Origin of the sequence: Oceanimonas marisflavi (genome assembly GCF_003049725.1) — a bacterium.
GTDB classification, from domain to species: Bacteria; Pseudomonadota; Gammaproteobacteria; order Enterobacterales; family Aeromonadaceae; genus Oceanimonas; species Oceanimonas marisflavi.
Genome location: NZ_QAGM01000005.1, coordinates 110,210 through 167,732, shown reverse-complemented (window position 1 = coordinate 167,732; position 57,523 = coordinate 110,210). Strand labels below are relative to the sequence as shown.

Sequence of the window (57,523 nt, the reverse complement as noted above, 5' to 3'; positions counted from 1 at the left end):
CTACCTGCCCACCGGGAGAAGAGGTGTGGCAACTGAAGGCCAGCACGGTACGCGTAGAGCAGGACGAGATCTTTGGCGAGGCCTGGAATGCGGTGTTGTGGCTGGGTGACATGCCGGTGTTTTATTTCCCTTATATCAAGTTCCCGGTCAAGAATGAGCGCCAGAGTGGCCTGCTCTACCCGACCCTCGACATCAGCAGCGACAACGGCACCGATATTCGCCTGCCCTACTACTGGAACATTGCTCCCAATTACGATGCCACCATCACCCCCCGCTACATGGAAAAGCGCGGCACCATGGCTCAGCTGGAATTCCGCTATCTGCCGGTGGCCGGTCAGAGCGGTGTGCTCTACGGCGAATACCTGTCCAGCGATGACAGCCTGAGCGACAACCCTCAGGCCAGCGAAGAATGGCGGGAGGATCCCCGCTGGCTGTTTAACTGGCGGCACAGTGCCCGCTTTGATGACGATGGTCACTGGCGCGGAAATGTCAACTACACCCAGGTGGCGAGCTGGGATTACAACTATCTGGAAGACTTTGATCCCCCTGTCGGCACCCTGGTCGACAACCAGCTGCTGCAGTCACTTCAGGGCGGCTATTACAACCGGCACTGGCAGCTCACCACAGAAGTGCGCGACTACCAGATACTGCAACCAAACCTGCCCACCCAGCCGTTTCAGCTGATGCCGGCGCTGGTGCTGAACAGCTACCAGGGGCTGGGTGATTTTGATCTGGCCCTGGACTCGGAGCTGACCCGCTTTGGCAACAAGGATGAAAATACTTATCAGGCCACCCGGTTTCATGCCGAGCCCAGGTTAATCTATTCCATCGTCGATCAGCCCGGCGTTCAGCTCAAGGCAGATGTGGGCGCCTACTACACCCATTACGAGCAGGATATACCCGCCACCCTGGCACCTTTTTATCGTGATGAATGGGGCTTTGATAGCGACACCCTGGACACCAGTGTGGATCGGCTGCTGCCCCGGCTCAGGGTTAACGGCGGCCTGGTATTTGACCGGAAAGCCCGCTGGTTTGAACAGGACTTTACTCAGACCTTGGAGCCCCAGCTGCAGTATCTGTACGTGCCCTTTGAAGAGCAGGACAATATTGGCCTGTACGACACCACCACCATGCGCCAAGACTATTACAGCCTGTTCAGCGATCGTCGTTTCGCCGGTCTGGATCGCATCAGCGACGCCAATCAGCTGACCGCCGGCTTTACCAGTCGTATCTACGACGAGTCCGGAACCGAACGGCTGCGCCTGGCCCTGGCCCAGACCTTTAACTTCACGCCCCCCAGGGTCAAACTCTACCCCGGTGAACAGCTGGACGAAACCAAGCGCTCCTTCCTGACCTTTGAAGGGGATCTCAACCTCGATAACAACTGGTTTATACACGGTGAGGCTCAGCAGGACACCCGCAATCACCGTCTGGCGGCGGGTAATATCACCCTGGAATACAACGAGCAGGGCCGGCTGGCCCAGCTTGGCTTTCGCCACCTGAACCGCAACTACTTTGCCGACAGCCTGAACGACGATCTCAACCAGGCAGGCGGCACCGTCTTCTGGCCGGTCGCCCCCCAGTGGAGCCTGGTAGGCGGCCATTACCGGGATATTGAACTCCATCGCAATATCGATACTCTGATAGGACTGCGCTACGACTCCTGCTGCTGGGCGGTGAGCCTGGTATGGGAGCAGTGGCAGAAGGAAGACAAGTTGTTCAACCCCACTGGCACCAATCAGGAGACCAGCATAGGGCTGCGCTTTGAGCTGAAGGGGTTCAGCTCCCTGGGTACCGGCAGCGGCGAGTTCAAGCCAGGCACTCAATTGTTACCCTACTATCGCCCGTTCAACCTCAATAACTGATTATTCATTGTGCACAGGATTTGTCATGAACCAAAGATGTAAACAACTGCTGATGGCCACCGCACTGGGCCTGCTGTCGGCCATCAGCCAGGCCGCCGAAGTGCTGGACAGAACCGTGGCCCAGGTTAATAACGACGTGGTACTGGAAAGTCAGCTCAACGCGCTGGTGGCTCAGGTACGCCAAAGCGCGAAAGCCGCCGGCCAGCCCCTGCCTGATGATCAGCGCCTGCGCAAACAGGCGCTGGAGCGGCTGATCCTGGAGAGCCTGCAGCTGCAGCAGGCAGAGCGACTGGGCCTGCGTATTACCGACACCCAGCTGGAGCAGGCACTGGCCAATATTGCCCGCAGCGAAGGCAAAACCCTGGATCAGCTGCGGGCCAGCGTGACCGCCAACGGCCAGAGCTGGGCCGCCTTTCGCGAGCAGGTTCGCAATGAAATTCTGATGAGTGAACTGGCCCGCAATCAGGTGCGCCGGCGCATCAATATCTCCGATCAGGAAGTGAAGCAGGTGGTGCAGATGATTCGGGAGCAGGGCCGAAGCAACGCCCGTTACCAGGTGGGCAACATACTGCTGCCCCTGCCCGCCAATCCCAGCAGTGAGCAACTGCGCCAGGCCAACCGTCAGGCCGAGCAACTGCTTGCCGAACTGAAAAATGGCGCCGACTTCCGCAAGCTGGCCATCGCTCACAGCGGCGGTCCCAAGGCGCTGGAAGGCGGCGACTGGGGCATGATGAGCATGGGAGAAATGCCGTCCCTGTTCAGCGAGGCGGTGAGAAATCATGCAAAAGGTGATATTATCGGCCCCATTCGCTCCGGCGCCGGTCTGCATATTCTTACCATTTTCGACATGAAAGGCGGTAAAAAGCAGTCCGTGCAGGCACTGGAAGTCCGGGCCCGTCATATTCTGATCAAGCCTTCCGTCATTCTCAGTGAAGACAAGGCCAGAGCCATGCTGGAAGGGTTCGCCCGCTCCATTCGCAGTGGTGAAGCCACCATGGCGGAGCTGGCCGGACAGTTTTCCGATGATACCGGCTCTGCCGTTAATGGCGGTGACCTGGGCTGGGCCTCACCCGAGCTGTATGTCAGCAGTTTCCGTGATACCGTCAGCCGGCTGCAGCCGGGGGAACTGAGCGAACCGTTCCGTTCCGAGCACGGCTGGCACCTGGTGCGGCTGGAAGACAAACGCGTGCTGGACGCGACCGAGCAGGCCACCGAACAACGGGCCTATCAACTGATTTTCAACCGTCGCTTTACCGAAGAAGTGCAGACCTGGCTGGATGAGCTCAAGGATCAGGCCTATATCCGTATTGTCGACGCTCAATTATCCGATGGTGATTCGTGAGTTGTAAACGCATAGCCATAACCCCGGGCGAGCCCGCCGGCATCGGCCCCGAGCTGATGCTGGCACTGGCCGATCTCGACTGGCCGGCCGAGCTGGTGGTGATCGCCGACCCGGAACTGATCCAGTCCCGGGCCGAAGCCCTGGGCCGTGACATTACCCTGCTGCCCTATCAGCAACAGGCCGAGCCGAAGCCCCAGATGGCCGGCACCCTGACCATAGAGCCGGTAAAACTGGCCAAACCGGCGGTGCCCGGCGTGCTCGATGAAGCCAATGGTCTTTATGTGCTGGAAACCCTCAAACGGGCTTCAGACGGCAACATGAGTGGTGAATTCGACGCCGTGGTCACAGGACCGGTCAACAAGGGCATTATCAACAAGGCCGGAGTGTCCTTCAGTGGCCACACCGAGTTCTTTGCCCAGCAGGCCAATGTGCCCGACGTGGTCATGCTGCTGGCCACTCCCGGCCTGCGCGTGGCCCAGGTCACCACCCACATTCCCCTGGCCTATGTGGCCCGGGCCATTACTGCGGAGCGACTGACCAGGATCACCCGCATTCTTCACGCCGAGCTGAAAAGCAAGTTCGGCCTGGCCAGCCCGCGCATTTATGTGTGCGGCCTCAATCCCCACGCCGGGGAAGACGGTCATCTGGGCCGGGAAGAGATCGATGTGATCATTCCCACCCTGAACGAGCTGCGTGAAGAAGGCATGGATCTGGTAGGACCGCTGTCGTCCGATACCGTGTTCAACGAGAAGAACATGAAGGACGCCGACGCCTTCCTGGCCATGTATCACGACCAGGGGCTGCCGGTGCTGAAATACATCGGCTTCGGCAAGGCCGTCAATATTACTCTGGGGTTACCCTTTATTCGTACTTCGGTGGATCACGGCACTGCTCTGGAGCTGGCCGGCACCGATCAGATAGACGCAGGCAGCATGCTCTGCGCCCTTAATCAAGCCATTGAGATGATAGAAAAACGCGATGAATAGCAAGGTCCACCAGGGGCACAAGGCCCGCAAACGTTTTGGCCAGAACTTTCTGCACGATGACTACACCATCGATCAGATCGTCAATGCCATTCATCCGTCCGATGATTACACCATGGTGGAAATCGGCCCTGGCCTGGGGGCCCTCACCGGCCCGGTGTGCGATCGCATTGAGCGCCTTAACGTGGTGGAGCTGGACCGGGATCTGGCCGCACGGCTGGAAACCCACCCGTTTCTGAAAGACAAGCTCAGCATTCACCAGGCCGACGCCATGAAGTTCGACTTCGCCAGCCTGTGCGAGCCGGGCAAGAAGCTGAAGATCTTCGGCAACCTGCCCTACAACATCTCCACCCAGCTGATGTTTCATCTGTTTGAGTTCTCGGCGCTGGTGGCCGATATGCACTTTATGCTGCAAAAGGAAGTGGTCAACCGCCTTGCCGCCGGCCCCGGCAGCAAGGCCTATGGCCGTCTGAGCGTGATGGCCCAGTATTACTGTGAGGTGGTACCGGTGCTGGAAGTAGGTCCGGAAGCCTTCAGGCCCGCTCCCAAGGTGGACTCGGCGGTAGTACGCTTGCTGCCTTATGAGACCCCGCCCCATCCGGTGAAAAACCTGAAGGATCTTTCCCGGGTGACCGCCGATGCCTTTGGCCAGCGCCGCAAAACCATTCGCAACAGCCTGAGCCATTTGTTCAGCGCCGACGAAATCTCGGCCCTGGGCCTGGATCCGTCCGCCCGCCCCGAGCAACTGACCCTGGCCCAGTACGCTACCCTGGCCAACGCCCTGGCTCAAAAAAAGGAGTCCTGATGTCCGCCGCTGTCATTCACATTTCCCCGGTTCCCCGCTATCTGGCCGAGCGCTCATCACCGGAAGACGATCACTATGTGTTCGCCTATACCATCACCATCACCAATAGGGGCGATGAGCGGGTGACCCTGATCAGCCGGCGGTGGCTGATCACCGATGCCAACGGAAAACGGGTGGAAGTGGAAGGCAGCGGTGTGGTAGGCGAGCAACCCACCATTGATGCAGGCAGCGACTATACCTATACCAGCGGTGTCAGCCTGGAAACCCCGGTGGGGGTGATGGAAGGCTTTTACACCCTGCGCCGGGACGACGGCAGCGAGTTTGAAGCCCCCATTCCCGCCTTTCGGCTGGCCCTGCCCAACCTGATCAACTGATGGCCACCTATATTGTCGGCGATCTCCAGGGTTGCCTGAACGAGCTGAACCGGCTGCTGGCGGAGGTGGGCTTTACTCCGTCCCGGGACCAGCTCTGGCTGACCGGCGATCTGGTGGCCCGGGGGCCGGACTCCCTGGGCTGCCTGCGCCGGGTCATGGCTTTGGGCAATGCCGCCACCACCGTGCTGGGCAATCATGATCTGCACCTGCTGGCAGTGGCCGCCGGTCTGCGGCCACCGAAAAAGGCCGATCGCATTCACGACATTCTCCATGCCGCCGACAAGCCCGATCTGCTCTACTGGCTGCGACAGCAACCACTGCTGGCCCGCCATGAGCAGCACGGCTTTGTGATGACCCACGCCGGTATTCCGCCCCAGTGGAGCCTGGAGCAGGCCGAAAACGCCGCTCGTATGGCAGAGGCCGAGCTGCGCTCTGCCCATTACCGGGATCGGTTGAGTGACATGTATGGCAACCAGCCCGATGCCTGGCGCGAGGATCTTGGCGATTCCGAACGGCTGCGCTTTACCATCAATGCCTTTACCCGTATGCGCCTTTGCCATAACGACGGCCGGCTGGATTTTGACTTCAAGGAAGGCCTGAAAAGCGCTCCGATGGAGCTGAAACCCTGGTTTGAGTTGCGGGATCAGCATGAGGATCCGCCCCTGGTGTTTGGTCACTGGGCGGCACTGGAAGGTCATTGTGAAAAGCCCGACATCCATGCGCTGGATACGGGTTGTGTGTGGGGGGGCAGCCTCACCCTGCTTTGCTGGGAAACCGGCGAGCGCATCAGCACGCCCTGCCCGGCGCATGCATAATTTGTAGGCCCCAATTTATTGGGGCAACAAAACGACCTGTTGCACAATTTGCCCGGCTGAAGCCGGGCCTACAACTAAACCCGATCCCATACCTGAAACCGGCAGTCATATTCGTTACGCTCGTCGGCGGCGCGGACTTCTTCGCTGACCAGCCGCCACTCATTCTCGTTGATGGCCGGAAAATGTGTGTCGCCGTCAATGCTGGCGTCGATGCGGGTGATATAAAGCCGCGAGGCCTTTGGCAACAGGGCTGCGTATAACTGCCCGCCGCCCATTACCATGACTTCTTCCGCATTCGCCAGCAGGGTCAGGGCCGCCTCGGGGGACGACACCAGCTCGGTACCGGCCGGGGCCTCGGCGAGAGAGCGGCTGACAATCACATTACGCCGCCCCGGCAGCGGCCGGCCAATGGACTCATGGGTATTGCGCCCCATCACCACCGGCTTGCCCAGAGTAGTCTGCTTGAAATAAGCCAGATCCGCCGGCAAATGCCAGGGCATGTCATTGTCACGGCCAATCACCCCATCCCGGGTCATGGCCACGATCATCGACAGCGTCATACCAGCCCTCTTATTCCTTGGTGTAGATGACATGGCCGTCGTCTTCTTCATCATCCCAGTCATCATCGTCGTCTTCCGCTTCGGTCAGGGCGGCCTGATGGTACTCATCCCACTTGAAGCTGACCGGCTCCCGGGCCGCTTCCAGCTCTTCCTGGCTCCGCGGGTGCTCTTCCAGGAACGCCATCAGCGCCTGGGTCAGCTCACGGGTACCTTCCTTGCTGATGGCGGTCATGCGGTGCACCGGTCCCTGCCAGTCCAGCAGCTCGGTCACCCGGCCGATAATCTCCTCGGCCTGCTCGTCGTCCACCAGATCCAGCTTGTTGAATACCAGCCAGCGCGGCTTGTTGGCCAGCTCTTCGCTGTACTGGTTCAGCTCATTGACGATGATGTCGGCGTTGTCGGCGGGATCGGTGCCATCGACAGGCAGCACATCGATAATATGCAGCAGCACGCGGCAACGCTCCAGGTGCTTGAGGAAGCGGATGCCCAGACCGGCGCCATCGGCGGCCCCTTCAATCAGCCCGGGAATGTCCGCCACCACAAAGCTCTTCTGGCCGTCACAGCGCACCACGCCCAGATTGGGCACCAGGGTGGTAAAGGGGTAATCCGCTACCTTGGGCTTGGCCGCCGAGACCGAGCGGATAAAGGTGGACTTGCCGGCATTGGGCAGGCCCAGCAGGCCCACATCCGCCAGCAGCAGCAGCTCCAGCAGCACGTTGCGGATCTCGCCCGGCGTGCCGTTGGTCTTTTGCCGCGGCGCCCGGTTGACCGAGCTCTTGAAACGGGTGTTGCCCAGACCGTGAAAGCCGCCCTTGGCCACCAGCAGTTTCTGACCATGACGGGTCAGATCCCCGAGGATCTCGCCGGTCATCTCGTCCTTGGCGCGGGTGCCCACCGGCACTGTCAGCACCAGATCCTTGCCCCGCTTGCCGGTACAGTTGCCACCCCGGCCGTTTTCGCCCCGCTCGGCCCGGTGGAAGCGCTCAAAGTGATAGTCGATCAGGGTGTTGAGGTTTTCATCGGCCAGCATATAGACATCGCCGCCATCACCGCCGTCACCACCGTCGGGGCCGCCCTTGGGAATGTATTTCTCCCGGCGAAAGCTCACACAGCCATTGCCGCCGTCTCCCGCCTCGATGCGGATTTCCGCTTCATCGACAAATTTCATTTCACTGCTCTCCCATTCGTTTTCTGAGCCTGTCTATCCGGCTCGTGCCGAACGTGCCTTCAATAAAGCAAAAAGCCCCGCCGGTTGGCGGGGCTTTTATAAAGTTCTGATTGAACCTTACTCGGTTACAATGCTGACGAACTTGCGGTTCTGAGGACCTTTAACTTCAAACTTCACCTTGCCGTCGGCTTTGGCGAACAGAGTGTGGTCCTTGCCCAGGCCAACGTTGTCGCCGGCGTGGAATTTGGTGCCGCGCTGACGAACGATGATGTTGCCCGCCAGGACAGATTCACCACCGTAACGCTTTACACCAAGACGTTTGCTTTCTGAATCGCGACCGTTACGAGTAGAGCCGCCTGCTTTTTTGTGTGCCATGGAACTTAACTCCTCTCTTAGGCGCTGATACCAGTGATCTTCACTTCAGTGAACCACTGACGGTGACCCTGCTGTTTGCGAGAGTGCTTACGACGACGGAACTTGACGATCTTGACCTTTTTGCCACGACCGTGAGCAACTACTTCTGCAGTTACCTTGCCGCCGTCTACATAGGGAACACCGACTTTAACGTCTTCACCTTGGGCCACCATCAGCACTTTGTCGAACTCGACAGCAGCGCCGGTTTCTACGTCCAGCTTTTCCAGACGAACAACCTGGCCTTCGGCTACACGGTGCTGTTTTCCGCCGCTTTGGATTACCGCGTACATGATTTTAACTCCGAATATGGCACTTTTGCCCATCGAGGGGCCGTGCACTAAAACTGTTTTACAATGGTCGCGCATTGTACGCAAATTGATCCCCCGAGACAAGGGGAGAGAGCGCAAAAAAATGACACCCGTCCGCATTGCAGGCGGTGCCTGCCCGGACAGGTTTATCCCTTTGACGAATCGTGTAAAATCCTATCATCAATGAATTCACACTGCATCGTCCGGCTTATAACTTTATGGTAGATATCAACAGGATCAAACAACTGACCGAGCAGGACATGCAAGCGGTCAACGAACTCATCATGACCCGGCTGCAATCGGATGTTTCCCTGATTAACCAGCTGGGTTTTTATATCGTCAGCGCCGGCGGCAAGCGCATGCGTCCCATGCTGACCGTGCTGGCGGCCCGGGCCCTGGGCTACGAAGGTGAAGCTCACCGGAAACTCGCCGCCATTATCGAATTCATTCACACCGCCACCCTGCTGCACGACGATGTGGTGGACGAGTCGGATCTGCGCCGGGGCCGGGATACCGCCAACGCCCTGTTTGGCAATGCCGCCAGCGTACTGGTGGGGGACTTCCTCTATACCCGCGCCTTTCAGATGATGACCGAGCTCGACAATATGCGCATCATGCACATTCTGAGCGACGCCACCAATATCATCGCCGAAGGGGAAGTGCTGCAGCTGATGAACTGCAACGATCCCGACACCACCGAAGCCAGCTACATGCAGGTGATCTACTGCAAGACCGCCAAGCTGTTTGAAGCCGCCACCCGGCTGGCGGCGGTGCTGACCCATCAGCCCGAGGCTACCGAGCAGGCCATGCTCGACTACGGCAAGTATCTGGGCACCGCCTTTCAGCTGATGGACGATGTGATGGACTACAGCTCGGACGCCAGCGACATGGGCAAGAACGTGGGTGACGATCTGGCCGAAGGCAAACCCACCCTGCCCCTGCTGCGGGCCATGGAGAAAGGCACAGCGGAACAGCGTGAGCGCATTCGCGATGCCATTGCCAACCGCACCGGCATGGATCACCTGGACGAGATCATGGCCATTCTGGCCGAGACCGAGGCGCTGGAATACAGCCGCCAGCGCGCCCGGGAAGAGGCACAGAAAGCGATTGACGCCCTCAATGTGCTGCCGGAGTCCGACCACAAGGCGGCCCTGGTGGATCTGGCCCATATGGCGGTAGAGCGCACCAGCTGATGGCTACCGTGCTTCAGCCTGGAGCCTTGTAGGCGCCGCTTTAGCCGGCGCAAATCTGCAGGCGGCACAGGATTAAAGGTGTGCTGCGCACACCCTGCCGGCTGAAGCGGCAGCTACGAAAAATATCGTTTACCCGAAAACAAAAACGCCGGCTCAGTGAGCCGGCGTTTTTTATGCGGACCGTTCAGGCATTAAGCCTCAAACGGATGGCGCAGTATCATGGTCTCGGCGCGATCCGGACCGGTGGAGATGATGTCTACCGGTACACCGGTCAGCTCTTCAATGCGCTTGATGTAATCGCGCGCCGCCTGAGGCAGACCTTCAACTGTGGTCACACCAAAGGTGTTGTCGCTCCAGCCGGGCATGGACTCGTATACCGGGGTCACTGTCTCGTAACCTTCGGCGGCCATCGGCGGTACGTCCTGCACGGAGCCATCAGGCATGCGGTAACCGGTACAGATCTTGATTTCTTCCAGACCGTCGAGCACGTCGAGCTTGGTCAGGCAGAAGCCGGTGATGGAGTTGACCTGAATGGCGCGCTTCATGGCAACCACGTCGAGCCAGCCGGTACGGCGCTTGCGGCCGGTGGTGGCACCGAACTCGTGACCTTTCACACCCAGGTGCTGACCCACATCATCAAACAGCTCGGTGGGGAACGGACCTGAGCCCACGCGAGTAGTGTAGGCCTTGATGATGCCCAGCACATAGTCCACGTAGCAGGGACCAAAACCGGAGCCGGTGGCCACGCCGCCAGCGGTGGTGTTGGAAGACGTCACATAGGGGTAGGTACCGTGATCGATGTCCAGCAGGGTGCCCTGGGCGCCCTCAAACATGATGCGGTCACCGTTACGGCGGGCCTTGTCGAGCATGTCGGTGACATCCACCACCATGCTGGTCAGCAGCTCTGCGTAGCCCTTGGCCTGCTCCAGTACGGCGTCGTAAGAAACTTCTTCTTCGCCGTAGAAGCCTTTCAGCTGGAAGTTGTAGTAGGCCACAATTTCCTTCAGCTTGTCGGCAAAGGTGTTCATGTCGAACAGATCCCCCACGCGCAGACCGCGACGGGCCACCTTGTCTTCGTAGGCCGGACCGATACCACGACCGGTGGTGCCGATGGCCTTGGCGCCACGGGCCTTTTCCCGGGCCTGATCCATGGCAACATGGTAGGGCAGGATCAGCGGGCAGGCTTCGCTCAGCTTGAGGCGTTCACGTACCGGTACACCGCTTTCTTCCAGGCCGGCCATTTCCTTGAGCAAAGCGTCGGGAGACAGCACCACGCCGTTGGCGATGATACAGGTGCAATTGTCGCGCAGGATACCGGAGGGGATGAGATGGAGGACGGTCTTCTTGCCGTCGATGACCAGGGTATGTCCGGCGTTGTGGCCGCCCTGATAACGTACAACATAACGAGCCTTGTCGGTCAGCAGATCGACAACTTTGCCCTTGCCTTCGTCACCCCACTGGGTGCCAAGTACAACAACGTTTTGTCCCATTTTCACTAACTGTCGAGTTGTTAAAAATGGAGTCTAACAAATTTTGACCAAGGCCGGAACTGCCAGACGGCCGGATTGCCGAAAATATTATCGCAAAATGAAAAAAGCCCGGTTGCCCGGGCTTGTTATCATGCATGGTGATCAGTTGGATCCGGCAGGATCCTTGAGATAGCGGAAGAAGTCTCCGTCGGGTTTGAGGATCATCATGTCACCGCCCTGCTCAAAACTCTTGCGATAGGCTTCGAGGCTGCGGATAAAGGTGAAAAACTCCGGATCGGCGGCATAGGCCTCGGCGTAGATCTTCGCCGCCTCGGCGTCCCCCTCACCACGCAGGGTACGGGAGTTGCGCTGGGCATCGGCGATCATGATGGTCACCCGGCGATCGGCCTCGGCCTTGATGATCTCGGCCTGCTCACGACCTTCGGAGCGGTGCTCCCGGGCCACAGCGGTCCGCTCGGCACGCATGCGCTGGTAGATGGAGTTGGACACCTCGGTAGGCAGGTTGATCTGCTTGATCCGTACATCCAGCACCTTGATACCCAGCTCGGACGACGACTCCAGCAGTCCCTTGAGGGCACTTTCCATCACGTCGCCCCGCTCGCCGGAGACGATATCGCGAATGGTGCGGCTACCGATTTCCGAACGCAGGCTGTTGTTGATGCGCCGGCGCAGCAGGCTTTCGGCCTGCAGACGGTTACCGCCGCCGGTGGCCAGATAGTAGGCTGCGAAGTTGTCTATGCGCCATTTCACGTAGGAGTCGATGATCAAGTCCTTTTTCTCGGAGGTCACAAAGCGATCCACCTGATCATCCAGGGTCTGAATGCGGGCATCGAGTTTGCGTACCTGATCGATCATCGGCACCTTGAAGTGCAGGCCCGGCTGATACACCACCGGCAGCTCGGAGTCCTGCTCACGCTTGACCTTGCCGAACTGCAGCACGATGCCGCGCTCGCCCTCGGCCACCACAAATACCGAAGAAAACAGCAGTATGACCAGCAGGGCCAGCACCACGAGTAACAGTCTTTTCATCGTTTAGTTTCTCCCTGACGTCGGACGAATGCTGGTTCTGTCGGAGCCCGGCCGAAGCTGGCCGCTGTCCTGACCGGAAGACGCATTGTTGTTGTTCAGGTAGTCGGAGGTGATCACATTGGGATCCACCTTGGCCTCACGCCTGGCCTGCTGCTCCATGAGCTTGTCCAGCGGCAGGTACATCAGGCTGTTGTTGCCCTCGGGTGTATCCACCACCACCTTGTTGACCTTGCTGTAGATCTCTTCCATCGTTTCCAGATAGATACGCTGGCGGGTCAGATCGGGCTGCAGCTCATACTGAGGCAGCAGCTCGCGGAAACGGGCCACCTCACCCTCGGCGCGCAGGGCCACCTGCTGCTTGTAGGCTTCGGCTTCCTGCAACAGACGCTGAGCCTGACCACGGGCCTTGGGTTCAATTTCCCGGGCGTAGGCCTCGGCTTCACGAATAAAGCGCTGCTCGTCTTCTTGGGCGGCGATGGCGTCGTCAAACGCATCCTTCACTTCTTCCGGCGGACGGGCCGGCAGGAAGTTGAGATCCAGGATCATCAGACCCAGCTGATAGGGCTCGATGATCTGCTCCAGCAGTTCGCGGGTTTCCTGTCGCACCCGTTCACGACCCACGGTGAGTACGTCATCCATGGTGCTGTGACCGACCACATAACGCAGGGCGCTGTCGAGGGCCTGATGCAGACTGTCGTCGGCATTGGTCACGTTGAACAGGTAGTCACGGGGCTCAATGACCCGGTACTGTACGTCCATCTCCACCCGCACCAGGTTTTCGTCCCGGGTCAGCATAAAGCCGGACGCCGGCAGTGAGCGCACGGTTTCCACGTCCACCGGATACACCCGGTCGATAAAGGTGGCTTTCCAGCTCAGGCCGGGTTCTACCGTCTGGTAAAACTTGCCAAAACGCAGTACCACGCCACGTTGGGCTTCGCCAATGGTATAGAAACCGCTGACCACCCACACCGCCAGGGCGATAACCAGCACCACGGTCACACCAAAAGAGCCGAGACCACCGCCGCCGCTGCCGGAGCCGCGACCACCCAGTAATCCCCCCAGTTTTCCGCTCAGGTTGCGAATCACCTTGTCCAGATCCGGCGGGCCCTGATGCTTGCCGTTATTCCCCCAGGGATCACGGTCTTTGCCACCATTTCCAGGCTCATTCCAAGCCATTTGTATCTCCGTCTTTCTGGTTTATGAAAATAACTCTATCAAGCAATTGATCATTCAGGCAATCAATCGCTTATAAAGTGTTCCAGCTGCTCGCCTTCCTGCTTGAGCAACCGGTGCCAGTCGGCCTGCTGCAAACGTATATCCACCACAAACTCGCCCTGCTCACCAAAGGACTCGGCCACGATGCCGTTAAGGGCATACAGCCGGCTGCGCAGGCGCGAGGCTGACGGCGGCAGGGTCAACCGGTGCTCGACCAGGGTACCGGCCAGCAATTCATTCAGCGAATCCAGCAGACCGTCTATACCCAGTCCTTGTTGCGCCGAGACCCATACCGCCCGGGGGCGGCCTTCGTCGTCCCGCTCAATGCGGGGCTCGGGCGGGTCCAGCTTATCGATCTTGTTGAACACCATCAGCACCGGAATCTCGTCGGCCTCAATCTGCTCGAGCACCGAGTTGACCTCGTCGATATTGTCCCGCATCTGCTCATCGGCACAGTCCACCACATGCAGCAGCAGATCCGCGTCCCGGGTTTCCTGCAGGGTGGCCTTGAACGCCGCCACCAGATCATGAGGAAGATGGCGAATAAAGCCTACCGTGTCGGCCAGAATGGCCGGACCGGCATCGGGCAGCTCGATTTTGCGCAGCGTGGGATCCAGGGTCGCAAACAGCTGATCCGCCGCATACACATCAGACTCGGTAAGACGGTTGAACAGGGTCGACTTGCCGGCGTTGGTATAGCCCACCAGTGACAGGGTGGGAATCTCGTTACGCTGACGTGCCCGCCGTCCCTGCTCCCGCTGCCGGGACACCTTTTCCAGCCGCTTCTGAATGTACTTGATGCGTTCGCGCAGCAGCCGGCGGTCGGTTTCCAGCTGGGTTTCACCCGGGCCACGCAGGCCGATACCGCCCTTTTGCCGCTCCAGGTGGGTCCAGCCCCGCACCAGCCGGGTAGACAGATGGCGCAGCTGGGCCAGTTCCACCTGCAGCTTGCCTTCGTGAGTACGGGCGCGCTGGGCGAAAATATCGAGAATAAGGCCGGTGCGGTCAAGCACCCGGCATTTGACTTCCCGCTCCAGGTTACGCTCCTGGGCCGGCGACAGGCTGTGATTGAAGATAACCACGTCGGCCTGATGCATTTGCACCAGGGCCGCCAGCTCTTCTACCTTGCCGGTGCCGATAAAGAACTTGGACTGGGGCGCAGCCCGGCTGGAGGTCACCACGGCACAGGTAGTCACACCGGCGGAATCCGCCAGCAGCTCCAGCTCTTCGAGGTCTTCCCGCTCGCTGTCGTCGGTAAAATTGATATGAACCAAAATGGCGGACTCGCCACCCTGATAGCGCTCAAACAAGGTGTGTCCTCCGTCGTCTGGCCGGTGAAAATACAGCGTGACTGCTGCTGGTATCGAATAAAATCAGACTCAACCCTGATCCTGCTCGCTGTCGGCCTGCTCCTGACCACCGCTTGAAGGCGTCAGATGATGCACCGGACGAGCCGGCACCACGGTGGAAATGGCATGCTTGTAGACCATCTGGCTGACGGTGTTTTTCAGCAGAATAACAAACTGGTCAAAAGACTCTATCTGGCCCTGAAGCTTGATGCCATTCACCAGATAAATGGAGACGGGAACCCGCTCGCGACGCAGCGCATTCAGAAACGGATCCTGCAGTGATTGCCCCTTAGCCATTTTATTGTCCTTATCTTTTGTAATAGTGGAAACTTATTATTGTTTTGTCAGATGAGCCAGTCTCACCTGTTCAACCAGCTGCCGGCCTGCATCCTTGTCGCCGGTTTCAAGCCAGTTCAGCCCGGACCAGCCCCGTAACCAGGTTAACTGCCGTTTGGCCAGCTGGCGGGTCGCGGCTATGCCCCGTTGCACCATTTCATCATAGCCAACATTGCCGGCCAGGTAATCCCACATTTGCCGGTAGCCCACACAACGAATGGACGGCAAATCCGGGTGCAGATCTCCCCGTTCATACAATGCCCGGACTTCCTGCTCAAACCCCTGCTCCAGCATAAGATGGAATCGCTCGGCAATGCGCAGGTGCAGTTCGGCGCGCTCAGCCGGCGCAATCGCAAACTGTAACACTTTGTAAGGCAGAGGATCACCCTTGCTTGCGGTCAATTCTGTGAGCGTTTTACCGGAAATCCGAAAAACTTCCAGTGCCCGGGAAAGGCGCTGGGGATCGTTGGGGTGAATGCGTGCCGCCGACACCGGGTCGATGCGTGCCAGCTCGGCATGCAGCGCCTGCCAGCCATGTTCGGTGGCTTCGCGCTCAATGCCGGCGCGAATGCCCGGATCGGCCGGTGGCAAGGGCGACAAGCCTTCCAGCAAGGCCTTGAAATAGAGCATGGTGCCGCCCACCAGCAGCGGAATACGCCCGGCAGAGGTGATCTCGGCCATGGCGGCCAGGGCGTCTTTGCGAAAATCGGCAGCAGAATAGGCATCGGCCGGATCGATAAGATCAATCAGCCGGTGTGGCGTGACGGCCTGCTCTTCGGCCGTTGGCTTGGCGGTGCCGATATTCATGCCTTTGTAGACCAGCGCCGAGTCGACACTGATAACCTCGCAGGGAAGCTGACGGCACAATTCCGTGGCCAGACCGGTTTTGCCCGAGGCGGTTGGCCCCATCAGGAATATTGCCAGGGGCTTAGTCCCCATATGTCCACCTGTTCAGTTGCGGTTCCAGATCCACCGGACACATAAAGTCCGGCAGCTCGTCGTTCAGTTCAGGCACCAGCTGCCGCCACAGTGCCGTGGCCTCCTGCCAGCTCCATTCGTTGTTCTCAATGGCCTGCTGCGCCAGCCACTGGCACAGGGCATCGGGCCGGCGCGCCGCTTCCTGCTCCAGCCGTATCAGTAACTCGGGAAACAGCCGGGCCAGATCCGCATGGCGAAGCGGTTGTGGCACCCGGGTCAGAATAATGGTGTCGCCGGCACCGGTTTTCAACTCCAGCCCCAGCTTTTGCAACAGTGCTTCATGGGTTTGCAGCAGCGCTTGCTGCTCTGCCGGCAACGACAGCCGGATTGGCAACAGCAGCGGCTGGGGTGTCAGTCCCTGCTGCCAGGCCGCCAGCAGCGCCCGGCCATTCAGCCAGGCGCTGGCCTGCTGAAGGTCGCACAACCACAGCCGTTGCTGCCACAGCACCACCAGAAAACGCGCCCGCTCCAGCAGCAGCGGCCCACCGGTGATGTCTGCTTCGGCGGGCGACGATGTGTCGGCCGGTGCGGCGCGCACGCTGCCGGGCAGCGTGGTCATCAGGCCGTCAAGCGCCTGCCACTCGCCGCGGCTGATGCCGCTGCCCCGGCCATGAGCAGCCGTCGCCTGGCCGTAACCGTGGCCGGCGGGCGCGTAGCGGGGCGATGATGAAGCAGGTGCCGGCGGATCATAGTCATCGGTCTCGTAGCCGGCATCCGGCTCGGCAGCCGACGCTGGCGGCGCCAGAGCCGCTTCGGCCAGGGCCTGGTGCAGCACCTGATAGATAAAGTCGTGTACCAGCCGGCTCTGATGAAAACGTACCTCGTGTTTGGCCGGATGTACGTTGACATCCACTTCATGAGCGTCCAGCTCAAGATAAAGCACAAAGGCGGCATGGCCTTCGGCCGGCAGACGCTCGCCATAGGCCTGGCGCACCGCATGGTTGAGCAGCTTGTCGCGCATCATGCGGCCATTGACATAGGTATATTGCAAATCCGGCTGGGCCCGGGCCGCCGAGGGCGGCGCCAGCCAGCCCCATAAGCGCAGGCCGTGATGCTCGCTGTCGAATTTCAGCGCCGAGCTCACAAAGGCCGGTCCGCATACCGCCGCCAGCCGCTTGTCATGCTGGGACGGCAGCTTGCCGGCGCGGTACTGACGCACCGGCTTGCCGTTGTGGCGCAGGGTGATGTTCACATCAAAGCGGCTGAGAGCAATCCGGCGCAATACTTCATCGATATGGCCGAATTCGGTTTTTTCGGTACGCAGAAAGCGCCGCCGGGCCGGGGTGTTGAAGAACAGATCGCTCACCTCCACCGTGGTGCCCTGAGGATGCGATGCCGGCTGCAGCTGCACTGCCATGTCCCGGCCTTCGGCCACCGCCTGCCAGGCCTGCTCCTGTTCCGCCGGCCGGGAAGTCAGCAGCAGCCGGGACACCGAACTGATGGACGCCAGCGCCTCACCGCGAAACCCGAGGCTGAGAATGGCTTCCAGATCCGCCAGAGTGCTGACCTTGGAGGTGGCATGACGGGACAGTGCCAGGGTCAGTTCATCCTTGCCGATACCGCCGCCATTGTCGCGAATGCGGATCAGCTTGGCGCCGCCTTTTTCAATGTCCACCTCAATGCGGGTGGCACCGGCGTCCAGGCTGTTTTCCACCAGCTCCTTGACCACGGACGCAGGCCGCTCCACCACTTCGCCGGCGGCGATCTGGTTGGCCAGACGGGCTGGCAGTATCTGTATGGCCATATCAGCTTCCCGGAATATTCAGTACCTGCCCCACCCGTACCACGTCTGACTGCAGGTCGTTGTGGCCCTTGATGCGGCTGACGGTGATTCCATAACGACGGGCGATCACCGACAGACTTTCACCGCTTTTTACCGTGTGACGAATGGACGAACCAGGGGCCACCTTGGCCGCCATCATGGTGCCATTGGGCGGGTTCTGGCGGTAATAGGACTTGATGCCATTCAGCAGCGCCTGAGCAATTTTTTGCTGATGGGACGAGGTCAGCAACAGCTGCTCTTCATGGGGGTTGGAGATAAAACCCGCTTCAATCAGCAGCGAAGGAATATCGGGAGATTTCAGCACCGCCAGGCTGGCGTGCTCGGGCTTGCGTTTGTGCAGCCGCACCACCTTGGCCATTTCCGCCAGAATATGCTCGCTGATGGCGTAACTGTCGGCCCGGGACTTGTCCATGGACAGGTCGAGAAAGGTACGGGTGAGATAGGGGTTGCCATCTGTCTGGGAAATCACCTCGCCCACTCCTCCCAGCAACTCCGACTGACGCTCCTGCTTTTCCAGCCAGCCGGCCATTTCCCGGTTGGCCCGGTTGGATGACAGCAGCCATACAGAGGCACCGCGCGGGCCCTGATTGGCCACGCTGTCGGCATGAATGGACAGCAGAAGATCGGCCCTGGCCTTGCGGGCAATTTCCGAGCGCTGGTTAAGGTTGACGTAATAATCACCGCTGCGGGTCAGCACGGCACGCATGCCCGGCTCCTTGTTGATAAGATCTGCAAGCCGGCGGGAAATGGCCAGGGTGACGTGCTTTTCCCGGTTCTTTTTCGGGCCTATCGCCCCCGGGTCTTCCCCGCCATGACCGGCATCCACGGCAATGACCAGCTCCCGCAGTCCCGCCGGCGCCAGCTTGCGTACCGAAGGCGCTGGCTTGCGGCTCTGATCCTGGTAGGGCAGATCGATCACCAGGCGGTGGCCGTACTCCCCGGCCGGCGCCAGCGGAAATACCACGGGTTTCACCGAGGCCTTGAGTTCAAATACCAGCCGGTAGCTGCCGGCACGAGAGGGCTTGCTGCTGCGAATGCGGGTGATCAGCTCACTGCTGTTTTTTATGGTGGAAAAGTTGAACCGGTTTTGAGTCTGCTCCAGATCCACCACCAGGCGGTGGGGGTCATTCAGCATAAAATGATCGAAACGGGGTGATGCCTGCATGTCGAGCACAATGCGGGTATTGTCAGGCGAGGGCCAGATACGAATGCCTTCCAGCTGATTGGCCCAGGCACTGAGGGAGCACAGTAAACAGACAAGGGTCAGCAGGACTCTCATGCTTGCACCGCCTTCAGCATATGGCGACCAGTGCTGGTATGAGCTTCAAGCAGCACCTTTCTGGCCTCGCCATCGTAACTGAGGGTAATGTCCAGATCGGGAGCCGGCAACATGCCTTGCCCCTTTTCCGGCCATTCCACCAGACACAGGCTGTTGCCGGTGAAATAATCGCGAATGCCCATATACTCGAGCTCTTCCGGATCGGCCAGCCGGTAAAGGTCAAAATGATAGATGGCGCGCTCACCGCACTGATAGGGCTCCACCAGGGTGTAGGTGGGGCTTTTCACCTTGCCCTTATGACCCAGGGCCTGAATTACGCCCCTGCTGAAAGTGGTTTTTCCGGCCCCCAGGGCTCCGTGCAGAAAAATTACACAGGCGTTATCACTGCTGTTTGCCAGGGCATCGCCCAGTGCCAGGGTAGCGGCCTCATCGGCCAGGGTCAGAGTCAGGCTCGTTGTTGTCATGTTCATCCGTTAAATTGATAAGGCTTCTTATGGGTGTCAGCAGATCCGATGCCAGCATGCCGACCATGCCATGAGCGGCAGCCATATCACCGGCACAGGCATGCAGGCACACAGCCAGTCGGGCGGCGGCTTCGGGTTCCAGCCCCTGGGCCAGAAAAGCGCCGATTATACCAGATAACAAATCCCCCATGCCTCCCGACGCCATGCCCGGATTGCCATGATGACACAGGGCCAGGCCAGACTCGCCGGCCACCAGAGTTCCGGCCCCTTTCAGGACCACTACGGCACCGGTTTGTTCCCGCAATTGTCGCACCGCAGCGAGCCGGTTCCGTTCCACCTCGGCGGCGGTGCAGCCCAGCAGGGCCGCCGCTTCCCCGGAATGGGGCGTGAGTACCGCATTGGCCGGCACCCTGCCTTGCAGCAGGTGCAGGGCATCGGCGTCGATCACCATGGGCTTGCCGGCGTTCAGGGCGGCGCCCAGCAGCGTCCGGCTCCAGTCGTCCCGGCCCAGCCCCGGGCCCAGCACCAGGGCATGGGCCCAGCCCCACTGGTCAAAACCGGGAAAGACGGCGGTCATCAGCTCGGGCCGGGTCAGGTTAAGCAGTTGCACATGATCGCCATGGCTCACCAGCCGCACCAGACCGGTGCCGCAACGCAACGCCGCTTCCCCCGCCAGCCGAATGGCGCCGCTCATGCCCCGGTTGCCCCCCACCACCAGCAACCGGCCCGCCTCGCCCTTGTGGGCCCCGCGCCGTCGCCGGGGCAAGCGCCCGCGCTCGTCGAGCCAGTGCAGCGACTGCAGCGCCGGCGCCCTCCCCAACCTATGCTGTATACCCAGATCCGCCAGTAATACGCGACCACATACGTCCGGCCCGCGGCCGGTGAGCAGGCCGGGCTTGAGCCCGACAAAACTGAGGGTGGTATCGGCCACCACCGCTTCGGCGGGAATGCGGCCGGTATCGGCACACAGGCCTGATGGCAGATCCACCGCCAGCACCGGTACGCCCAAGCGATTGATGGCGGCAATATGCTGCCGTGCCGGCTCTCTGGGCTCGCCACTGAGACCGGTGCCGAGCAGGGCGTCGATCACCAGCTCCGGCTCGCCCTGCAGCGCCCCCAGGGTTTCGATGGCGCCACCGTCGGCCCGGTAGTGATCCCGGGCGGTGGCGGCATCCCCGGTCAGTGTGTCGGCATCGCCCATCTGCACCAGCTGCACATGAATGCCGGCCGCCCGGGCCAGGCGGGCCACCACATAGCCGTCGCCACCGTTGTTCCCGCCACCACAGAACACCCACCAGTGCCGGGCCAGGGGCCACTGCCGGCGGGCCAGCTCAAAGGCCGCCAGCCCCGCCCTGCTCATCAGCTCAAACATGGCCATGCCCATGGCGGCGGCCGCCTGCCGCTCACCCAGCTTGATCTGCTCCGGCAGCCAGAGTCCTTGTGTTAGAATGTGGGGCTTTTCCAGACCGGTAATGCTCATGACCACTCCCGATTTTGCTGCGTTGGCTCACGATATCAAGCTCTGGGCGGCAGAGCTAGGCTTTGACCAGGCCGGCATTACCGGCACCGACTTGAGTGACCATGAGCCCTTGCTGGCCGACTGGCTGAACAAGGGCTACCACGGCGAAATGGACTACATGGCCCGCCACGGCATGATGCGCGCCCGCCCTCATGAGCTGCTGCCGGGCACCCTGCGGGTCATTTCGGTGCGCATGAACTACCTGCCCGAACACGCCGCCATCGCCCATGTGCTGAGCGATCCGGACAAGGGCTATATCAGCCGCTATGCCCTGGGGCGGGATTATCACAAGGTGCTGCGCAACCGGCTGAAAAAACTGGCGGACAAAATCACCGAGCGGGCCGCACAGCTAGTGGCCCGCCCCTTTGTGGACTCGGCGCCGGTGCTGGAGCGGCCCCTGGCGGTGAACGCCGGCCTGGGCTGGACCGGCAAGCACTCTCTGGTTATCAGCAAGGAGCAGGGCTCCTTTTTCTTTCTGGGGGAATTGCTGGTCAACCTGCCGCTGCCGGTGGACACACCGGAAACCGAAGAAGGCTGCGGCAAGTGCGTGGCCTGCCTCACCATCTGCCCGACCCAGGCCATTGTCGAGCCCTATGTGGTGGATGCCCGCCGCTGCATTTCCTACCTCACCATCGAGCTGGACGGCCCCATTCCGGAAGAATTCCGCCCATTGATGGGCAACCGCATTTACGGCTGCGACGACTGTCAGCTGATCTGTCCCTGGAACCGCTTTGCCAATGCCAGCAAGGAGCCGGACTTTGCCCCCCGGGATCGGCTGCACGCGCCCCGCTTGCTTGAACTGTTTGACTGGAGTGAGGCTCAGTTTCTGAAAATGACCGAAGGCAGCCCCATTCGCCGCATCGGCCACCGCCGCTGGCTGCGCAATATTGCAGTGGCCCTGGGCAATGCGCCCGCCAGCCCGACGGTGGTGTTTGCCCTGGAGCAGAAACGGGACCAGGTGGATGACATGGTGCGGGAGCATATCGACTGGGCACTGGCCCGGCAGGCCGGCAAGCTGGCGCAGCAGGATCGCAAGACCGCCCGGCTGATCCGCGCCGTGGACAAGGGCATGCCCGGCCACGCCCGCTGAACGCCGACGGCGTGACCAGGCCCGTATTACCGTTATTCAAACCCCTGTAGACTAATAAGGCACATTTTATGTGCCAGACTGTTCATTATGGCTACGAGTGAGGCGAATCATGGGACAACTGGACAGAGCCGATCAGCAGATCATCAAGGAACTTCAGGAAAACGCCCGCATGACGCTGACCGAGCTGGCGTCCCGGGTGGGGCTGTCAAAGACCCCCTGCCAGCTGAGAATGCGCCGGCTGGAAGAGCAGGGCTACATCAAGGGCTATACCGCCCTGGTGGATCAGAGCAAGCTCGGCATGAGCCATATCGCCTTTGTGCAGATCACCCTGAACGACACCAGCAGCAAGGCTCTCTCGGCCTTTAACAAGGCGGCGCTCAAGATCAGTGAAGTGGAGCAGTGCCACATGATCGCCGGTGGCTTTGACTACCTGCTGAAGGTGCGCACCAGTGACATGGCGTCCTACCGCATGGTGCTGGGAGAAAAGATATCCGCCCTGCCCCATGTGCTGCAGACCAGTACCTTTGTGGTGATGGAAAACGTGCGGGATATCGGTCCCGTCAGCATCTGACGCTGCCGGCCTGCGCCGGTCACAGCACGGCCGTGTCCCGCTGAACCGGGACACGGCCGTTTTTCTGGTTACTCCGATGCCGCAATCAGGCTGGCGTTACCACCGGCGGCGGTGGTGTCCACGCACAGGTGACGCTCCAGCACAAAACGCTCGGGCAGGGCCTGCTCGGTGATCAGCGGCAACAGGGCGCCGTCACGACGGGCCAGGGCCACCCGGTACTGACGCAGGGTGTCGATGTCGGCGACACTGACCACCGCTTCGAAACCGGTGAGGGTCTCCAGGGCCTCGGGCCGCAGCAGGCCGTCCAGGCCAATGGCCGGAATGCCTGCTGCCACCGCGCCTTCCAGCGCGGCCTGCGCCCCCGGCGCCACCACCACCACGGCGTTGCCCTGAGACAGGGCGGTGCCGGCCTGGGTCATGGCCGAGGCCAGATCCGGCCCCAGGCAGAGGATGGTGCCACGGGCAAAACAGCGCAGCCGGTTCAGCTCACCGGTCGGGCCCGGCATCTCTTCCGCATGGGCGTCCAGGGCCGCGGGCACACTGCCAAACAGGGTGGCCAGTCGCTCGGCCCGGTTCCGGGTCTGAGCCCAGTCCTTGCCATCCAGCTGCACAATGGCCGCCTGCACCTGGGCCGCGGTGACCGCCGCCGCTGGTGCTGGCTGCACCCCGGTGCCATCGGCGCTGGCCATAAAGCGGCGCACATACTGGGGACCACCCGCCTTGGGGCCGGTGCCCGACAGGCCTTCACCGCCAAAGGGCTGGGAACCAACGATGGCGCCAATCTGGTTACGGTTGACGTAGATATTGCCCACCTTGACCCGGCTGGTGATGCGTTCCACCCGCTTGTCGACCCGGGTGTGCAGGCCAAAGGTCAGGCCAAAGCCCTGAGCATTGATTTGATCCACCACGCGATCGAGCTCATGTGCCTCAAAGGTGGCCACATGCAGTACCGGGCCGAAGATTTCTTCTTCCAGCTCGTGAATGCCTTCCAGCTTGATCACGGTCGGCGCCACGAACAGACCTTCGGCAGGCACCGGCAGCTGCTTGAGCACCCGTCCCATGCGCGCAAATTTCTCACAGTGTGCCTCAATACCGCGTTTGGCGCTTTCGTCGATCACCGGCCCCACATCGGTGGAGAGATCCCAGGGGTTGCCCAGACGCAGCTCGTCCATGGCGCCGAACAGCATGGCCAGCAGGTGGTCGGCGATGTCCTTCTGCACATAGAGCATGCGCAGGGCGGAGCAGCGCTGGCCGGCACTCTGGAAGGAAGATGCCAGCACATCGCGCACCACCTGCTCCGGCAGGGCGGTGGAGTCCACGATCATGGCGTTCAGACCACCGGTTTCCGCCACCAGGGGCGCATTCGGCTTCATCGACTCGGCCATGACCTTGTTGATGCGCTGGGCGGTGGCGGTGGAGCCGGTAAAGCAGACGCCGTCGATGCGCGGATCCGAGGTCAGTGCCGCCCCCACCGTGCTGCCACTGCCGGGCAGCAGCTGAATGGCTTCGCGAGGAATGCCGGCCTCATGCATCAGCTCGACCGCCCGGGTGGCGAGCAGCGCGGTCTGGCCCGCGGGCTTGGCGATCACCACGTTACCGGCCGCCAGCCCCGCCAGCACCTGACCAGCAAAGATGGCCAGGGGGAAGTTCCAGGGCGAAATACAGGAGATCACGCCACGGCCGGTGCCGAAGTCCTGGTTGCGCTCGGCTTCGTTCGCATAGTAACGGGCGAAGTCCACGGCCTCGCGAATTTCCGCCACTCCATCCGCCATGGTCTTGCCCGCTTCCCGGGTAGCCAGGGCGAACAGCTCGGGGGCGTGCTCTTCAAACAGATCCGCCACTCTGCGAATGCGCGCGCTGCGCTCGGCCACCGGCAGGGCGGACCAGATATCCACGCCGCTGCGGGCGGCAGCGATGGCGGTTTCAATATCATCGGCATTAGCCTGTACCACCTTTCCGACCACATCACTCGGCACCGCCGGGTTGCGCACCTCTTCGGCTTCTGTGCTGGTCACCGCCCCGGCAATCACCGGGCCGCCCTGCCACTGATGCGCCTTGAAGGCGCCACGAGCCGCATCGACTTCGGCCATTTCCACCGGGTTGGTGATATCCCAGCCTTTGGCATTGCGGCGACCGGCACCGTAAAGATCGGCGGGGCGCGCAATGATCCTGCTTGATACCTCGCTGCCCATGGCCGCCACCGTGTCGAACGGATCCCTGGCGATGTCTTCGGGCTGAATGCGGGTGTCGACAATCTGGTTAACGAAGGAGCTGTTGGCGCCGTTCTCCAGCAGGCGACGCACCAGATAGGCCAGCAGATCCTGGTGGGCACCCACGGGAGCATAGATACGGCAGCGGGTGCCCTGGCTGGTGAGCACGGTATCGTGCAGGGATTCGCCCATGCCATGCAGGCGCTGGAATTCAAAGCAGTCCTTGTCCTGAGCCAGCTCCAGAATGGCCGACACCGAGTGGGCATTGTGGGTAGCGAACTGCGGGTAAATGCGATCGGTCATACCCAGCAGTTTTTTGGCACAGGACATATAGGACAGATCGCTGTTGACCTTGCGGGTGAACACCGGAAAGCCTTCCAGGCCCATCACCTGGGCGCGCTTGATTTCCGCATCCCAGTAGGCGCCTTTGACCAGCCGCACCATGATGCGGCGATCCAGCTTTTCGGACAGCGCGTACAGCCAGTCAAGCACGGGGGCGGCCCGCTTGCTGAAGGCCTGCACCACAATGCCGAAACCGTCCCAGCCCGCCAGCGATGGATCGGACAGCACGGCTTCGATCACGTCCAGGGACAGATCCAGGCGATCCGCCTCTTCCGCATCGATGTTAAAGCCCATGTTGGCCGCCTTGGCCTGCTGCGCCAGCTCCAGGGTGCGGGGCACCAGCTCTTCCATCACCCGCGCTTTCTGACCGAACTCGTAACGGGCGTGCAGGGCCGACAGCTTGACCGAAATGCCGGGGTTCTTGCGAATGTCCTGATGCAGACAGTTCGGCGCCAGAGAAGTAATGGCGGAAGAATAGGCCTTGTGGTAGCGCAGGGCGTCGGCATCGGTGCGGGCCGCTTCACCCAGCATGTCGTAGGAATAGGTATAGCCACGGGCTTCGTATTTCTGGGCGCGCTTGAGCGCCTCCTCGATATTGCGGCCCAGCACAAACTGGCGGCCCATCTCTTTCATGGCCTGCCCCACGGCGGCGCGTACCACCGGCTCGCCCAGACGCTTGACCATGCCGCGCAGAGTGGAGGACAAGCCCTGACGGTCTACCGGCGACAGCAGCTTGCCGGTGATCAGCAGCGCCCAGGTGGAGCTGTTGATCAGTGAGGAGCTGGAGCGGCCACGGTGATCACCCCAGTTGCCGGAGGAAATCTTGTCTTCGATCAGCTCGTCAATGGTGCTGCTGTCCGGCACCCGCAGCAGCGCCTCTGCCAGGCACATCAGGGCCACGCCTTCCTTGGTGGTCAGGCCGTACTGGGCCAGGAATTTTTCCATCATGGTCGGGGTGGAGCCGGCCCGCACCTGACGTACCAGCTCGGCGGCCCGGGCGGAAATCCGCTGCCGCACCTCGGCGGAAATGGCGGCTTCGGTGGCCAGCTCCCCAATCACCCTGGCTTCATCCGCCAGATAATGACTCCGGATCTGCTCCCGGCAAGCCACCAGCGACAGTGAATTAGCTTTCATCCGACCTTACTCCCTCGGTATACATGAACAATATGGTTACATCATGCTAACCGAAAGGAGGAATGCATTTTTCCCATACATTCAAACACGACAATCCAAATGAACTTTTTGAAAGCCCCTATTTTTTCTTTTTTACCACCAAAAACCCAAGAACAGGTCATTTATACCAGAGCAAAAAGTAAGACTCTAAAGAAGCCAAGCTGACCACTCCCGCCCTGCCAGCACAATCCTGTCACCGCCGAACAAAGCACGGACAACGGCGCCTGAAAAAGGCCAGCTCAAGAAGAGTGAATGCGGCAACGAGGAGGGATGACAAGACCGAACGCAGTAAAACGCCAATTCCGAAAAGCAAAAAGCCGACCCTGAGGTCGGCTTTTTAAATTGGAGCGGGAAACGAGATTCGAACTCGCGACCCCAACCTTGGCAAGGTTGTGCTCTACCAGCTGAGCTATTCCCGCAAAACTTTTTAGATACCGTTCTGGTGAAACGTTATCGTTGTAATTTGGAGCGGGAAACGAGATTCGAACTCGCGACCCCAACCTTGGCAAGGTTGTGCTCTACCAGCTGAGCTATTCCCGCAAAACTTTTTAGATAGCGCTCTGGTGAAACGTTATCGTTGTAATTTGGAGCGGGAAACGAGATTCGAACTCGCGACCCCAACCTTGGCAAGGTTGTGCTCTACCAGCTGAGCTATTCCCGCAGATTTTAACTTTTTCAAACACCGGCCTGGTGACCCATGTTTTTTAATTTGGAGCGGGAAACGAGATTCGAACTCGCGACCCCAACCTTGGCAAGGTTGTGCTCTACCAGCTGAGCTATTCCCGCACTGACTGTCATCAGTCTATCGTAACCAGTGGCTTGCTTCGCATTTCCCCTTGGCTACGGGAGGCGTAGTATAAGCACGCGCCGATCGAATGCAAGCCTTTTTTTAACGGTGATTTTCAACTGCCGAAAATGTCACCAAACGCTCAAAAAGCGCCGGATTCCGGGTCAGATGGTAAACACATGCTGGCGATAGAACTGCAGCTCGGCAATGGACTCGCGAATATCGTCCAGGGCCTGGTGGCTGCCCTTCTTGGTAAACTGCTCCAGCAACGCCGGTTGCCAGCGACGCACCAGCTCCTTGATGGTGCTCACGTCCACATTGCGGTAATGGAAAAAGGCTTCCAGCTCCGGCATGTGACGGGCCAGAAAACGCCGGTCCTGACCGATGGAGTTGCCGCACAGGGGGGAGCTGCCTTCCGGCACCCACTGGCGCAAAAACGCCAGGGTCTGCGCCACCGCCTCGTCTTCGGTAACGGTGCTGGCCTGCACCCGGGCCACCAGGCCGGAGCCGGTATGGGTGCGCACGTTCCAGTCGTCCATCTTGCCAAGCTCCGCCTCGCTCTGGTGAATGGCCAGTACCGGGCCTTCCGCCAGAATATTGAGCTCCTTGTCGGTAACGATGCTGGCAATCTCGATAATGCGGTGTTCGTCGGGCTCCAGACCGGTCATTTCCAGATCGATCCACACCAGGTTTTCGGTACTTTGGCTCATGGGTTGCTTTCCTGCGGCTTGGCAAATAAGGACAAGGTTGAACGGGAAAGTGTATCATAGCCGGCAGTGAAAACAGGTTCGAGGACAGCGTGACCAAGAAGAGACGCCTGAGCAAAGGCCAGAAACGCCGCGTAAGCGACAACCAAAGCCGCCGGCTGAAAAAACAGAAGGCCGAGGTGATCGACGACACCCTGCTGGGCCCGCCCCAGGAAGGCGTGGTGATCAGCCGTTTTGGCCAGCATGCCGATATTGAAGACAGCGAAGGCGAAATCCATCGCTGTAACCTGCGCCGCACCATTGGCTCGCTGGTGACCGGCGACCGTGTGGTCTGGCGACCGGGCACCGATGCCCTGCAGGGCATCAGCGGCGTGGTGGAGGCCGTGCACCCGCGCACCACCGTATTGACCCGCCCCGATTATTACGACGGCATCAAGCCGGTGGCCGCCAATATCGACCAGATTGTGGTGGTGTCTGCGGTGCTGCCGGAGCTGAGCTGCCACATCATCGACCGCTACCTGGTGGCCGCCGAAGACGTGGAAATGCCCCCCATGCTGGTGCTCAACAAGGTGGATCTGCTGAGCGACGAGCTGCGCCATGACGCCGAGCGCGATCTGCAGCGCTACCGCGACATCGGCTACCGGGTACTGCTGGTGAGCTGCGACACCGGCGAGGGCCTGAATGAACTGCAACAGGCACTGAGCAGTCACACCAGCATTTTTGTGGGCCAGTCCGGGGTGGGCAAATCGTCTCTGGTCAACGCCATCATGCCCGATGTCGAGGCCCAGACCGGCGCCGTGTCCGACAACTCGGGCCTGGGTCAGCACACCACCACCACCGCCCGTCTGTATCATTTTGCCACCGGCGGCTCATTAATCGACTCCCCCGGCATTCGCGAGTTTTCCCTCTGGCATCTGGAGCCCGAGCGAGTGGCCTGGTGTTTTCGCGAGTTTCGCGACTACCTGGGCGGCTGCCGCTTTCGCGACTGCAAGCACGGTACCGATCCCGGTTGCCTGCTGCAGGAGGCCGCCGCCGACGGCCGCATTCACCCGGAGCGACTCGAGAGTTACCACCGCATTATGAACGCCATGGCGGACAAGCCTGACCGCTATCATCCCAACTCCTGACTGTGTGAATTCAGAATGAAAGACCATTTCAAGATTTTGCTGCAATATCTGCTGCCCAAGCATTTGCTGTCCCGCCTGGTGGGCAAGCTCGCCGCCGCCGAGGCCGGCGCCCTTACTCAGTGGCTGATTAAACAGTTTATTCGTCGCTACCAGGTAGACATGAGCGAGGCCGCTCATTCGAATCCGGGCCACTACAAAAGCTTCAACGAATTCTTTACCCGCCCGTTAAAGGAGGGCGTGCGTCCGCTGGTGAAAGGCGATGACCTGCTGGCCATGCCGGTGGACGGCGCCATCAGCCAGCTCGCCCCCATTGAGCAGGGCCGCATCATTCAGGCCAAGGGCCACGATTTCAGCGCCCGCGCCCTGCTGGGCGGCGACAAGGCTCTGGCAGCGCCCTTTATCGGCGGCGACTTTGCTACCATCTATCTGGCCCCCCGGGACTATCACCGCATTCACATGCCCCTGGACGGCGTGCTCAGAACCATGATCTACGTGCCCGGCGAGCTGTTCTCGGTGAACCCGCTCACCGCTTCACGGGTGCCCGAGCTGTTTGCCCGCAACGAGCGGGTGGTGTGTATTTTCGATACCCAGGCCGGCCCCATGGCCATGGTGCTGGTGGGCGCCACCATCGTCGCCAGCATTGAAACCGTCTGGGCCGGCACCGTTACCCCGCCCCCGGGTAAGCGGGTGCAGCGCTGGGACTACGACACCGACACCGCACCGCGCCTGGCCAAGGGCGAGGAAATGGGCCGGTTCAAGCTGGGCAGTACTGTGGTGTGCCTGTTTGGCCCCGGCCAGGTAGCCCTGAGCGAGCAGCTTGTACCCGGCACGCCCACCCGCATGGGCACCGAGTTCGGCCGCCTTGTGAAACCATAACGTAAACCAGCTCCACAGAGAGAAGCCGCCGTGTTTGCCCCCATTCTGCTGTTTTTCATGCTGTTGTTGCTGCCGGCCCCGGTGCCGGCGGATCAGAGCGTGGCCGATATTGAAGCCCTGCTGAAGGAAATTCCGGAAGGGGACAAACCCGAGCTGCAAAAGCTGCGCGACAGCTACAATCAGGCGCTGCAACTGGTGCGCGAAGGAGATCGCTACCGCCAGCAGACCGACAGCCTGCGCAAGTTCATGGACGAATATCCGGCGGCGCTGAAAAAACTGGAGCAGCAAAAGGCCAACCTCAAAAGCACCTCTACCGAAAGTGTACCTCTGCTCGACGGCCCGGATCTCGACCAGGCGCTGGTGGATGCCCAGGCCCGGCGGCTGGAGCTGAGGCGCCAGCGGGAAGAGCTGACCAACACCCTGAACCTGCAGGAGCTCAGCAACAGTGGCCTGCACAACCAGCTCGATGAGCTGCGCCAGCAGCTGCGCCAGACCCAGCAAAGCCTGGATCAGATGCAGTTCACCGATAACCAGAGCCGGCAACAGAACGCCAACCGCATGCTGGCCATGGTGCGGGAGCAGACCCTGCAGCGGCGCATTCAGATGCTGGAGCTGGAGCAGTTGTCGTCGGGCAACCGGGACGCACTCAACAAGCTGCGGCTGGAAATACTGCAAAGCCGGCTGGCCGATCTCGACCAGTACATCGACGCCTTGCAAAACCGGCAGAATGAGCTGCGCCGGGCCACCACCGAGGCAGCCATTGCCGAAAGCGAACGGCTGCTCGACGAGGTGGAAACCGACTCTCCCCTGCTTGCCCGGGAGCAGGAGCGCAATCAGCAACTGTCAGCCACCCTGGCCGAGCGCAGCCGTACCATAGAGTCGTTGCAGCTGGAAAATCAGGCGGTGGAAAGCGCCGTGGCCGAGCTGAACACCCTTAAAAACAACCTGAAGGAGCAACTGGAGTGGCTGGAGGTCAGCCGGGGCTTTGGCGAGAACCTGCGCAACCGGCTGAGTGAACTGCCTCCCCCCTACCCGCTGCCCCAGCTGGAAGCCCGTATCGTGCAGAGCCGGGTGGATCGCTACGGCTATCAGGAAAGTCTGGATGACATTGCCAACAACAGCTACCGCAACCGGCTGCTGACCCTGGAGCAGGATCTGAGTGAAGAACAGCAACTGCTGCTCGAAGAGCTGCTCACCACCCGGGGGCGGCTGCTGGAGCGGCTGCTGGCAGTAACCGACAACCAGATCCACGAACAGACCCGGCTCAAGGTGGCCTACAGCCGGCAAAACGGTCAGCTGGAAGAAATTCGCGCACTGACCGAAGAGCGGCTGTTCTGGCTGCCGGATCTGCGTCCCATTGGCAGCAATTTTCCCGCTGCCATGCTGGAAACCCTGGACTGGCTGACCCGCACCGCCACCTGGACCGCGCTGCCCCGGGCCCTGCAGCAACAGGGTTGGGCCAGCCTGACCCTGTATGGCATCAGCACCATGGTGGTGCTCTATCTCTGGCTGCTGAGCCGGCGCAGCCTGCGGGATTATCTGACCCGCATCAGCCCGCGCATCGGCAATGTCACCCAGGACAAATACAACTATACCTTCAATACCCTGCTGCTCAGCCTGCTTACCGCTCTGCCACTGCCGGCGCTGCTGTCGCTGCTGTCTCACGCCATCGACTCGCCCCTGGCCCCGCCCATCGTCGTGTCACTGGCGGCGGCACTGCGCGAGCTGATGATGCCGGTCTTTATTCTGCTGCTGGTGGGTAACCTCACCCTGCCCAGGGGCCTGCTGGTGATGCATTTCAACCTGCCCGCCGAGCAGGCGCGGCGGGTGTGGCGACAGTTCCGTACCCTGATGCTGAGCCTGTTGCCCATGCTGTTGCTGCTTTATACCTCACGGGAATTCAGGGAATTTTCTCTCTATGAGACCCTGGGGCGACTGGCCTTTATGTATACCTGCCTGCTGATGAGCCTGTTTTCCTGGCGGCTTTATCGCCAGGACATGCCGCTGCTGGTGTCAGCACCGCGTCAGGAACACCTGACCCTGGCCAATCACCTGCTGTGGGGTCTGCTGATCACCGCCCCCTTGCTGGCTCTGGCCGCCGCTGTCATGGGCTATCTGTTTACCGCTCATACCTTGTTGCGCCAGCTGGAGTTTTCGGTGCTGGCGGGGCTGGGTTTTGTCATGGCCTACCTGTCGGTACGGCGCTGGATGCTGCTGCAACGCCGCCGACTGGCCTTTGAGCGGGCCAAGGCCCGCCGCGCCGAGATCCTGGCCCAGCGCAAGGAAAAAGAGCGGGACGAGCCTCAGGAAACACCGCCCAGTCCGGAAGCCGAGGCCGCTGCCGTGGCCGAGCTGGATCTGGATACCATCAGCGCTCAGTCGCTGGGGCTGCTGCGATCTGTGCTGATGCTGGGCTACATTCTCACCCTGATGCTGCTGTGGTCGGAGATCAACACCGCCTTCAGTTTTCTCGACAGCATCGAAGTCTGGCATGTGTCCAGCAGCCTGGCCGGGGAAGACAGCCTGGTACCGATCTCGCTCAAGGATCTGGTGATCGCCCTGTTTCTGGTGGTGTTAACGCTGATCACCGCCCGCAACCTGCCGGGGCTGATGGAGCTGAGTGTACTGCAGCATCTGGATCTGTCTCCCGGCACCGGTTTTGCCATTACCACCATATCCAAATACCTGGTGCTGGTCTTCGGCGCCTTTGCCACCTTCGCCATGCTGGGCATCGACTGGTCCAAGCTGCAGTGGCTGGTGGCGGCGCTGTCGGTGGGCCTGGGCTTTGGCCTGCAGGAGATCTTTGCCAACTTCGTGTCGGGCCTGATTATTTTGTTTGAAAAGCCCATTCGCATCGGCGACACCGTCACCATTCGGGATCTCACCGGCACCATCTCCAAAATCAAGACCCGGGCCACCACCATAGTGGACTGGGACAGACGGGAGATTATCGTGCCCAACAAGGCCTTTATTACCGAGCAGTTCGTCAACTGGTCGCTGTCGGATGCCATTACACGGGTCAAACTCTATGTGCGGGTGAGGCTGGACGCGAATGTGGAGCTGGTGCAGCAACTGCTGCAGGAAGCCATTGATGAATGCAGTCTTATTCTCGACAACCCGGTGCCCGAGGCCTTTCTGGTGGAGCTGACCGACTCGGCGCTGGTATACGAGGTGCGGGTCTATGTGAACGACATGGGCCACCGCATGCCCATGACTCACGAGCTGCACAACCTGCTGCTGGAGCGGCTGCGCCGTCACGATATCCGCATTCCGCATCAGCAGGTGGATATTCGGCTGGTGGGCGAGCAGGGCCTGTCTCTGAAACCGGCAGGATCCCGGGGGTAGCGCCGGGCTGACTTGCACAGGGCAGCAAGCCGGGCCACACTTGGGTGTTGGCCCCAAGCTACCTGAAGGCTGCCATGTTAAGGATCCTTGCCCTTGTTCTGCTGCTGGGCGGCTGTGCCGCCCCCTACGATTACGCGGAAGATACCGACTTCAGCCGCTTTGATACGGTGGCACTGGCACCGGACATGGATACCACCTCACTGGACGGCGCCCGCATTGCCGATGCCGCACGAGACCTGCTGCCCACCCGTGGTCTTACCCTCACCGAGCCGAAGCAGGCTTCGCTGTGGCTGAATTACCGGCTGGATGAGAATGTACGGCTGCTGACCACCATGCCCAGCATGTTCGGCCGCCATGGCTTCTGGGACGAAGAACGGGTCTATGGCGCCCGGCGCGAGCTGCATCTGGTGCTGTGGCTGGAGCAGCCCGGCTCGGGGCGAGTGCTGTGGCAAAGCCGCCATCCCAACGCCTTTCCTGGTGACGGCGTGCATGGCACCGCCCGCCGCGACAAGATCAGCCAACAGGTGGCCGAGCTGCTGGAAAATTACCCCCCTGAACAGTGAGGAGTAAGAGGTAAGGAGTGAGGAGAAACACCGCTAGCCCCTCACTCCTGTCTCCTCACGGCAGCCTCTGCTGCCCAGTGTCACGCTCGGGTGACAGGAAAGGCAACCACCTGCTCCAGCCGTTCGGCTCCCAGCGCCAGCATGATCAGCCGGTCGATGCCCAGCGCCACCCCGGCGCAGTCGGGCAGGCCCGCCGCCAGCGCCGCCAGCAGGTATTCATCCACCGGCTTTTCCGCCAGCCCCCGCGCCCGGCGCTGGGCGTTGTCCTGTTCAAAGCGGGCCCGCTGCTCGGCGGCATCACTGAGTTCATGAAAGCCATTGGCCAGCTCAATCCCCCTGAAATAGACCTCAAAGCGCTCGGCCACCCTCGCATCCGCCGGGCTGATGCGGGCCAGCGCCGCCTGGCTGGCGGGAAAGTCATACACAAAGCAGGGCACGTTCTGGCCGATGACCGGCTCCACCCCAAGGGCAAACAGCAGCTGCAACAGGGTATCCCTGTCGTCTTCACAAGCCAGCAGGTCGTCGGCGCCCAGCCCCTGGCCGGCGGCTCGCAGCTCGTTCAGGGAAGCGGTCAGCGGGCACACCCCCAGGGTTTGCTTAAAGGCATCGGCATAACTCAGCCGCTCGGGCTCGTCACAGCCCAGCACCCGCCGCAGCAACTCGGCCATTTCGTCCATCAGCCGGTGATGATCAAAACCCGGCCGGTACCATTCCAGCATGGTGAACTCGGGGTTGTGCAGCCGTCCCGACTCCTCGTTGCGGTAGGCTTTGCAGATCTGGTAGATGGGCCCGCTGCCGGCGGCGAGCAGCCGTTTCATGTGAAATTCCGGCGAGGTCTGCAGGTAGAGATCCTGGCCCCCGGCCATGCCGGGGCCGGTAAAGCGGGTAACGAAGTTTTCCAGATGCACATCGGTCACGCCGGCCGCCGCCAGGGTGGGGGTGTCGACTTCCAGTACGCCGCACGCAGCAAAGAAGTCGCGAACCTGCGCCAGCAGTTCGGCACGCCGGCGCAACAGGGAAAACTCGGCGGTGGGGAACCAGGATGACGTCATCATAAAAAGACACTCTGCAAAAAACGCCGAGTGTACTGTGAATCAGTCGCGACTGGCAGCCCCGCGCTCGCCTTTCAGCTCGATCTGGTTGCCTTCCGGATCGAACAGATAGATGGACAGGCCTTCGCCCTGAGCGCCGTAGCGCAGTGCCGGCGGCTCGCAGATCACCCCCGACAGGCTGAAGTAATTGAGCAGCGCATCGGGATCAAAGGGATCGATGCGCAGGCAAAAGTGATCCATGTTGGCCCGGCACTGATCGGCAGCCTCGCCGTCGCCACCCAGCGGGCCACGAATATCCACCAGATCGATCAGTTGATCGCCGGCGCGCAGCTGGTAGAGGCCGATTTCTCCCTTTTCACGTTCCAGGCAGCAGCCCAGCACCCTGCAATAAAAATCCAGCATGCGCTGGGGATTGCGCACCCGCAGCACCAGATGATCCAGCCCAAGCACCCTGAACATGGCGTTACTCCATTTCACGATTTGGCCAATAATGGCGTAATTTTGACCGAAACTGAAGCCTTTGGTTCCCCGCCCCGGACTCAGCGCAAACAAGGCTGCAATATTTCTGAACTTGTAGTCAGGAATAGTTGCAAAAAAGTTCGCCGTGGCTAGAATGCTGAAAACCGGGGGCCTAAAAAACCCCCGGTTTTTTTATGCCTGTCATTTACTGAGGTAATACCAATGCGTATCGAAGAAGACTTGAAACTGGGCTTTAGGGATGTGCTGTTTCGCCCCAAGCGCTCCACCCTCAACAGCCGCTCTCAGGTCGAGCTGAACAGGGAGTTCACCTTTAAGCATTCAGGTCGCCGCTGGTCCGGCGTGCCGGTCATCGCCGCCAACATGGACACCGTGGCCACCTTTGCCATGGCCCGTGCCCTGGCCCGTCACGAGATGCTGACCGCGGTGCACAAGCATTACTCTGTGGAACAATGGCAGGCCTTTGTGGCCGAGTCCGGCCCCGAGGTGCTCAGGCACGTGATCGTGTCTACCGGCACCTCCGACAAGGATTTTGAAAAGCTGCAGCAAATCCTGGCGCTGTCCGATGAACTGGGCTTTATCTGCATTGATGTGGCCAACGGCTACAGCGAGCACTTTGCCGCCTTCGTTTCCCGCGTACGCGAGCAGTGCCCCCAACACACCATCATTGCCGGCAACGTGGTCACCGGTGAAATGGTGGAAGAGCTGATCCTGTGCGGCGCCGACATTGTCAAGGTCGGCATTGGCCCCGGCTCTGTGTGCACCACCCGGGTCAAGACCGGCGTGGGCTACCCTCAGCTGTCCGCCATTATCGAATGTGCCGATGCGGCCCACGGCCTGGGCGGCCAGATCATCGGCGACGGCGGCTGCACCTGTCCCGGAGACGTGGCCAAGGCCTTTGGCGGCGGCGCCGACTTTGTGATGCTGGGCGGCATGCTGGCGGCCCACGAAGAGTGTGGCGGCGAGCTGATTGAGCGCGACGGCAAGCAGTTTATGAAGTTCTACGGCATGAGCTCCGCCAGCGCCATGGACAAGCATTCCGGCGGCGTGGCCAAGTACCGGGCGGCCGAAGGCAAGACCGTTGAACTGGCCTATCGCGGCCCGGTGGAAAACACAGTGCAGGACGTGCTCGGCGGCGTCCGCTCCACCTGTACCTATGTGGGCGCCCAGCGACTGAAGGAGCTGACCAAGCGCACCACCTTTATTCGCGTGCGCGAACAGGAAAACAACGTTTACGGCAAAGAGTAAAACGTGAGGGGTGAGGAGTAAAAAGCAAACCGTTTTCACCTCACTCCGGTCTCCTCACTCTTCACCATAAAAAACGGCGCCGAAAGGCGCCGTTTTTTATATGTAAAGCAAATCGCTTATTTTACGCGGGACACGTACTCGCCGGAACGGGTGTCGACACGCAGTACTTCACCGATCTGAATGAACAGCGGCACCCGTACCACGGCACCGGTGCTCAGGGTAGCGGGCTTGCCACCGGTGCCGGCGGTGTCACCCTTCAGGCCCGGATCGGTTTCAACGACTTCCAGCTCCACGAAGTTGGGCGGCGTCACGGAGATAGCGGCGCCGTTCCACAGGGTCAGGGTGCACACGTCCTGCTCCTTGAGCCACAGTCTGGTGTCGCCCACGGCTTTTTCGTCGGCGGCGATCTGCTCAAAGGTGTCGTTGTTCATGAAGTGGTAGAACTCGCCATCGTTGTACAGATAGGCCAGTTCCACATCCATCACGTCGGCCGCTTCCACGCTGTCGCCGGACTTGAAGGTTTTTTCCAGCACCTTGCCATTAAGCAGACGGCGGATCTTCACACGGTTGAACGCCTGTCCTTTGCCGGGCTTGACGAATTCGTTTTCAATAATGGCGCAGGGTTCTCCGTCCAGCATAATCTTGAGACCGGACTTGAATTCATTGGTACTATAGGAGGCCATTTTACCCTCGTAGTTGACAGAGTTGCAGAAAATGCCGGCAATGATACCCCTAAACGGGGGCGATTTACATATTCCCTGGCAAAAAGAGCTGGCCCGCGCCTTTACCACTCCCGAGCAGTTGCTGGACTATCTGGGGCTGGATGCCGCCCCCTGGCAAGCCGGGCTGGCCGCCCGCCGGCTGTTTGCCATGCGCGTGCCCCGCCCTTTTGCCGACAAGATGGAAAAGGGTAACCCGCAGGATCCGCTGCTGCGCCAGGTATTGCCCCTGGCCGAGGAGTTCGCCGAGGTGCCGGGCTTTGTCACCGACCCGCTCGACGAGCACGACAGCGCCCTGCCCGGCCTGCTGCACAAGTACCGCTCCCGGGTGCTGCTGGTGCTGCGCGGCGGCTGCGCGATCAATTGCCGCTACTGCTTTCGCCGCCATTTTCCCTATGCCGACAACAGCCCGGGCATGGGGGGCTGGCAGCCGGCAGTGGACTATATTGCCGGCCACCCGGAAATCAACGAAGTGATCCTTTCCGGCGGCGATCCGCTGATGGCAAAAGACGAGCATATCGCCCGCTTGCTGGACGAGCTGGAAAGTATTCCCCACCTGCGCCGGCTGCGCATTCACAGCCGGCTGCCGGTGGTCATTCCGGCGCGGCTCACCAACGGACTGCGCGATCGCCTGGCGCAAAGCCGGCTACGCCCGGTGCTGGTGCTGCACGTTAACCACGCCAATGAAATCGACGATGACCTAGCCACCCGTCTGCAGCGCTGGCAGCGGGCCGGTATTACTCTGCTGAACCAGAGCGTATTGCTGGCCGGGGTCAATGACGACGCCGACGCACTGGAGGCGCTGTCGGAGCGCCTGTTTGACGCCGGGGTATTACCCTATTATCTGCACCAGCTCGACAAGGTTGCCGGGGCGGCACACTTTGCGGTGAGCGATGAACGGGCCCGGGCATTGATGGCACAGCTGCTGGCCCGGCTGCCGGGCTTTCTGATGCCCCGGCTGGTGCGGGAGATCGGCGGCGAAGTAAGCAAAACTCCTCTCGATTTGAGCCTTGAACCCAGTTAAGGAATTCCCATGCATGATTCGGTAATTGACCGGCTTAACGACACCCTGAAAGAGCTGTATCACCAGGCCATAGACGCCGACAAGAAGCTGGCCGCCCTGCGCGCCAAAGGACAGGCCAAGTTCAGCGCCGTGCTGCGCGAAGACAGTCAGTTCATTACCCGTGCCGATCACTTTATGCCCTATGTGGCGGAGCTGGCGGAAGAGCTGGAGATGCTGTCATCCTGCTCGGAAGAAGAATACCAGGCGCAGCTGGCGCGCATGGTGCACAAAATCCAGGTGCTGGCCTCCACTCTGGGTCAGTTTATGCGTCTCGACTGACGTCGAAGTCGCTCAAGCGAGCAGGGCCACTGTTTTCCAGCCACTCCCTGACCTCCATGGTGGCCAGTGAGGGGCTGATAAAGGGCCCCTGTAACAGCACCTCGCTTCCCAGGGCACTCACAATACTGCTCTCCGCTGCGCTGGTCACACCCGAACAAATAACCGGAACGCCAAGCAGCCGGGCCAACTCAAACAGGGTGGCAAGCCGTTCTCTTGCCGCTTCACTGTGCTCGATGCCACTGCACCAGGACGCATCCAGCTGCAGCCAGTGTAGCGGCAGTTGAGTCAGTTGCCCCCACTGAGAGCACCCGGAGCCAAATTCTGCCAGCAACATGCGAACATTCAGGGCACAGAGATCATCAAGCATGGGCTGAGCCTGCTGAGCCGCCTGCATCACCATGGATTCAGTGATCTCAAGCACCAGCGCATCTCCTTCCAGTCCATGACGTGACAGCGTGCTCAGCAGCCGCTCTCTGAGCGACGGGCGAAATACCGACGGCGGCAGCGGCAGGCTGACAAAGACTCCGGGAGCAGCCATGCGCCAGTCGGGGATCAGCTCGCCGATACGGCTCAGCGCCCACAATAACAAACGCTCCGACAGCTGATACTGCTCGGTTACCCGGACAAGCTCACTTTCACCAATTTCTCCAAAGCGGGGGTGCCGCCACTGCAGCGACAGCCTCAAGCCGGCACAATGGCCGGCAGGCGTTACCAGCGGATAAAAACGCAGCCCCAGACTATCGCTTTCCAGCGCAGCAGGCAGATCCCGGGCCAGTTGCTGACGGCGCTCCATTTCCTTGAGCATGGACGGATCGAAAATCACATAAGGCAGCTGATCCCGGCGGCACAGCTCCAGCGCCAGTTCACCCCGGGCCAGCAAATCCACCATGTTGTTTGCGTCTGACGGATACAGAACAACGCCGATCACCGGTGCCGGATAGAAGTCATGACCATTGACAGACTCCGCCGTGATCAAAACCTGACGAATACGCGATAACTGGTTACGCACTTCGGCAAGCTCCACCATGCCTTCTGTCAGTATTACCAGCCCTTCACGGTCAAGCGCCGCCATTTGCTCCCCTGGCTGCAGATATTTCTCAAGGCGGTCAGCCAGCGCCTGTTTCAACCGGTCGGCCACTTCAAACCCGAACTGCTGGCGAATACGGGCAAAGTCTTCCAGCTCCAGCAGAGTCAGGCTGAACGGTTGATGACGGGTAATCAGATGATTCAGCCGGTGTTGCAGGGCAAACCGGTTGGGCAGCATGGTAAGCGGATCCCGCAACAGCCGGCGGCGATAGCCCAGCAGCTCGGCACCCAGCATTATCAGCAGCAACAGAACACAGACTCCCAGGCCTGCCGTGCTTATGTAAAGCTCTCTTCCCAGCTTCCGGTAGGCCTGATCATACTCGGCATAGAACAGCACATTGCTGTGCATGGTCGCGGTCATGGTACGGGTCAGCGGCTCAACATAGGGGCTGAGCTCGGCCAGTAGCCGCTGATAATCGGGCGAACCCGGAGTCATGGCCTGAACCATGGGCTCCATGGCCCTGACCCGGTTTTCGATCTGCTGGATCAGTAACCACAGATCGGGTCTGTCGGTAAGCGTATCCCTGAGCTGGTTACTGAGCAGTACCGGCGTGCGACTCCATAGAATGTCGTAGCGCAACATCAGCTCGTCATGCTCCATACCTCCCGCATGCAGCAGCCTGACGCCATCAAGAAAGCGGATCATTTCCAGTTTCAGCTGCATCAGGGACCAGGGCAGTTCATAATTGCGTTGCTCCAGCAGAATGTTGTGCTGACGAATACCCAGCAGCGCATGAGCAGCACCGACGCCAAACAACAGCATGCATAACAGCAGCAACAGAATGACGGTTTTTTTCAGGATGTGCAGGGCTCCCCGAGCGTTCGTGCCGGGAACAGGAATAAACAATCTCTTCACTTGGATTCCGTTCGTACTTTTATGTATCTGAGTTGCCAGGCCATGTAATGAAGAAATTCAGCCTGCTGCAGCCCGGATGCCTGGTCGTAGGGCAACATCAGCCACAGCGGCCCCTTGTCGCGCCGGCTCATCCGGTGACCATTTTCACTCCAGGCCAGCACTGGCTGATAAGGCGCTACTTGCTGCCAGTCTACCGCCACACTGAAGCCGTTAAGTGCTTCAAGATAAAGGGTTTTGATTCTGGCATGGGCAAACAGCGTCTTGAGCAGCGTGCGCAAGTCCGGCCCGCGGTAGGTCCGCGCTTGATCGGACCAGGGGTGGGCCGTGGTGATCTCCCTCTGAGGGAAGCGCTGAAGTTGAGACAGGGTATAATCCACCTGCTCATAAGAGCGTCCTTCCAGCTCGATATTACCGGAAATGGTGAGGATCACCGGCTCCTGTGACCAGCCCCTCAACGACACCAACCACAGTATGATAATGCCGAGCAACTTCATTTTTTGTCTCCTCAGCCTGTATCCTGAACAACCGCAAAGACTCACTGAGCCCCGTCAAGACAGGCTGACATCATACCTAAAACATTTGATGCAACTGAAGTGTAATTTTACACAGGCCATACCGGGTGGCCCGGAGTCAAAAAAAACCGGACCTTTCGGTCCGGTTTTTAACAGGCTGGGAGCGGCTCCCGGCAAAATGTAATGTGATTCAGATCACATCATTCCACCCATACCGCCCATGCCGCCCATGCCACCCATGTCAGGCATGGCCGGGGCTTCGTCTTTCGGCAGGTCGGTCACCATGGCTTCGGTGGTGATCATCAGGCCAGCCACGGAAGCGGCGAACTGCAGGGCAGAGCGGGTCACCTTGGTCGGATCCAGAATACCCATTTCCAGCATGTCGCCGTAGGTGTCGTTACCGGCGTTGTAGCCGAAGTTGCCTTCGCCGTCTTTGACCTTGGACACCACCACGGAGGCTTCTTCGCCGGCGTTGGTGACGATCTGGCGCAGCGGGGCTTCCATGGCGCGCAGGGCAACCTTGATACCCACGTTCTGATCTTCGTTGTCGCCGGTCAGCTCGGTCAGCTTGGAAGCGGCACGCACCAGGGCCACACCGCCACCGGGTACCACGCCTTCTTCCACTGCAGCGCGGGTGGCGTGCAGGGCATCGTCAACGCGGGCCTTTTTCTCTTTCATTTCCACTTCGGTGGCAGCACCCACCTTGATCACGGCCACACCGCCGGCCAGCTTGGCCACACGCTCCTGCAGCTTCTCGCGGTCGTAATCGGAAGTGGACTCTTCGATCTGCTGGCGAATTTGCGCCACACGGCCGTTGATGGCATCGGCCTCACCCACACCATCGATAATGGTGGTGTTGTCCTTGCTGATCACTACGCGCTTGGCACGCCCCAGATCTTCCAGGGTGGCTTTTTCCAGCTCCATGCCCACCTCTTCGGAGATCACGGTACCGCCGGTCAGAATGGCGATATCCTGCAGCATGGCCTTGCGACGGTCGCCAAAGCCCGGGGCCTTGACGCCGGCTACTTTCACGATGCCGCGCATGTTGTTCACCACCAGAGTGGCCAGGGCCTCACCTTCCACGTCTTCGGCCACGATCAGCAGCGGCTTGGACTGCTTGGCAACGCCTTCCAGTACCGGCAGCAGCTCACGAATGTTGGAGACTTTCTTGTCAACCAGCAGAATGAAGGGGTCTTCCAGCTCAACGGTGCCGGTTTCCTGCTTGTTGATGAAGTAAGGGGACAGGTAACCGCGGTCGAACTGCATGCCTTCCACCACGTCCAGCTCGTCCTGCAGGCCCTGGCCTTCTTCCACGGTGATAACACCGTCGGTGCCGACTTTTTCCATGGCTTCGGCAATCAGCTGGCCGACTTTTTCGTCTGAGTTGGCAGAGATGGTACCCACCTGGGCAATGGCCTTGGTGTCTTTACAGGGCACGGACAGCTCTTTCAGCTCAGCCACGGCCTGTACCACGGCCTTGTCGATACCGCGCTTCAGATCCATGGGGTTCATGCCGGCGGCCACGGCCTTCAGGCCTTCGTTGACGATGGCCTGGGCCAGTACGGTGGCGGTGGTGGTGCCGTCACCGGCTTCGTCGTTGGCCTTGGAGGCCACTTCCTTCACCATCTGGGCGCCCATGTTCTCGAACTTGTCGTCCAGCTCGATTTCCTTGGCCACGGACACGCCGTCCTTGGTGATGTTGGGAGCACCGAAGGACTTGTCCAGTACCACGTTGCGGCCTTTCGGGCCCAGGGTTACCTTGACGGCATCGGCCAGAATGTTTACGCCTTTCAGCATTTTAACGCGGGCGTCGTTACCAAATTTTACGTCTTTAGCTGCCATTGTTTATCTTCCTTAAAAGTGGATGAACCGGATTATGCTTCAACGATTGCCAGGATGTCGGTTTCGGACAGGATCAGAACTTCCTGACCGTCCAGCTTCTCGGTCTTGACGCCAAAACCTTCGTTGAAGATCACCTTGTCACCGACCTTCACGGACATGGCTTTCACTTCACCGTTGTCCAGCGTGCGGCCATTACCCACCGCCAGCACTTCACCGCGAGTGGATTTCTCGGCGGCAGAGCCGGTCAGAACGATACCGCCGGCCGACTTGGCCTCGGCTTCAATACGCTTGATAATGACGCGATCGTGCAATGGACGAATGTTCATCGATAACTCTCCTGCTGAGTGTTGTTACCTTGTTAGATAAACGGCCATGGGCCGCAAACTTGTTCCGTTGCTTTCCTATATGGGAACGCATTTTTGGCCTTCAAGAGTAGAATGCACATTTTTTTTAAAATCATGGGCAAGGCGGCGTTATCATAACCCCGTGCTTTGCCTGACGTCCGCAACATCAAGGTTTTTTCGTGCCCCATTCCAATTCCCTGCTCACCGCCCCCATAGGCCCGCAACTGGCGCGCATGACCGGACCCATGGCGCTGGGTATCGTGGCGATCCAGGCGTTCAATCTGGTGGACACCTTTTTTATCGGACTGCTGGGCACCGAGCCGCTGGCGGCGGTGACCTTTACCTTTCCGGTGACCTTTGTGGTGCTTTCCCTTGCCATGGGGCTGGGCGCCGGACTGTCGGCCTGCCTGGGCCAGGCCCTGGGTGCCGGCCACCATGATCAGGCAGCCCGCTTTACCAGCGACAGCCTGCTGCTGTCGCTGGGGCTGGGGCTGGGGCTGGCCGCCGCCGGGCTGGCCAGCCTGGACCCGCTGTTTACCCTGCTGGGGGCGGAAGCAGCACTGATGCCGCTGATCCACGACTACATGCTTATCTGGTATGCCGCTTCCCCCATGCTGGTGCTCCCCATGGTATGCAATGCCGCCATTCGCGCCACCGGCGATACCCGCACCCCCGGACTGGTCATGCTGGTGGCCGGACTGGTCAATGGTGTACTCGACCCCCTGCTTATCTTTGGCCTGGGCCCCTTTCCGGCGCTGGGCATTCGTGGCGCCGCCATGGCCTCCGCCTGCTCCTGGCTGATGGCCATGGTGGTGGCGCTGTATCTGCTGCAACATAGAGAGCGGCTGCTGAGCGGGCGCCGGCCTGCGCTGGCGCCATTGCTTCAGCACTGGCGCCAGCTGCTGCAGGTGGCCATTCCCGCCTCTTTTACCAGCGTGCTCAACCCGGTAGCCACCGCCCTGCTGATGCTGCTGCTGGCCGATTTTGGCACCGAAACCGTGGCTGCCTTCGGCGCCGCCTCGCGCATTGAAGCCCTGGTGCTGATCGTAATGATGGCCCTGAGCTCGGTGCTGGCCCCCTTTATTTCCCAGAATACCGGCGCCGGCCTGCACCAGCGCAGCCGCCATGGTCTGCTGCTGGCCATGCGCTTTGCCCTGCTGTTTCAGCTGGGCGTGTTTATTGTGCTGTGGTGGCTGGCCCCCTGGCTGGCCGGGCTGTTTACCGACAGTACCGAGGTAAGCGAACTGTTACAGCTGTATCTGCGGCTGGTACCTCTCAGTTACGGCCTGCAGGGCTGTTTTATGTTGCTGGGAGCGGCGCTGAACGGCCTGCGGGTATCGGTGATTTCACTGCTGCTGAATGGGGTGCGGCTGTTTGGCCTGCTGCTGCCCCTGGCCTGGCTGGGCGCCAGGCTGGCCGGCGCCGAGGGCATTTTTACCGGCATTTTGCTGGCCAATTTGCTGACGGGACTGATCGCCTGTCTGTTCGCCTGGCGGCGCTTTCCCTGGAAAATTCGTCATCCGCTGAGTTGAAAACCCGGGAACTGGGGACTGGGGACTGGGGACTGGGGACTGGGGACTGGGGACTGGGGACTGGGGCCACTAGTCCCTGTTCCCTAATCCCCAGTCCCTGATTTAGAGCAGTCGTTTCAGCAGCACATTGGCCTGGGTGCGCTGCACCCGCTTCAGCAGCCGCTGTACCGGTTCCGGGTAATCGCTGAGCTGCTCGATTTCGGTAAAGTGGGTCAGCCGCCGGCAGTGCTGCAATATGTTGGCCTTTTCTGCTTCAAAGGCCGCCTGTAGCCTGTGCTCCGGATCCTGCAGCAGCAGGCCGTTTTCCAGATCCAGCCCCCAGGCGCGGGGATTGAGGTTGTTGCCGGTGATCATCGCCAGATCGTCGTCCACGAACAGCCCCTTGAGGTGATAGGAGTTGCGGTCGTGGTGCCAGAGCATGATGTTGAGCTTGCCCTTGTCGATAAAGCCCTGGTTGGCCCGGGCAAAGCGGCGCAGGTTGGTCTCATACAGATAGGGCAGTCCGCCAATGGTGCGAAAGGGCTCTTCCGGCGGAATATAAAAGTCGTTGGCGGTCTTGTCGCCGATCACCAGGGTGACGTCCCGGCCCTTTTTGAGCTGACTGCGAATGTCCCGGGCCAGGGATTTGGGCAGGTTGAAGTAGGGGGTGCACACAAACAGCTTTTCTTTGGTGCCGCGCACCAGGGTGCGAATGGCCCGGTTGAGCTTGTTGCCGCGCTTGCCCAGGCCTGCCAGAGGGGTAATGGCCACCTCGCCCTGACGGCGGGGCTGGTGTTCAAACTGGTACTGGCCCCGGCGCAGCTGATGACGAAACTGGCGAATGGGCTGGCGCAGCCGTCGGGCGGTGGGAATGTCGGGCTGGTTCAGTGCCGGCACCGCCGGGTTTTGAGCGAACAGCCGATCCACATAGCCAATCATGGCCTCGGCCAGGGAGGCGTCGGTGATCTCGTGGTAGCGATCAAAGCGGTAACGGCCATTCTGGTGCAGGTAGATGTCGTTCAGGCTGGCGCCGGAATAGAGCAGGGTGTCGTCAAACACAAAGCCCTTGAGGTGCAGCACACCGAGCAGCTCCCGGCCCTTGACCGGCACCCCGTGAATGGCTATGGGGTGCTCGTATCGTTCGGCAAATTCCTGATACATCAGGTGGTTGCCGCCCTGCCCGGAATGACCAATCAGCCCTCGTTGGGCCCGGTGAAAGTCCACATAGAGGCGCACATCCAGCGCCGGATTGGCCTGCTTGGCCTCGTGCAGGGCGGTGAGAATTTCCCGGCCGGCATCGTCGTCCTGCAGGTAGAGCGCCACCAGACAGATGCGGGTTTTTGCCGAGGCAATCAGCGCCAGCAGCCGGGACTTGAAGGCCGCGGCGGAGTGCAGCACCCGCACCTGTTCGGCATCCACCGACAGGGCCGGCAGACGCTGCAGCAGGCTTCGGTAATAATTGGCTAGTTGCATAATGAACCTGGTTAATGACATTGCCGCCCAAGACCATACTCAAACGACAAGATTCGGTGCAGTTTACTGAATTAGTGGGAAGGGCAGCAAACCCCTCGCCCAACGCAATGCGAAGCGACAGCGCGGTTGCGCTACGCCGACACGCTGCGAGCCCATCCTTGGGGCGCTCGGCACATGCCTTCCCTGGCATGTGACGGTCGGCTACGGCAATCCCCGCTGCCGCTTCGTGAAGCCGCGGTGTTGCCTGCCCCATTCCCTAATCCCTCAAAGAGGTCGTGTCGCCTGTTCCAGCCAGGTGAGATCCTCGCCGGCCAGTTGCGGGCTGATCTTTTCCCACACGCCGGCGTGATAGTCGTTCAGCCAGTCAATGTGTCTGGCTTCCAGCCAGGTGGTGTCGATCAGGCGGCGGTCAAAGGGCACCCAGGTGAGGTTTTCAAACTCGAACACCGGAATATCGCCGTCGGTGCTGGCGGGCTGCACCACTTCCAGGTTTTCGCAGCGAATGCCAAAGGCATTTTCCCGGTAATAACCGGGCTCGTTGGACACTATCATGCCGGTGGTTAACGGCACTGTGCTGCCCTTGGGGGAAATGCGCTGGGGACCTTCGTGCACGCTGAGAAAGTGGCCCACGCCGTGGCCGGTGCCGTGGTCGAAGTTGTAGCCCTGTTGCCACAGCGGCATGCGTGCCAGGGCGTCCAGCTGCAGGCCGCCGGTGCCGGCGGGAAAGCGGGCACAGGCCAGATCGATATGGCCGCGCAGCACCAGAGTAAACAGCTTGGCGATGTCACCGTCGGGCTCGCCCACCGCCACGGTACGGGTAATGTCGGTGGTGCCGTCCAGATACTGGCCGCCGGAGTCCACCAGGTAGATGGCGTCCTGGCCCAGCTTTCGCGGTGTGCCGTTACCATGGTGGTAGTGGCACATGGCCGCATTGGGGCCCAGGGCCGAGATGGTGCTGAAACTGGGCTCTACAAACTCGGGGTGTTCTGCCCGCAGCGCATGCAGCCGGTCGGCCAGGGTGCCTTCGTCTTCCTGCTCCGGATGAGGCTGGGTCAGGCGGCGATCCAGCCAGGCCAGAAAGCGGCATACCGCCACGCCGTCACGCAGGTGCGCGGCGCGGGTGCCCTGCACTTCCACCGGGTTTTTGCAGGCCTTGGGCAGCATGCAGGGATCGTCGGCAAACACCAGTTCGGCGCCGGCCTGCTCCAGCACCAGGCTGCTCCAGGCGTTGGCGGTGGTGGGGTCGAGCTGCACCCGGGCACCCTGCTGGCCCAGCTTGTGCAGGGCGTTTTCCAGCTCATGCATGGGGGCCAGAGTCACGTTAAAGCCGCTGTGACCGGCCAGATCCAGATCTTCAAACTTGGCGGGCTCGGCAAACAGCTGCACGCTTCCGTCGCTATGCAGCAGGGCAAAGCCCAGCACCACCGGCAGACAGGGAATATCCCGGCCACGAATATTGAGCAGCCAGTTGATGGGCTCGGCCTGGGTCAGCAGTTGCGCGTCTATGTGGTTGGCGACAAGCTGTTCGGCTATGCGGTTGCGCTTGGCCTCGCTGTGCTGGCCGCTGTAGTCCTGGCTCAGCAGCAAGGCGGGCTGAATGTCGGGCTCGGGCTGATCGTGCCAGTGCCGGTCGATGGGGTTGTGTTCCACCGGCACCAGTTCCAGGCCGCCGGCGGCGAGTTTCTTTTTGGCGGCATCAAACCAGCCCCGGCTGTGCAGGCGCGGATCAAAGCCAACCCTGGCCCCTTCGTCCAGCTCACTCAGCACATAATCGAGCATCGGCTGTTCAATCAGGTGGCGATAGTCAAACAGGGCGCTGTCACACTGATGGCGCACCTGCACGGTATAGCGACCATCCACAAACACCGCGGCCTTGCCGGCCAGCACCAGGGCGGCACCGGCGGAGCCGGTAAAGCCGGTGAGCCAGGCCAGGCGCTCGGCATAGGGAGGAATATATTCACCCAGGTGTTCGTCGTCGTGGGGCACGATAAAGGCGTCCAGTTGCTGTTGCCGCATGTCGTCACGGACATTCGCAAGGCGTTGGGCGTGGAGCATATTGATTCCTTAACGAGATATTTAAAATGGATGGCGCGGGCCGGCATTCGCCGTATTTCGCTCACTCTACTCCGCGCCCGAGGGCTTGGCAAACCGCCGGCGGGGGCGCCATTGCTGAATAAGCAGGGCGGTCACTATCATCACCAGCCCCACCAGGGTGGCCGGGTAGATTTGCTCGCCCACCAGCAGCCGCAGCAACAGCAGAGAAGCAAAGGGCGAGATAAAAATCAGGTTGGAAATGCGGGCGGTGTTTTCGGCGTGGCGCAGGGCCAGCAACCACATCACAAAGGCAAAGCCCATTTCAAACAGGCCCACGTAAATGGCGCCCACCCAGCCCTGCCAGGCGGTGAGGGAAAAGTCCGACAACCAGGCGGTGGCCGCCACTATCACCGGCAGCCCCAGCAAAAAGCTCAGGGTAAGGGTCACCAGCGGATCGGCCTGGTTGCGGGCGTTGAGTATCCAGTAGCCGGCCCACAGCAGGGTGGAGGCCAGCGCCAGCGCCACCCCCAGGGGGCTTTCAAAATTCAGGCTGAGCAGATCCCCCTTGGTGGCGATGACCATGGCCCCCGAATAGCCGAGTGCGATGGCCAGCCAGTCCTGACGGCGAATGGTCTGGCCCAGAAAGGGCACCGCCAGCAGGGTAAGGGTAATGGCCCAGGTGTAGTTGAGGGTCTGGGCCTGCTGGGCTGGCAGCAGGTCGTAGGCCTGAAACAGCACCAGATAATAGAGCGCCGGGTTAATCAGCCCCAGCAGGGCGTAGTAACCGGGGTTCTGTTTGAAGGTGCGCCCCAGCAGGTGCAGCTTGCCCTGACGTGCCAGCAGGCCCAGCAGCAGCAGCAGCGAGCTGATGGTGGCCACCAGCAGCAGCTGGGCCGGTTCAAAATAACCCAGCGAGAGTTTGAAGGCGCTGGCCACGGTGGACCAGCAGGCCACCGCACCCAGTCCGTAAAGATAGGCTTTTTTCTGATTCTTCATATAGTTGTCTGGTTGTCCCGAGCAAAGAGAGGGGCAGTGTAGGCAGCCGGTGCAGACGGAGCAAGGGGAGGGATCACAGCTCGTCAATTATTGGAGCGGCGCAGTGGGCGTCTTTACAGATCGTCAAAGGGACGGCGCTTTTCTTTTTCCAGCACCAGCTTTTCCAGGGTGGTGATGCGCTCCAGCAGCCGGCGCTGCTCGGCCTGCAGCGCCTCAACCTGGTTTTCCAGCTCGCTCTGGGCCCGGTTCTGACTGAGCACCAGTACCAGCCCAATGCCCAGCGCCAGCAAAATCCATAGGGTCATTCTGTTCTCCTTGTTGACGGCAGTGCTATTACAGCATGGTTCAAAATTGGGAATGCTTAAGTCGGTTGACGCGTCTTTGGCGTGGATGCGTGCCTTCGCGGGCACGATCATTTTCACCGTTTTGGTTGTCATTCGGCGAAGGAACGTCATCCCCAGCGAAGGCGGAGATGAGATCCATAAATCTCCGCGAACGAGTATAGTGGGGCTCAGTCCGGAGTATTTGTATCTGTCGTCCATGTTCATTAGGTTACTGAATCATTAAAGTACAGGGATGTTAAAGATTTAGACGAAGACGATGCATCACTCTTTCGGTTTCGATCTCCGGGCACTGGAAGTGTTCGTTCAGATAGTGGACTGTGGCAACATGACGGCGGCGGCGGAAAAGCTGGGCATGACCCAGCCTTCTATCTCCCAGAGCCTGTCCAATCTGGAAAAGAACCTGAATACCCAGCTGCTGGATCGCTCGGTGCGGCCCATCGCCATTACCCGTGCGGGCCGTTTCTTCTATGACAGAGCCTGTCAGCTGTTAAAGGAAGCCAGGGTGACCAGCCTGGCCATGCAAAAAGGCCGTTTCGACAAACTGCGTCATGTACGTATTGCTCTGGTGGACTCACTGGCTACTGCTGTGGGCAAGCCGCTGGCTGATGCGGTCAAGCGTCATACCGAGCAGTGGTCGATGACTACGGGATTGTCCCATATGCATGGCGAATCGCTGCTTTCACGCAGTGTGGATATCATTATTTCCGATGATGCGCTGATGGACTATCCCGAGTTGAGTCGCTTTCGCATCCTACGCGAGCCTTTCATCCTGGTCCTGCCCAAGAACTTCACCGATGAAGTCAAGCAGCTTGAACACCTGATAAAAAAGCTGGATTTTGTTCGTTACCCTGCTCACTCCCTTATTGGGCAGCGTATTGAACGCAATCTTCGCTATCGCCGCCTAGAGCCTCCGCACCGGCTGGTTATGGACAACAGCTATGCGGTTTCCTCCATGGTGGCGGCTGGTCTGGGCTGGACCATAACTACGCCGCTTTGTCTGTTCCAGAGCGGGATCTGGTTGTCACAGGTACGCTGCCTGCCAATCCCCGGAGGCAGTTTCTATCGCAACCTGACCCTGCTTACCCGCAAGCACGAGCTGCACGAGTTACCCCAGGTCATTGCCGATGATATACGGAATATTCTGACCAGCGAGTACTTGTCCGAGGTTACCCGACACCTGCCTTGGGTCAGCGAGATGATCGATATTGGTGAACATGCGCACTAGCTATCGCTCATGACGGTGTGGCCACCCTGGTTTTCGTTTCTGTGAACTTATACCCGCATCGTTATGGCGGGCTTTTATTTATTGCATTGAAAAATAAGTACTATTTATAAAACTTATAGTTCTGTCAAAACAAAAAGTGATGCTTGTTGAGATGTTTTCAACCGGCTTTAGACTGACTCCGACAGTTGAAGGCTCGCAAGGAATGCTGGAGTTCGTCGATTCGATGTCTGCCTGTCTTCGCACTAACAAACACACCACAAAGGATGAGGTGAGTTATGTCCGAGTACGAAATGACAAAAACTGTATCCTATGATTCGGTATCACAGGAATACTTGGAAAAACGACAGCTGAAAAAAGGCGCCGCCGGCTGGATTTTGCTGGCCGGCCTGGGGGTGTCCTACGTGATTTCCGGCGACTTCGCCGGCTGGAACTTAGGTCTGGGACAGGGTGGCTTCGGCGGTATGCTGGTGGCCACCATATTGATGGCCACCATGTATATCTGCATGGTGCTGGGCCTGGCCGAATTATCTTCCTCTCTGCCCACCGCTGGTGGTGGCTACAGCTTTGCTCGCCGGGCCTTCGGTCCCTGGGGCGGTTATCTGACCGGCACTGCCATTCTGCTCGAATACGCCATCGCACCGGCGGCCATTGCCATTTTTATCGGTGGTTACGTCAATGAACTATTCGGCCTGGATGGCCCCTTGGTATATGCCCTCTTTTACGCGACTTTCGTTGGCATCCACCTGTGGGGGGCCGGTGAGGCCCTGAAAATCATGTTTGGTATTACCGCCTTGGCGGCAGTGGCCATACTGGTGTTCATTATCGGTCTCATTCCCCATTTCCAGTGGGACAATCTGTTCAATATCGCCACCAACCCCACTGCCGTAGGAGCATCTGATTTCCTGCCTCAGGGTTATATGGGGATCTGGGCGGCGCTGCCGTTTGCCATGTGGCTGTTTTTGGCGGTCGAAGGGGTGCCACTGGCGGCAGAGGAAGCCGGAGATCCAGCCAGAGACATGCCGAGAGGTATCATTACCGCCATGGTAATTCTGCTGGTTTTCGGGGGCTGCGTGCTTTTCCTGGCACCCGGTGCCGCCGGTGCCGATCTGATGCAGTCGCATGGCGCACCTTTGGTGGGAGCCCTGCAATCTGTTTATGGCAGTGATTCACAATTAGCCTCCTTCGTGAACCTGGTCGGCCTGGCGGGCCTTATCGCCAGCTTTTTCTCGATAATCTATGCCTATTCCCGTCAGGTATTTGCCCTGTCCCGGGCTGGCTACCTGCCCCGCTTTCTGTCCCTGACCAGCAAGCGCAAGGTACCGGCCCTGGCATTGATCATCCCGGGCGTGATCGGTTTCATGCTGTCGCTGAGCGGCGAAGGCGATCTGATGATCACCATGGCGGTATTCGGAGCCACCCTCTCCTACGCCATGATGATGCTGTCCCACATCGTGCTGCGTCTGCGCGAGCCCGGTATGAAGCGCCCCTACAAGACGCCGGGTGGCATCCTGACCACCAGTATTGCCCTGTTACTGGCGATCGCCGCCTTTATTTCCACTTTCCTGGTGAGCGTAGAAGCCGCTCTGTGGTCGGCACTGTTCTATGCCCTGATGGTTGGGTATTTCTTTTTCTACAGCCGCAAGCGCCTGGTTGCACAGGCACCGGAAGAGGAGTTTGCCGCTATCGCCCAGGCAGAAGCCGAATTGCAGTAACACCATATATGTACCCGGCCTGACCGGGCCAGCATACGGCCAGAGTGAGTTTGGCGCGTACACAGACAAGGAATCAAGGTGACAATATGTTAGAACCAAGACAGGTAACCAATGCAGAACAGGCTCGCCAGATAGTCGAAGAGCGGGGCCTCACCCATGTCAAGGTGGGGGTGTTCGATCAGGATGGTGTGTTGCTGGGGAAGTATCTGAGGAAAGATAAGTTCTTTTCGGCCCTCGAAGGTGGTTTTGCCTTCTGCAGCGTGGTGCTGGGATGGGATTCCAAGGATCAGCTTTACGACAACGTCAAGTATACCGGCTGGCATAACGGCTATCCCGATGCCGAGGTGCGCATCCTGCCTCACACCTGTCGCGAACTGCCGATGGAGGACAACATGCTGTTGTTCCTGTGCGAGTTTGCCGGGCAGGCCGAGGCCATTTGCCCGCGGGGGACGCTCCGGCGGGTACTGGAGATGGCCGACAGTATGGGGCTGAATGCCAAGGCAGCGCTGGAATATGAATTCTTCATGTTCAAGGAGACTCCCGAGTCCGTGCGGCAGAAAGGGTTCCGCAATCTGGAACCGCTGACGCCCGACTGGTTTGGTTACTCGGTGTTGCGCAACTCGGTTCACGCGGAGCTGTATCACCAGATCATGGATCTGGGTGAGACCATGGACTTTCCCCTGGAGGGCATTCACACCGAAACCGGCCCCGGTGTGCTGGAGGCGGCCATCGCTGTGGATGATGCAGAAAGTGCCGCCGACAAGGGAGCCTTGTTCAAGACCTTTATGAAGGTGCTGGCTCAGCGGAACAACCTGATGGCCACTTTTATGGCCAAGTGGTCCGGTGACTATCCGGGGCAGAGCGGTCACATTCATATTTCTCTCTATGATGATGCCGGCGTTAATGTGTTCTATGACCCGAGTCAGACCTACAACATGAGCCAGCTTCAGCGGCATTTTATCGCCGGTCAGCAGAAGCTGATGCCGGAGTTTCTGGCAATGCTGGCGCCTACGGTGAACAGTTACAGCCGGCTGATCCCTGGTTTCTGGGCGCCGACCGAAGCGACCTGGGGCGTAGAAAACCGCACTACCGCCCTGCGGGTGATCCCCGGCAGCAACAAGAGTCAGCGGGTCGAGTATCGCCTGGGCTCGGCCGACGCCAACCCCTATCTGGCGCTGGCTGCGGCGCTGGCGGCCGGCCTGTACGGCATCAAATACAAGCTGGAACCGGAAGCCGAGATCAAGGGCAATGCCTACGAGCAGGAGCATCCCGAGTACCTCAACCTGCCTCGCACCCTGTGGGAATCGGCCCAACGCCTGAAGCAGTCGGAGGCGGCGCGGGAGATGTTCGGCAATGCCTTTGTTGAGCACTTTGCCGCTACCCGGGAATGGGAAGAGCGGGAGTTCCGCAAACATATTACCGACTGGGAAATGGATCGCTATTTCGAAATTATCTAACCCTATTCGCATGGAGTCAGGTGTCATATGAACGACAAGGTAAAAACGATTTCTCCCATCGACGGCAGTGTCTATGTGGAGCGCCCCTTCGCCGACCAGGCGGCCATCACAGAGGCATTGCGTTTCGGCAAGCAGGTTCAGCGGCAGTGGAGCCGGGTGCCGGTAGCCGAGCGGGCGGCCCTGTGTCACCGCGCGGTAGATGCCTTTGTAGCCAACAAGGCGGCGATTGCCGAAGAAATCAGCTGGATGATGGGACGTCCTATTCGCTATGCCGGCGGTGAAGTCGATGGGCTGGCCGAGCGTGCTCGTTACATGATAGAGGTAGCGGAAGAAGCGCTGGCACCGGTGCGCTTGCCGGAAAAGCCCGGCTTCGAACGTTACATCAAGCGCGAGGCCCTGGGCCTGGTGCTGGTGATCGCCCCCTGGAACTTTCCCTACCTTACGGCCATCAATGCGGTAATGCCGGCCATCATGGCGGGCAATACGGTGATCCTCAAGCACTCGGCCCAGACCCCGCTGTGTGCCGAACGGCTGGCCGAAGCCTTTGCTGCAGCAGGTCTGCCGAGAGGTGTGTTCCAGTATCTGCACCTTTCTCACCCCGACACCACCAGCCTTATCCAGGCGCCCGAGGTGGATTATGTGGCCTTCACCGGTTCGGTTGCGGGCGGAACCGCAGTCGAGCAGGCGGCGGCGGGACGTTTTATTGGCGTTGGGCTGGAGCTGGGCGGTAAGGATCCGGCCTATGTGCGGGCCGATGCCGATATTGATCAGGCCGTGGATACAGCTATTGATGGCGCCTTCTTTAACTCGGGCCAGTCCTGTTGCGGTATAGAACGCATCTACGTGCATGCGGATGTATACGATGCCTTCGTGGACAAGGCCGTCGCCCTGGTCAAGGGTTACCAGCTGGGGCGTGCCGATGATCCCGAGACCACTCTGGGGCCCCTGGTACGTTCCGGCGCCGCTGATTTTGTGCGTGGACAAATAGCCGAGGCGGTGGCACAGGGAGCAACGGCGCACATAAAACCGGAGGATTTCCCCCTGGATCGACCGGGCACTCCCTATATGGCGCCGCAGGTGCTGACCGGAGTCAACCACCGCATGAGAGTGATGACGGAAGAATCCTTCGGCCCCGTGGTCGGCATTCAGAAAGTACAGTCCGACGAGGAAGCCATTGCACTGATGAACGACAGCGATTTCGGCCTGACTGCAGCCATCTTTACCCGGGATATCGATACGGGTGTCAGCCTCGGCGAGCAGCTGCATACCGGCACCTTCTTTATCAACCGCTGCGACTATCTGGACCCGGCTCTGGCCTGGACCGGGGTCAAGCAATCCGGACGGGGTTGTACTCTGTCGAAATTGGGTTACGAAAGCCTGACACGACCCAAGTCATTTCATATCAAGCTGCCGAGCTGAGGAGAGAGCATGACCACCTATATTGCTAACTGGAATTATCCGACCCAGATAAAAGTTGGAAGTGGACATATCAGGGAACTGGCCGACGCCTGCCGCCAGTTGGGGATGGAAGCCCCACTGTTGGTGACGGACCCGGGCCTGGCCGCTCTGCCCATGGTGTCCGCCATCGTGACCGATTGCCGGGAGCAGGGACTGAAGATAGCGGTGTTTTCCGCCATCAAGGGCAACCCGACTGGAGAAAATGTCGAGGACGGGGTCGGCGCCTACAAGGCGGGGAGTCATGATGGTGTGATTGCCCTTGGCGGAGGCTCAGCGCTGGATGCGGGCAAGGCCATCGCACTGATGGTTGGCCAGGACAGGTCATTGTGGGATTTCGAGGATGTGGGGGACAACTGGTCTCGGGCGAAAGGAAAGGGTATAGCGCCGGTGGTGGCGGTACCGACGACTGCGGGTACGGGATCTGAGGTCGGCCGCGCCTCGGTAATCACCGATCAGGCCAACCATATCAAACGCATTATCTTTCATCCGAAGATGCTACCAGCGCTGGTGATCCTGGATCCCGATCTGACGGTGGGCCTGCCGGGCAAGATTACTGCTGCCACCGGTATGGATGCCCTGTCTCATAATCTGGAAGCCTTCTGTGCCCCCGGATATCATCCGATGGCGGAGGGGATCGCCCTTGAAGGCATTCGTCTGATCCATACTTATCTGCCGAGAGCGGTGCGGGACGGCAGTGATCTGGAAGCTCGTTGTCAGATGCTGGTGGCCTCCAGCATGGGCGCCACTGCCTTTCAGCGGGGGCTGGGCGCCATGCATGCCCTGGCTCACCCCATCGGAGCCCTGTATGACGCACATCATGGTTTGCTCAACGCCATCCTGATGCCTTATGTGCTCAAGGCAAATGAAGAAGCGATTACGCCGGCTATCGAGCGTTTGTCCCGTTACCTGGGGCTGGAGCACGGAGGTTTTAACGGTTTTCTGGACTGGGTGTTAACCCTGAGAGCCGAACTGGGCATCCCACACAGTTTGGGCGAAATTGGCATCGAACTGGATCGGGCCAAACAGATTGGCGCCATGGCGGTGGCCGACCCGTCATCTGGTGGCAATCCCATCTCGTTTACGGCAGAGCAATATGAACAACTGTGTCGTAATGCCATCACCGGTACCCTGTGAGGCCGGTTAAGGAATTTCGATGAAGATAGGTATTTTACAGTGCGATGACGTACTGGATCAGCTGCAGCCCCGGCATGGCAATTATCCGCAGATGATCAGCCAGTTGCTGAGCGCAGTGGACAGCAGTCTGGAGTTCGAGGTGTACCGGGCTCTGGATAATGAATTGCCGGAGACTCCTGGTGCCTGTGATGCTTACATCACCACCGGCAGCCGCCATGGGGTGAACGATGGCCTGAGCTGGAGTAATCGGCTGGCCGACTTCGTGGCTCTGCTGTATCAGGAAAAGCGTAAGTTGGTGGGGATCTGTTTCGGCCATCAGCTTATCGCCAAGGCCCTGGGGGGAGAAGTAGTCAGGTCGGAGAAAGGCTGGGGCATAGGGGTGTCGTTCAACCAGATCAATCAGCGAAAGCCCTGGATGGAACCCTTTTCGCCCTCTTTGGATTTGGTGGTCAGCCATCAGGATCAGGTCTGTCGTTTGCCAGCCGATGCTGAAGTTCTGGCCAGCAGCGAGTTTTGCCCCTTTTATATGGTGCAGTATCAGGATCACTTTTTGAGCATACAGGGTCACCCAGAGTTCAGCCGCCCCTACTCGGCTGACTTGATGGCGACCCGGCTCGAACGCTTTTCACCCAATCGTCACC

50 protein-coding genes and 4 tRNA genes (2 of these 54 cut by a window edge) are annotated in these 57,523 nt (G+C 60.1%); 23 read left to right on the top strand and 31 right to left on the bottom strand.

Features of this window, described 5'->3' with window-relative positions; translation table 11 throughout:
• The 6 genes in view from lptD to DA373_RS05260 are tightly spaced (at most 25 nt apart) and all read left to right on the top strand, a layout consistent with a single transcriptional unit that may run on beyond the window.
• Positions 1-1,865, top strand: the 3' portion of a protein-coding gene (gene lptD / locus DA373_RS05285) for an LPS assembly protein LptD (protein WP_107851285.1). 514 nt of this gene lie to the left of the window's left edge; 1,865 of the gene's 2,379 nt are visible here — the last part of the coding sequence; the start codon falls outside the window, past its left edge; its stop codon occupies positions 1,863-1,865.
• Positions 1,866-1,890: 25 nt separating this feature from the next.
• On the top strand, positions 1,891-3,207 hold the full coding sequence (gene surA, locus DA373_RS05280) for a peptidylprolyl isomerase SurA (protein WP_232821197.1): 1,317 nt from the start codon (positions 1,891-1,893) through the stop codon (positions 3,205-3,207).
• Positions 3,204-4,193 carry a 4-hydroxythreonine-4-phosphate dehydrogenase PdxA gene (pdxA, locus tag DA373_RS05275; RefSeq protein WP_107851284.1) on the top strand — a complete coding sequence of 330 codons (990 nt, stop codon included), beginning with the start codon at positions 3,204-3,206 and terminating at the stop codon, positions 4,191-4,193. Before surA ends, pdxA begins: the two co-directional genes overlap by 4 nt.
• Entirely contained in the window at positions 4,186-4,995 is an 810-nt protein-coding gene (gene rsmA, locus DA373_RS05270; RefSeq protein WP_107851283.1) for a 16S rRNA (adenine(1518)-N(6)/adenine(1519)-N(6))-dimethyltransferase RsmA, read from the top strand. Before pdxA ends, rsmA begins: the two co-directional genes overlap by 8 nt.
• Positions 4,995-5,369, top strand: a complete 375-nt coding sequence (gene apaG, locus DA373_RS05265) for a Co2+/Mg2+ efflux protein ApaG (protein WP_107851282.1) — start codon at positions 4,995-4,997, stop codon at positions 5,367-5,369. Before rsmA ends, apaG begins: the two co-directional genes overlap by 1 nt.
• Positions 5,369-6,184, top strand: coding sequence for a symmetrical bis(5'-nucleosyl)-tetraphosphatase (locus tag DA373_RS05260; RefSeq protein WP_107851281.1), 816 nt, complete (start codon positions 5,369-5,371; stop codon positions 6,182-6,184). The genes apaG and DA373_RS05260 overlap by 1 nt, the downstream gene beginning before the upstream one ends.
• Before the next feature lie 74 nt (positions 6,185-6,258).
• Here the strand turns inward: DA373_RS05260 and folA are convergent, their stop codons facing one another.
• From folA to rplU, 4 genes are all read right to left on the bottom strand, one after another.
• Complete coding sequence (gene folA, locus DA373_RS05255) at positions 6,259-6,744, bottom strand: type 3 dihydrofolate reductase (protein WP_107851280.1); 486 nt, start codon at positions 6,742-6,744, stop codon at positions 6,259-6,261.
• 10 nt (positions 6,745-6,754) lie between these two features.
• Positions 6,755-7,912 carry an Obg family GTPase CgtA gene (gene cgtA / locus DA373_RS05250; protein ID WP_107851279.1) on the bottom strand — a complete coding sequence of 386 codons (1,158 nt, stop codon included), beginning with the start codon at positions 7,910-7,912 and terminating at the stop codon, positions 6,755-6,757.
• 117 nt (positions 7,913-8,029) lie between these two features.
• Positions 8,030-8,287, bottom strand: a complete 258-nt coding sequence (gene rpmA / locus DA373_RS05245) for a 50S ribosomal protein L27 (protein ID WP_014291574.1) — start codon at positions 8,285-8,287, stop codon at positions 8,030-8,032.
• Between the two features lie 17 nt (positions 8,288-8,304).
• Positions 8,305-8,616, bottom strand: coding sequence for a 50S ribosomal protein L21 (rplU, locus tag DA373_RS05240; RefSeq protein WP_014291573.1), 312 nt, complete (start codon positions 8,614-8,616; stop codon positions 8,305-8,307).
• 236 nt (positions 8,617-8,852) lie between these two features.
• Between rplU and ispB the strand changes: the two genes are divergently transcribed.
• Positions 8,853-9,827: an octaprenyl diphosphate synthase gene (gene ispB, locus DA373_RS05235; RefSeq protein WP_107851278.1), complete on the top strand. Its 975-nt coding sequence runs from the start codon at positions 8,853-8,855 to the stop codon at positions 9,825-9,827.
• Positions 9,828-10,018: 191 nt separating this feature from the next.
• On the opposite strand, the gene DA373_RS05230 is transcribed toward ispB, so the two are convergent.
• The 10 genes from DA373_RS05230 to DA373_RS05185 all read right to left on the bottom strand — a co-directional run bounded on the left by DA373_RS05230 (position 10,019) and on the right by DA373_RS05185 (position 21,230).
• Positions 10,019-11,317: an adenylosuccinate synthase gene (locus DA373_RS05230; protein ID WP_107851277.1), complete on the bottom strand. Its 1,299-nt coding sequence runs from the start codon at positions 11,315-11,317 to the stop codon at positions 10,019-10,021.
• Between the two features lie 141 nt (positions 11,318-11,458).
• The gene (gene hflC, locus DA373_RS05225; RefSeq protein ID WP_107851276.1) at positions 11,459-12,346 is read right to left on the bottom strand and encodes a protease modulator HflC; all 888 of its coding nucleotides are present in this window, start codon (positions 12,344-12,346) and stop codon (positions 11,459-11,461) included.
• Between the two features lie 3 nt (positions 12,347-12,349).
• Positions 12,350-13,522, bottom strand: a complete 1,173-nt coding sequence (hflK, locus tag DA373_RS05220) for an FtsH protease activity modulator HflK (protein WP_107851275.1) — start codon at positions 13,520-13,522, stop codon at positions 12,350-12,352.
• 62 nt (positions 13,523-13,584) lie between these two features.
• Complete coding sequence (gene hflX / locus DA373_RS05215) at positions 13,585-14,871, bottom strand: ribosome rescue GTPase HflX (protein WP_107851274.1); 1,287 nt, start codon at positions 14,869-14,871, stop codon at positions 13,585-13,587.
• Positions 14,872-14,940: 69 nt separating this feature from the next.
• On the bottom strand, positions 14,941-15,207 hold the full coding sequence (gene hfq / locus DA373_RS05210) for an RNA chaperone Hfq (RefSeq protein ID WP_107851273.1): 267 nt from the start codon (positions 15,205-15,207) through the stop codon (positions 14,941-14,943).
• Between the two features lie 36 nt (positions 15,208-15,243).
• The gene (miaA, locus tag DA373_RS05205; protein WP_107851272.1) at positions 15,244-16,185 is read right to left on the bottom strand and encodes a tRNA (adenosine(37)-N6)-dimethylallyltransferase MiaA; all 942 of its coding nucleotides are present in this window, start codon (positions 16,183-16,185) and stop codon (positions 15,244-15,246) included.
• Complete coding sequence (mutL, locus tag DA373_RS05200) at positions 16,175-17,968, bottom strand: DNA mismatch repair endonuclease MutL (RefSeq protein WP_107851271.1); 1,794 nt, start codon at positions 17,966-17,968, stop codon at positions 16,175-16,177. The genes miaA and mutL overlap by 11 nt, the downstream gene beginning before the upstream one ends.
• Before the next feature lies 1 nt (position 17,969).
• Positions 17,970-19,286, bottom strand: a complete 1,317-nt coding sequence (locus tag DA373_RS05195) for an N-acetylmuramoyl-L-alanine amidase (protein ID WP_107851270.1) — start codon at positions 19,284-19,286, stop codon at positions 17,970-17,972.
• Positions 19,283-19,750 (bottom strand): tRNA (adenosine(37)-N6)-threonylcarbamoyltransferase complex ATPase subunit type 1 TsaE, encoded by a 468-nt coding sequence (gene tsaE / locus DA373_RS05190; protein WP_107851269.1) that lies wholly within the window; start codon positions 19,748-19,750, stop codon positions 19,283-19,285. Before tsaE ends, DA373_RS05195 begins: the two co-directional genes overlap by 4 nt.
• Positions 19,713-21,230: an NAD(P)H-hydrate dehydratase gene (locus tag DA373_RS05185; RefSeq protein ID WP_107851268.1), complete on the bottom strand. Its 1,518-nt coding sequence runs from the start codon at positions 21,228-21,230 to the stop codon at positions 19,713-19,715. The genes tsaE and DA373_RS05185 overlap by 38 nt, the downstream gene beginning before the upstream one ends.
• Between DA373_RS05185 and queG the strand changes: the two genes are divergently transcribed.
• Positions 21,229-22,359 carry a tRNA epoxyqueuosine(34) reductase QueG gene (gene queG, locus DA373_RS05180; protein ID WP_107851267.1) on the top strand — a complete coding sequence of 377 codons (1,131 nt, stop codon included), beginning with the start codon at positions 21,229-21,231 and terminating at the stop codon, positions 22,357-22,359. The two genes, DA373_RS05185 and queG, sit on opposite strands and share 2 nt — an antisense overlap.
• A gap of 109 nt (positions 22,360-22,468) precedes the next feature.
• Positions 22,469-22,930: an Lrp/AsnC family transcriptional regulator gene (locus tag DA373_RS05175; protein WP_107851266.1), complete on the top strand. Its 462-nt coding sequence runs from the start codon at positions 22,469-22,471 to the stop codon at positions 22,928-22,930.
• Positions 22,931-22,998: 68 nt separating this feature from the next.
• Here DA373_RS05175 and putA read toward each other — a convergent pair whose 3' ends face one another.
• From putA to orn, 6 genes are all read right to left on the bottom strand, one after another.
• Positions 22,999-26,616, bottom strand: a complete 3,618-nt coding sequence (putA, locus tag DA373_RS05170) for a bifunctional proline dehydrogenase/L-glutamate gamma-semialdehyde dehydrogenase PutA (RefSeq protein WP_107851265.1) — start codon at positions 26,614-26,616, stop codon at positions 22,999-23,001.
• Positions 26,617-26,998: 382 nt separating this feature from the next.
• Positions 26,999-27,074: transfer RNA gene (locus tag DA373_RS05165), tRNA-Gly, on the bottom strand.
• Positions 27,075-27,119: 45 nt separating this feature from the next.
• Positions 27,120-27,195: transfer RNA gene (locus DA373_RS05160), tRNA-Gly, on the bottom strand.
• 45 nt (positions 27,196-27,240) lie between these two features.
• A tRNA-Gly gene (locus tag DA373_RS05155) sits at positions 27,241-27,316 on the bottom strand.
• Positions 27,317-27,365: 49 nt separating this feature from the next.
• A tRNA-Gly gene (locus tag DA373_RS05150) sits at positions 27,366-27,441 on the bottom strand.
• Positions 27,442-27,606: 165 nt separating this feature from the next.
• The gene (gene orn / locus DA373_RS05145; RefSeq protein WP_107851264.1) at positions 27,607-28,152 is read right to left on the bottom strand and encodes an oligoribonuclease; all 546 of its coding nucleotides are present in this window, start codon (positions 28,150-28,152) and stop codon (positions 27,607-27,609) included.
• Between the two features lie 89 nt (positions 28,153-28,241).
• Between orn and rsgA the strand changes: the two genes are divergently transcribed.
• The 4 genes from rsgA (at position 28,242) to DA373_RS05130 (ending at position 34,060) form a co-directional block, all read left to right on the top strand.
• The gene (gene rsgA / locus DA373_RS05140; RefSeq protein WP_107851263.1) at positions 28,242-29,276 is read left to right on the top strand and encodes a small ribosomal subunit biogenesis GTPase RsgA; all 1,035 of its coding nucleotides are present in this window, start codon (positions 28,242-28,244) and stop codon (positions 29,274-29,276) included.
• A gap of 15 nt (positions 29,277-29,291) precedes the next feature.
• Positions 29,292-30,152, top strand: a complete 861-nt coding sequence (gene asd / locus DA373_RS16270) for an archaetidylserine decarboxylase (RefSeq protein ID WP_157953683.1) — start codon at positions 29,292-29,294, stop codon at positions 30,150-30,152.
• A 30-nt stretch (positions 30,153-30,182) separates the two neighbouring features.
• On the top strand, positions 30,183-33,497 hold the full coding sequence (gene mscM, locus DA373_RS05135) for a miniconductance mechanosensitive channel MscM (RefSeq protein WP_157953682.1): 3,315 nt from the start codon (positions 30,183-30,185) through the stop codon (positions 33,495-33,497).
• 74 nt (positions 33,498-33,571) lie between these two features.
• Entirely contained in the window at positions 33,572-34,060 is a 489-nt protein-coding gene (locus DA373_RS05130) for a DUF4136 domain-containing protein (RefSeq protein WP_107851262.1), read from the top strand.
• Between the two features lie 80 nt (positions 34,061-34,140).
• On the opposite strand, the gene epmA is transcribed toward DA373_RS05130, so the two are convergent.
• Positions 34,141-35,115, bottom strand: a complete 975-nt coding sequence (epmA, locus tag DA373_RS05125; protein ID WP_107851261.1) for an elongation factor P--(R)-beta-lysine ligase — start codon at positions 35,113-35,115, stop codon at positions 34,141-34,143.
• A 39-nt stretch (positions 35,116-35,154) separates the two neighbouring features.
• Positions 35,155-35,571: a VOC family protein gene (locus tag DA373_RS05120; protein WP_107851260.1), complete on the bottom strand. Its 417-nt coding sequence runs from the start codon at positions 35,569-35,571 to the stop codon at positions 35,155-35,157.
• A gap of 222 nt (positions 35,572-35,793) precedes the next feature.
• Between DA373_RS05120 and DA373_RS05115 the strand changes: the two genes are divergently transcribed.
• Positions 35,794-36,837 (top strand): GMP reductase, encoded by a 1,044-nt coding sequence (locus DA373_RS05115; RefSeq protein WP_107851259.1) that lies wholly within the window; start codon positions 35,794-35,796, stop codon positions 36,835-36,837.
• Positions 36,838-36,953: 116 nt separating this feature from the next.
• Here DA373_RS05115 and efp read toward each other — a convergent pair whose 3' ends face one another.
• Positions 36,954-37,520, bottom strand: coding sequence for an elongation factor P (gene efp / locus DA373_RS05110; RefSeq protein WP_107851258.1), 567 nt, complete (start codon positions 37,518-37,520; stop codon positions 36,954-36,956).
• Positions 37,521-37,560: 40 nt separating this feature from the next.
• Here efp and epmB point away from each other — a divergent pair, with 40 nt between their 5' ends.
• The gene (gene epmB / locus DA373_RS05105; RefSeq protein ID WP_107851297.1) at positions 37,561-38,580 is read left to right on the top strand and encodes an EF-P beta-lysylation protein EpmB; all 1,020 of its coding nucleotides are present in this window, start codon (positions 37,561-37,563) and stop codon (positions 38,578-38,580) included.
• Between the two features lie 9 nt (positions 38,581-38,589).
• Positions 38,590-38,898, top strand: coding sequence for a primosomal replication protein PriC (gene priC, locus DA373_RS05100; protein ID WP_107851257.1), 309 nt, complete (start codon positions 38,590-38,592; stop codon positions 38,896-38,898).
• Here the strand turns inward: priC and DA373_RS05095 are convergent.
• The 4 genes from DA373_RS05095 to DA373_RS05080 form a co-directional block, all read right to left on the bottom strand.
• Positions 38,882-40,840 carry a phosphodiesterase gene (locus DA373_RS05095; RefSeq protein ID WP_232821195.1) on the bottom strand — a complete coding sequence of 653 codons (1,959 nt, stop codon included), beginning with the start codon at positions 40,838-40,840 and terminating at the stop codon, positions 38,882-38,884. The two genes, priC and DA373_RS05095, sit on opposite strands and share 17 nt — an antisense overlap.
• Positions 40,837-41,334, bottom strand: coding sequence for a molybdopterin-binding protein (locus DA373_RS05090; protein WP_107851256.1), 498 nt, complete (start codon positions 41,332-41,334; stop codon positions 40,837-40,839). Before DA373_RS05090 ends, DA373_RS05095 begins: the two co-directional genes overlap by 4 nt.
• 213 nt (positions 41,335-41,547) lie before the next feature.
• Positions 41,548-43,194 (bottom strand): chaperonin GroEL, encoded by a 1,647-nt coding sequence (gene groL, locus DA373_RS05085; RefSeq protein ID WP_107851255.1) that lies wholly within the window; start codon positions 43,192-43,194, stop codon positions 41,548-41,550.
• 32 nt (positions 43,195-43,226) lie between these two features.
• Entirely contained in the window at positions 43,227-43,520 is a 294-nt protein-coding gene (locus tag DA373_RS05080) for a co-chaperone GroES (protein WP_094201861.1), read from the bottom strand.
• A gap of 197 nt (positions 43,521-43,717) precedes the next feature.
• Here DA373_RS05080 and DA373_RS05075 point away from each other — a divergent pair, with 197 nt between their 5' ends.
• On the top strand, positions 43,718-45,070 hold the full coding sequence (locus DA373_RS05075; protein ID WP_269801414.1) for an MATE family efflux transporter: 1,353 nt from the start codon (positions 43,718-43,720) through the stop codon (positions 45,068-45,070).
• Positions 45,071-45,172: 102 nt separating this feature from the next.
• Here the strand turns inward: DA373_RS05075 and pssA are convergent, their stop codons facing one another.
• The 4 genes from pssA to DA373_RS05055 form a co-directional block, all read right to left on the bottom strand.
• Positions 45,173-46,522: a CDP-diacylglycerol--serine O-phosphatidyltransferase gene (gene pssA / locus DA373_RS05070; RefSeq protein WP_107851254.1), complete on the bottom strand. Its 1,350-nt coding sequence runs from the start codon at positions 46,520-46,522 to the stop codon at positions 45,173-45,175.
• A 264-nt stretch (positions 46,523-46,786) separates the two neighbouring features.
• Positions 46,787-48,577 carry an aminopeptidase P family protein gene (locus DA373_RS05065; protein WP_107851253.1) on the bottom strand — a complete coding sequence of 597 codons (1,791 nt, stop codon included), beginning with the start codon at positions 48,575-48,577 and terminating at the stop codon, positions 46,787-46,789.
• A gap of 66 nt (positions 48,578-48,643) precedes the next feature.
• Positions 48,644-49,552 (bottom strand): DMT family transporter, encoded by a 909-nt coding sequence (locus tag DA373_RS05060; RefSeq protein WP_107851252.1) that lies wholly within the window; start codon positions 49,550-49,552, stop codon positions 48,644-48,646.
• Between the two features lie 113 nt (positions 49,553-49,665).
• A complete protein-coding gene (locus tag DA373_RS05055) occupies positions 49,666-49,857 on the bottom strand; it encodes a hypothetical protein (protein ID WP_107851251.1) in 192 nt (63 codons plus the stop codon).
• 295 nt (positions 49,858-50,152) lie between these two features.
• Here DA373_RS05055 and DA373_RS05045 point away from each other — a divergent pair, with 295 nt between their 5' ends.
• The 6 genes from DA373_RS05045 to DA373_RS05020 all read left to right on the top strand — a co-directional run.
• The gene (locus DA373_RS05045) at positions 50,153-51,121 is read left to right on the top strand and encodes a LysR family transcriptional regulator (RefSeq protein WP_107851249.1); all 969 of its coding nucleotides are present in this window, start codon (positions 50,153-50,155) and stop codon (positions 51,119-51,121) included.
• Between the two features lie 332 nt (positions 51,122-51,453).
• Positions 51,454-52,833 (top strand): ethanolamine permease, encoded by a 1,380-nt coding sequence (gene eat, locus DA373_RS05040; RefSeq protein WP_198650236.1) that lies wholly within the window; start codon positions 51,454-51,456, stop codon positions 52,831-52,833.
• An 86-nt stretch (positions 52,834-52,919) separates the two neighbouring features.
• Positions 52,920-54,290: a glutamine synthetase family protein gene (locus DA373_RS05035; protein WP_107851247.1), complete on the top strand. Its 1,371-nt coding sequence runs from the start codon at positions 52,920-52,922 to the stop codon at positions 54,288-54,290.
• Positions 54,291-54,317: 27 nt separating this feature from the next.
• The gene (locus DA373_RS05030) at positions 54,318-55,709 is read left to right on the top strand and encodes an aldehyde dehydrogenase family protein (RefSeq protein ID WP_107851246.1); all 1,392 of its coding nucleotides are present in this window, start codon (positions 54,318-54,320) and stop codon (positions 55,707-55,709) included.
• 9 nt (positions 55,710-55,718) lie between these two features.
• The gene (locus DA373_RS05025) at positions 55,719-56,882 is read left to right on the top strand and encodes an iron-containing alcohol dehydrogenase (RefSeq protein ID WP_107851245.1); all 1,164 of its coding nucleotides are present in this window, start codon (positions 55,719-55,721) and stop codon (positions 56,880-56,882) included.
• Positions 56,883-56,901: 19 nt separating this feature from the next.
• Positions 56,902-57,523 carry the 5' portion of a glutamine amidotransferase-related protein gene (locus DA373_RS05020; protein ID WP_107851244.1) on the top strand. 80 nt of this gene lie beyond the right edge of the window, so 622 of the gene's 702 nt are visible here — the first part of the coding sequence; it begins with the start codon at positions 56,902-56,904; its stop codon lies beyond the right edge, outside the window.

Coding starts and splice junctions, on each gene's coding strand:
- groL (WP_107851255.1), bottom strand. CDS start 43,194: ATGGCAGCTAAAGACGTAAAATTTGGTAACGACGCCCGCGTTAAAATG.
- DA373_RS05080 (WP_094201861.1), bottom strand. CDS start 43,520: ATGAACATTCGTCCATTGCACGATCGCGTCATTATCAAGCGTATTGAA.
- hflC (WP_107851276.1), bottom strand. CDS start 12,346: ATGAAAAGACTGTTACTCGTGGTGCTGGCCCTGCTGGTCATACTGCTG.
- hflK (WP_107851275.1), bottom strand. CDS start 13,522: ATGGCTTGGAATGAGCCTGGAAATGGTGGCAAAGACCGTGATCCCTGG.
- DA373_RS05065 (WP_107851253.1), bottom strand. CDS start 48,577: ATGCTCCACGCCCAACGCCTTGCGAATGTCCGTGACGACATGCGGCAA.
- DA373_RS05045 (WP_107851249.1), top strand. CDS start 50,153: ATGCATCACTCTTTCGGTTTCGATCTCCGGGCACTGGAAGTGTTCGTT.
- DA373_RS05195 (WP_107851270.1), bottom strand. CDS start 19,286: ATGAGAGTCCTGCTGACCCTTGTCTGTTTACTGTGCTCCCTCAGTGCC.
- folA (WP_107851280.1), bottom strand. CDS start 6,744: ATGACGCTGTCGATGATCGTGGCCATGACCCGGGATGGGGTGATTGGC.
- DA373_RS05030 (WP_107851246.1), top strand. CDS start 54,318: ATGAACGACAAGGTAAAAACGATTTCTCCCATCGACGGCAGTGTCTAT.
- mutL (WP_107851271.1), bottom strand. CDS start 17,968: ATGGCCATACAGATACTGCCAGCCCGTCTGGCCAACCAGATCGCCGCC.
- surA (WP_232821197.1), top strand. CDS start 1,891: ATGAACCAAAGATGTAAACAACTGCTGATGGCCACCGCACTGGGCCTG.
- DA373_RS05090 (WP_107851256.1), bottom strand. CDS start 41,334: ATGAAGTTGCTCGGCATTATCATACTGTGGTTGGTGTCGTTGAGGGGC.
- miaA (WP_107851272.1), bottom strand. CDS start 16,185: ATGGGGACTAAGCCCCTGGCAATATTCCTGATGGGGCCAACCGCCTCG.
- DA373_RS05055 (WP_107851251.1), bottom strand. CDS start 49,857: ATGACCCTATGGATTTTGCTGGCGCTGGGCATTGGGCTGGTACTGGTG.
- hfq (WP_107851273.1), bottom strand. CDS start 15,207: ATGGCTAAGGGGCAATCACTGCAGGATCCGTTTCTGAATGCGCTGCGT.
- DA373_RS05260 (WP_107851281.1), top strand. CDS start 5,369: ATGGCCACCTATATTGTCGGCGATCTCCAGGGTTGCCTGAACGAGCTG.
- DA373_RS05115 (WP_107851259.1), top strand. CDS start 35,794: ATGCGTATCGAAGAAGACTTGAAACTGGGCTTTAGGGATGTGCTGTTT.
- DA373_RS05230 (WP_107851277.1), bottom strand. CDS start 11,317: ATGGGACAAAACGTTGTTGTACTTGGCACCCAGTGGGGTGACGAAGGC.
- rplU (WP_014291573.1), bottom strand. CDS start 8,616: ATGTACGCGGTAATCCAAAGCGGCGGAAAACAGCACCGTGTAGCCGAA.
- DA373_RS05120 (WP_107851260.1), bottom strand. CDS start 35,571: ATGTTCAGGGTGCTTGGGCTGGATCATCTGGTGCTGCGGGTGCGCAAT.
- epmB (WP_107851297.1), top strand. CDS start 37,561: ATGATACCCCTAAACGGGGGCGATTTACATATTCCCTGGCAAAAAGAG.
- queG (WP_107851267.1), top strand. CDS start 21,229: ATGACCACTCCCGATTTTGCTGCGTTGGCTCACGATATCAAGCTCTGG.
- pssA (WP_107851254.1), bottom strand. CDS start 46,522: ATGCAACTAGCCAATTATTACCGAAGCCTGCTGCAGCGTCTGCCGGCC.
- DA373_RS05060 (WP_107851252.1), bottom strand. CDS start 49,552: ATGAAGAATCAGAAAAAAGCCTATCTTTACGGACTGGGTGCGGTGGCC.
- tsaE (WP_107851269.1), bottom strand. CDS start 19,750: ATGACAACAACGAGCCTGACTCTGACCCTGGCCGATGAGGCCGCTACC.
- DA373_RS05175 (WP_107851266.1), top strand. CDS start 22,469: ATGGGACAACTGGACAGAGCCGATCAGCAGATCATCAAGGAACTTCAG.
- efp (WP_107851258.1), bottom strand. CDS start 37,520: ATGGCCTCCTATAGTACCAATGAATTCAAGTCCGGTCTCAAGATTATG.
- putA (WP_107851265.1), bottom strand. CDS start 26,616: ATGAAAGCTAATTCACTGTCGCTGGTGGCTTGCCGGGAGCAGATCCGG.
- priC (WP_107851257.1), top strand. CDS start 38,590: ATGCATGATTCGGTAATTGACCGGCTTAACGACACCCTGAAAGAGCTG.
- DA373_RS05185 (WP_107851268.1), bottom strand. CDS start 21,230: ATGAGCATTACCGGTCTGGAAAAGCCCCACATTCTAACACAAGGACTC.
- asd (WP_157953683.1), top strand. CDS start 29,292: ATGAAAGACCATTTCAAGATTTTGCTGCAATATCTGCTGCCCAAGCAT.
- rsmA (WP_107851283.1), top strand. CDS start 4,186: ATGAATAGCAAGGTCCACCAGGGGCACAAGGCCCGCAAACGTTTTGGC.
- rpmA (WP_014291574.1), bottom strand. CDS start 8,287: ATGGCACACAAAAAAGCAGGCGGCTCTACTCGTAACGGTCGCGATTCA.
- DA373_RS05035 (WP_107851247.1), top strand. CDS start 52,920: ATGTTAGAACCAAGACAGGTAACCAATGCAGAACAGGCTCGCCAGATA.
- ispB (WP_107851278.1), top strand. CDS start 8,853: ATGGTAGATATCAACAGGATCAAACAACTGACCGAGCAGGACATGCAA.
- epmA (WP_107851261.1), bottom strand. CDS start 35,115: ATGATGACGTCATCCTGGTTCCCCACCGCCGAGTTTTCCCTGTTGCGC.
- apaG (WP_107851282.1), top strand. CDS start 4,995: ATGTCCGCCGCTGTCATTCACATTTCCCCGGTTCCCCGCTATCTGGCC.
- cgtA (WP_107851279.1), bottom strand. CDS start 7,912: ATGAAATTTGTCGATGAAGCGGAAATCCGCATCGAGGCGGGAGACGGC.
- DA373_RS05025 (WP_107851245.1), top strand. CDS start 55,719: ATGACCACCTATATTGCTAACTGGAATTATCCGACCCAGATAAAAGTT.
- DA373_RS05130 (WP_107851262.1), top strand. CDS start 33,572: ATGTTAAGGATCCTTGCCCTTGTTCTGCTGCTGGGCGGCTGTGCCGCC.
- orn (WP_107851264.1), bottom strand. CDS start 28,152: ATGAGCCAAAGTACCGAAAACCTGGTGTGGATCGATCTGGAAATGACC.